We start from the raw sequence: 57,671 nt of genomic DNA, 5'->3' as shown, positions 1-57,671 counted from the left end.
TAAAGTTGCCAGCAGTGAATAGAACCTTGCCTAGTCGAGTCAAAATAGCAGCGACCATTTCTTTCACCGTTGTTTTACCACTGCTGCCGGTAATACCTACCGTTTTAGGTGCAACTTTGGCTTTAACATAAGCACCAGCTAACCCTAAAGCTTTATGAGTGTCTTCAACGACTATTTGCGCGATATTCGCGTCCGATTGATGTTCAACTATCACAGCCGCACAACCAAGTTCTTGTGCTTGTTGAACAAATTTATGACCGTCAAAATTTGCACCGCGCAATGCTAAAAATACATCTCCATTTTTTAAATGGCGGCTATCAGTACTAATGTGATGAATCACTTGTTCTTCACCGATAAGCGTGCCATTTACAGCTTGTGCGAGTTCTGACAGATGTAACGGGATCATTGCCCTGTACCTTTGTTATAGTGCGAAGCAACCACTTCGCGTTCGTTATAATGAATTTTTTGATCAGCAATTTCGATGTAATCTTCATGGCCTTTGCCAGCAAGAACAACAACATCATTTGTTTTCGCTTGGGTAAGTGCAGCAATGACCGCCTGCTGACGCGCTAGCATTACTGTCACTTTTTCAGGTTGTTGGCAGCCCTTCAAAATATCTTCAGCGATAGCTTCAGGTGATTCGTTTCTCGGGTTGTCATTAGTTACAATTAGCTTGTCCGCTAACTTCTCAGCAATAGCGCCCATTTGAGGTCGCTTGCCTTTATCTCTATTTCCGCCACAACCAAATACCACCCAAAGCTCTCCTTCACAATGAAGCCTTGAAGCCTTGAGGGCATTTTCTAGCGCATCGGGAGTATGTGCATAATCAACAACAGCTAACGGCATTTCAGCATCAGAGAAAGACTCCATGCGGCCGTCAATAGCGGTAATTTGTGGGATAAGTTGTGATAACTGGTTTAACTCGATACCAGAGGTAAGTAACACACTCATTGCAGCAAGCAGATTATCGATATTAAAGCTTCCTAAAAGCGGGCTTTGAATATCAGCACTGCCTAAGTGGCTTTTTACCGTGAACTCAATACCGGCTTTACTAAAGCGCACATTTTCTGCACTCAAATAACAGGTAAGTTCTGTCGTATTAAGATTTTTGCCATACAACCACACCTTACTTGACGCTTTATAATCGTGTGACCAATCCGCTAACCATTGCTGAGCCGTTTGGTCATTACCGTTTAATATCGCCCACTGGCTATCAGATTGAGTAAACAACTCTTTTTTAGCACCGCCATACGCTTGCATCGTGCCATGGTAATCAAGATGGTCACGTGACAAATTAGTAAATACCGCAACATTGAACATCTCTGGCTTCACTCGACCTTGTGCTAAGGCGTGTGAAGAGACCTCCATTGCGACGTTTTTCACATCTTGCTCAACAAACTCGTTTAGTAGCTGATGAAGCTCTGTTGCACCTGGTGTGGTATTGGCGATAGGCTTGAGTGCCGTCAGCTTACCCGCACCATTAGTACCAATAACAGCAGAAGTAATTCCTGCTTTTTCCGATAACTGGGCAATTAGCTGGCTCGTTGTTGTTTTACCGTTAGTACCGGTAACACCTATCATTCTGCACTGACTTTGTGGCGATTGATAAAAACTTTCTGCCAATTCAAATAGCTTTTTGTTTAGCTGATAAAACGAAACAATAGGTACGGTAGTATCTAAATCGTTAAAGCTAACATCACCGTGTTCGCCTTTTACAGTAGTTTCTTTAAGTACAAGGTCGCTACCTGCTTTTAAAGCTGCATCTATATATTTAGTGCCATCTTGCAACGTGCCAATCACCGCGCAAAAGATATCGCCTGACTCTATTTGACGACTATCATTTATTAAGTTTCTCACTTTGCTCGCAAATAAGTGCGACAACGCTATATCGAATTTCGCTAACCACGTATTAATATATTGGGTTGAGGAATTATGCATCGCTATTTCCTCCTTTGCCCTTGCCAGCAACACGTGTGTGGCCATCTGGCGTAATATTAAGTAAACGAAGTGAGCCCTTCATCACACGAGAAAATACCGGTGCAGCAACTTCACCGCCATGGTACATATCGCCGCCCGGCTCATTGATAACCACAATCACAACAAGTTTAGGATCTGACACTGGCGCGACACCTGAAAACAGACCAACATAATCGTTGCCGTAGCCACCAGCTACCGCTTTAAAAGCGGTTCCTGTTTTACCACCAACGCGGTAACCATCAACTTTAGCGTTTTCTGCTTTTTGCTCGACTACCTGTTCGAGCATAGCGACAACATTTTTACTATTTTCTTCTGAGAAAATCCGCTCTTCATTCTCTAGCGGCGCATCATTTTCTCTTTTAATAATCGTTAACGGCTTTTTGATACCGCCATTACCCAATGCCGCATAAAACCTAGCCAACTGTAGCGGTGTCGCTGAAAGCCCCATACCATAAGATAAAGCAGCTATTTCAATTTTCGACCAACGCGGTCTGTCATGCATCATGCCTTGGCTTTCGCCAATTAAAGTAATACCGGTAGATTCACCAAAACCTGCTTCGAAAAACTTGTCTAGAAAGTATTCTTTAGGCAATGAGAAAGCTAACATCGAGGTGCCTAAGTTAGAAGAGTTGACCAAAATATCACTCGGTGTTTGTACACCGTGATTTCTAGGATCTCCTATTCTACGACCACCAATGCGCATCATGCGCTTACTTGTATCTATCTTACTGTCTGGCTCTATAGCGCCAAATTCTAAGGCCGACATCACAGTTAATGGCTTTAACGTCGAACCTGGCTCGTAAAAATCGGTAATAGCGCGATTACGAAGACGATGAATCGCAACATTGCTACGGTTATTTGGGTTATACGAAGGGCTGTTCACCATAGCGAGGATTTCTCCGCTATGAACATCAGCGACAATCACAGATCCTGACGCTGCTTTAAAAGCTTGCACAGCACCTTTTAATTCTCGGTAAGCTAACGCTTGAATACGTTGATCTATGCTCAGCATAAGATCTTTTGGCGGCGCAGCATCTACTGTTTCTAATACTTCGATGCGGTTACCTTTGGCATCTTTACGGTAACGTGTTTTACCTTGCTCACCGGTTAACAACTCGTTATAAACGCGTTCAACGCCTTCAATACCAATGTCGTCAACATCGGTAAAGCCAACCACATGTGCACTTATTTCCCCAGATGGATAAAAGCGCTTAGATTCTTTTCTTAAATAAATACCTGGGATTTTTAGTTGTTTGATGTAGTCAGCCATCGCAGGAGATACTTGACGCTCAATATAAACAAATCGGCGGCTTGGGTTTCTACTCACGCGCTCTTTTAGCACGTTAACATCTTTATCTAAAACATCTGCTAGAGCTTGCCAGTGCTCTACTTTTGCCAGCGCATTTTTTTCCATGACAACTTTTGGGTCTGCCCAAACAGTTTCAACGGGAACGCTAACGGCTAATTCTCGGCCATTTCTATCAACAATAGAGCCTCGGTGAACACGCTTTGCTGCTGTTCGCAAAGAACGTTTATCGCCTTGCTCTTTCAACATATCAGGTTCAATAACTTGAATATAAGCAGTACGCGCAACAAGCCCTAAATACACGCACGCAATCACGCCGATGACGAGATAAAATCGCCATGCAGGTGTTGCTTGTTTGTACTTACTTACTGGTTTCGCCACGGTTTACTTTAACCTTATTATTACTTCTGATTCAGCTGATGGCTTTACCATGTCGAGTAAATCTTCCGCTTTACTCTCAATGGCACTGTGTTCAGCTAAGCTATTTTGTTCTAATAGCAAGTTTCGCCATTCAATATCCAATTCATCTTTCTGACTAAGTAGCTGCTCTAGCTCACTAGTGCTTTGGCGATTCTTATGTGTGAAATAAATCACAGAGAACGCTGAAAGCAGAACCAAAACTAGCAAGAAATAAACGCCAATATTGCGTCTAATATCTCGCCATACTTCAACGACAAGATTAACCTTGCTCGTTGACATGGTTACTTCGCCAGTCTTTGTGCAACACGCATTACTGAGCTGCGTGAGCGCACATTTTGTGCAACTTCTGTTTTACTTGGCTTGGTTTTATTGCCAATTAAACTCAGTTTCTTCCCTTTATTTATCTCTTCCTCACTCACGGGTAAGCCGCGAGGCACTTGTTTACCTTGTGAGTGTTTCTTCATAAATTGCTTCACTAAGCGATCTTCTAAAGAATGGAAACTAATAACGACTAAACGGCCTTCTTCCTTGAGCACGCTTAACGATGCATTCAATGCTTTCTCAATTTGCTCCAGTTCGCTGTTGATATACATGCGGATCGCTTGGAAGCTTCTGGTAGCAGGGTGTTTTTTTATCTCTCTTTGCGGTGCAACCTTTTTGATCAGAGCAGCAAGTTCTGAGGTGCGTGTAAAAGGAGTTTCTTCGCGTGAATCAACAATAGCGTTGGCAATTTTCCACGCATGTTTTTCTTCACCAAAGGTACGAAGTACCCAAGTGATGTCTTCGACATCAGCAACTGCTAACCATTCTGCCGCTGTTTGGCCTTTAGACGTGTCCATTCGCATGTCTAATGGGCCATCGTTCATGAAACTAAATCCTCGTTCAGCTTGGTCTAACTGAGGCGAAGACACACCGAGATCAAGTAAGATGCCATCGACGTTTCCTAGCACCTGTTGTTGTTCTGCAATGGTTTCAAGTTCAGAAAATCCGCTATGAACAATAGTGAACTTAGGGTCATTCTGATATTTTTTCGCGGCTTCTATCGCGGTTGGATCTCTGTCAATGGCAATTAATCTGCCGCCTTCAGAGAGTTGAGAAAGAATAAGCCCCGAGTGGCCGCCGCGCCCAAAGGTGCCGTCGATATATATACCGTCAGCTTTGATCGCGAGTCCTGTAACTGCTTCGTCAAGCAGCACAGAAATGTGAGACTTATCTGTTTGCATCTTTTTGTACGTCGTTTTTTTAAGTTATTTTTTACAGAGCTAAATCAAGTACGCGTTCGTTGAACTCAACTTCACCTGATTGAATTTTGGCAATGCCTTGCTGCATTTGCTCTTGCCAAGCGCTCTCGCTCCATATCTCGAATTTTTTTAATTGACCAACAAGCATAATGTTCTTTTCTAAATTGGCATGTTGACGCAACGGACCATTGATTAATAAGCGACCACTCTTATCCATCTCACAGTCAGAAGCATTTCCTAAAAGCACTTGTTGTAAAATACGCTCTTGAGGATTCATGCTCGAAAGATTACATAGCTTTAATTCAATTTCTTCCCATTCGGGTAGTGGGTATAACAACAAACATGGGTGCTGAATATCGACAGTACACACCATTTTTCCTTGGCAATCAGTCAATAGCTCTTCGCGATACTTTGTCGGTATCGTGATACGATTTTTGCTATCTAACGTTATTGAACTGGTGCCGCGAAACATATTGTTGTTCTATTTGGACCCTTTTGATCCACAATTCCCCACTTTTTTCCACATTGATACAGTTTAGAAAGATATGCAAAGGTCTGTCAAGCAAAGTTTTGACAAAATGATCAGCTTGATCACTAATAAAATTAGGGCTTGTAAGGAAGTTTATGTTTTTGTGGAGTTTTGTGGATCTGACGCCCAAATTTAGCGGTAAAAATTAATTTTTTCCGCTAAATTTAGGAGAAAAGATTACCTAAGGGGTAAAAAGTTGATACTGATGTGGAGAAATGTGCAACGACACTTTTTGTCCGACACTCAACACCTCTTCACTATAAAAACTTAAACCTGAAAACGATAGCTCGTCGGCGAGTTGCTGATTATTCAAACTGCTAAGCAGATAATGAAAGCCTTGTTCAGTTGCGCTGATTAAATCAACCTGACAGTTCTTTTCACCAGATTCGTCTAATGATAACACATTGGGCTTGACTAATAATTGCTGTTGCTCATCTTGTGAGTTTTCACTCGAACTCAGCTTTTCATTAGCCAAAGCTCCCAAAGCTGTTACCCATGACTGTTCTTTTTTAACAACAGGCAACCAACTGCCGATTTGTAAGAAGTCGGCCACCTGCCAATTAGCTGGCTGAGCAAAAATTTCAGCAGGCGTTCCCACTTGCAAGAGTTTACCTTGATGAAGTACCGCCATTTTGTCGGCAAAGGTAAATACCTCATCTTTATTGTGCGTGACAAAAATAGCGCTCATACCCAAGCTTTTTAATAATTGACGCAATTCCAACATTAAAGCGTTTCGCAAACGCGCATCAATATTCGAAAAAGGTTCATCTAATAATAGTACTTTCGGTTGTACAGCTAAGGCGCGTGCAATCGCCACTCGCTGTTGCTGCCCGCCCGATAACTCATGTGGAAATCGTTTTACATAAGGTGTTAATTCAAATAACTCTAAAAGGGGTTGAATGCGTTGTCTTTGCGTTGCTTTTGCCAGTCGCTGAATGCCAAAAGCAATATTTTGCTCAACCGATAAATGTGGGAAAAGCGCATAGTCTTGAAATATCACCCCCAGCTGACGCTTCTCTGCCGGAATTTGTCGCTTAGGCGTTATTGTTTCTTGCTCAGCAATACTAATGCTGCCTGACGCCATATCAACAAAGCCCGCGATAGCATTCAGTAATGTTGTTTTGCCGCAGCCACTGGGTCCAACTAAACCAAGAATATCACCTGCATTCATAGTAAAACTAACACCGGACAAAATAGTCTTGCTTTGTAATTCTACTGACAAGTTGTCGATGGCAATGATTTGCTTCACGCTTTGCTCTCTTCTTTATTCAATACGAGTATTGGAATTAATCCAAAGGCGACAATAAGTAACGCCCCAATAGCACTTTGCTCAAGCTGCTCATCGGCTATCATTTGATAAATAAACGTACTTAAGGTGTCAAAATTAAAAGGTCTTAATAACAATACTGCAGGCAACTCTTTCATTGCTTCGACAAAGACCAACAACCAAGCAACAAATATCGATTTCTTCAGCAACGGCAAATGTACTTTTGCGATTGTCCGCAACTTACCAATCCCTAGGCTTGCCGGAGCATTATCCAATGAATGTGGAATTTGCTCAATCCCACTAGAAATTGTGCCATTTGCAATCGCACCAAAACGCACGATAAGCGCAAAAACAATCGCGAAAATGGTGCCAGACAGGATAAGACCTGGTGTTGGTAAATTTACCGATTCGATAATGTCATTGAGCCAATTATCTAATGGCCCAAAAGTGGCAAGCATCGCCATCGCTAACACGGTACCAGGAATTGCGTAACCAAAACTAGTTACTCTCAATGGCCATATCCGTCCTTTTACATTGGTTAACCTTTGGTACAGGACAAAGCTAATGGCAAAAAGTGTCGCAAATGACGCAGTATAAAAAGCGACTTCTAAACTATTAATGCCAGCCTGAGTTAGCGACTCAATTAAACTGCTATCCCAATAGCGCCAAGTCATGTCCAGTAATATGCCAGCGGGCAATAAGAATCCGCAAATAGCAAGAATAGAACAATAAACAAAAGCCAATATTTGTTGTGCTTTACTTAATGAAACAACAAATTGTGTTTGCGAGTTTCTGCCAGATGATACTCTTTTACTTGCTCTAGCTCTTTGCTCAATGACAACAGCGAACAAAACAAACAACAACAAAATACTAGCAATACCATTGGCGGTTGCTAACTCATTATACTCCAACCAAGTATCGTAAATAGCAGTAGTTAACGTATTAACGGCAAAGTACTGCACCGTTGCAAAGTCAGCCAGAGTTTCCATAAGCACTAAGCTCGAAGATATCGCCATAGCCGGGATGGCTAACGGTAGTGATATTTGCCACAAACACTTTGCCGGCGACTTACCTAAGCTTCTTCCTGCTTGAATCAGCTTGTCATCTTGAAGTTCTAGCGTTGTTCTCACCAACATAAAAACATAAGGAAATAAGACAAGAGCGATCATGATAGACGCACCTGTTAGCGAGCGAATATCAAAGAACCAATAATCAGCGGCAGATTGCCACTCAAATGCTTGTCTTAATGCTCTTTGGACTGGGCCTGCGTAATCAAATAAATCAGTATAAATATAGGCAATAACGTAGGCCGGCATTGCCAGTGGTAGCAACAACAACCATCGAAAATACTTAGCGCCGATTAAGTTTGTTTTGCTGACTAATACCGCACTTGGTACACCAAAAAGCAAGGAAAGGCATACAACTTGAAAACCGAGTTGTAAAGAGTTTTGAATATAATCGGGCAGAACCGTTTGCCATAAGTGGCTTAATGTATCGGTAGACGCAAATACACCTGAAGACACCATAACTAACACTGGCGCTAATAGCGCCAGTGCAATTATCCAGGTGATGAAAGACCACCCTTTATGGTTCGAAGAACCTAAGTTATAAAAGCGAGTTATCACAAATCAAATTTAGCTTGGTCAATTAATTTAATCGCTGCTTTACGGTGTTTAGCAATGGTTTCAAGCGGTAAATTATCGGCTTTGAATTCACCCCAAGAAGCGACTAGCGTTGACGCTGGAACACCTTCACGCACAGGGTACTCCATGTTCGTTTCTGCGTACATTTGCTGTGCTTTCTCAGATACTAAAAACTCCATCAGTGCTTTCGCATTTGCTTGATGTGGCGCGTGTTTAGCCATAGCTACACCAGAAATATTTACGTGAGCACCGCGGTTATCTTGGTTAGGGAAATTGATGTTAACACCATCAGCCCATACCTTTTGTTCGGCATTGGTTAACATTTTACCGAAGTAGTAACTGTTACCTAGACTAACATCACACAAGTTTTGGTGAATAGCTTGTACTTGCCCACGATCGTTGCCTTGTGGTTTACGGGCTAAATTCGCTTTAACTCCTTGTAACCATTTTAAGGTATCAGCTTCGCCATGAGCAGCAATCATCGAAGATACTAACGCAACTGTATATGGGTGCTTGCCACTGCGGGTACACACTTTACCTTTAAATTTAGGGTCTGCTAAATCCTCGTAGCTAATGTTTTGTTCGCCTAAACGTTTTGCCGTGTAGATATTACGCACACGTGTTGTTAAGCCAAACCAAGTATTGTCGTCTGATTGGTATCGAGCTGGTACTGCGTCTTCTAAAACACTAGATTCAACCACTTGCAATAAATCGCGGTCATGTAATTCTACTAAGCGGCTAATATCGGTCGTTAATAAGATATCAGCTGGGCTATGCTTTCCTTCTCGAGCTAAACGTTCTGCCATACCTTTTTTAGCAAAGACAACATTAACTTTAATGCCAGTTTGTTTGGTAAATACATCAAATAAAGGCTTAACTAGGTTAGCTTGACGGTAAGAGTAAACGTTAACTTCTTCTGCTGCGCTTGCTACGGCAGGAATAGATAAACAGCCCGCTAATAAGCTGCATAATAGTGATTTTTTTAACATAGCAATTCCGAATTTATTTTTGTGCGAATATGCAAATAACGAGTGCAAGACTAAAGAACTAAGGCTAATGAGTCAAGGTTTTTGAGAACAATTCTCATTTAACTCTGTATTCCTACTGCACCGATAACAAGTAACCAACAAGCAAAGAACAATTTTAATCGTGTTGCCGACAGATAAGTTACTAAGGTTTTAGCAAAAATTCCACCAATAACAGCACCTGGACCAGCGAAAATTGCCACCTGCCAATACACATTGAATTCAACCAAAGTGTGTTGCCAAATTGCCGTCCACACAGTCAAAACAGAGACGATTACCGCGGCAGCCACAGCCATAGTGACATCAAAACGTCTCAGTATAAGATAGATGGCAAGTAACTCACCGACACCAACTGACAGCCAAGCGGTAACCGCTCCACCAAGTAAACCAATAAAAATAAGAGCAACTAAATCAAACCATGTTAACTGGCTGTGATCTTTTCCCGGCTTGATCCAATAAACAGAGATAACAATAAATAAGCCTAATAGCAGTGAAAACCAGCTAAAATTTTGATGCAAATTGGTTGGCGAATGATCACCAACACCATAAACCCACCACAATCCAGCGACAGACGCGACAGTAGTTACAACAACTATGCGCTTAAATCCTTGCCAAAGCCTTAATTCTTGTTTTTCTTGCTTATAATGAAACCACCAAGTGAGGCCACCAGCAGTCATGCCAAAGCATTGAATGGCAAAACTAGTACCTATGGCCTGCATTTCTGTGAAATTTAGTTCATTAAATGCTGGAATAAAAATAACGCCGCCACCAGCACCTGTAGAATTGGCAAAAATGGCACCAAGCACGCCTAATAAGCTAAATAACGCATAATCAAACACTTGCTCAAGCGGCATAGGTGAAAAATAGATGAGTGCCCACCAACAAGCCAAAAAGCTGACGATAAATTTTGGTTTAGCTAAAATCATATCTTCTTTAGGTGAATAACATATTGTTAGGCAGAAACGTTCATTTGCGCTTTTTCATCGGCAAGATTTGATAGAAACGACATAACCTCTTCATTTAAATGTTGATTCGACAAATAATGTTTGCCCTGTTTACTTAACAGTAACCAACCATTTGAGGCTTTTTCAATTTGGTCAACGTGTTGCCATTCGATAAAAAAGTTTACGAATGCGGACTTACAAGCAACTTGATGTTCAGAAATAGTTAGCTCAGCGTCGTTGTTAGCTGCTCTGCTCAGCATTTGCCGTGCTAACCACCAAGGGCGATGGTAATAAGTGCCCAGAGCTTCAACAATACCTAAGCCAAAAACAAACCATGCCGCATATGGTGAAACGTCGGTAGCCACTACTAAAATAGCGCCAACTAGCGTAAATAAAATAGCTTTCTTATAGGCTTCCCAGGTTGTTTTTTCAGAGATAGATGCATCATAGCACTCGGCATAATATGCTTTATCAAGGACAAAAGTAGTTTGATAGCTTAAAGTCATAAAAATAATCGTTGTTAAAATCGAAGCAAGTCTACTTGTTTTGCTTAAGAAGTTACAGCGCCTTACCGACTATTCTCGATAATTTTTCGACGCTGACAAATACCGAAAAATACCAGGGAAGAACTTATAGATAGTGGGCGCCCAATAGCTAATCCCCTTTCCTATGATAACTTGCGCTTTATCAGCTTCAATCGCTTGCACTATTTGTTTAGCACAAGACTCAACAGGAATACCATTAGCAATAGAACTTGCCATGTCTTTAAACTTAGAGCCATCGCCTTTATAAGCATTAACGGAAATATTAGTTTGAACAAAACCAGGACAAATATTTAGTACTTTGATGCCATTTTCTGTTTCTTCAGCCCGTAAACAATCCATGTAGCCAACAATCGCGTGTTTCGAGGCGCTATAGCCCGCCATACTTTTGCCGCCAACTAAACCAGCTACGCTAGCAACAGTAGCAATGAGACCATGTCCTTGCTTTTTCATCTGAGGTAACACTGCTTGAGTCATAGCGACAGCACCAAAGTAATTGACCTCCATGACTTTTCTTTGTACGTCTAAGTTAGTCTCGCAAGCAAATCCGCGCTGGCCAATACCACCGTTATTAATAAGAATATCAACCGAAACACCTTGTTCAAACAATACCTGAGCCTTAGCAGCCAATGTTTCTGGTTGTGCAAGATCAATAGGGACTACTAGGTGGCTTTCACTGTCAGCTAACCCAGACTTTACTTGCTCTAACGCTTCTTGATTTCTGGAAGAAAGAATAAGTTTCGCTCCTTTATTTGCTAGAGCAAATGCCAAAGCTTTACCAATACCTGAGGACGCGCCCGTTAACCAAACGGTTTTACCTATAAGGTTCATAACTAAGTTTCTAAAAGCAAGTGATATAAGAGGTTTTACCAGAATATGGGCACTTTGGCTATACAGCCAAAGTGCAACTTCATGAACAAATTAAAGTGGAAATACATGAAACTTAGTTTCACAGTGAATAAGTCTAGTCTAAAAATCTAATTAAGCTAATTGACTCTGTAAATCACTATTAAAATAATTTTTGAGTTGGAATGAACCAAGAAGAAAATGCATCCTCTACGCCGGCTTCTTTTAATTGTGGGTGACGTGGCATAACTTTTTCCAAGGCAGGTTCTTGATTCTTGTCAACATCAACGAAAAACACATGTTTTCCTTGCTTTAACATATGTTTAAAGCGTTTAAAGTGAACATTCATTGACTGCATGCCAATTAAGCCCCCTTCCCAAACACAAAAACCGAAAAGTAATGCCGCCACAAAAACTAAAGGAAGCCACCCAGAGGCGGCTTGATGCCAATTAAACAAATAAGCAATCATCAACAAGCTAATTGCGCCAATTAACCCAACGATCGCTCCCACAAAAGCCGAGTGAACAACATCAAGCTTACCAATTGAGAGTACATCTGTTTGTTGGTATTGCTCTACTTCACCTTCTTTATCTGTGACAACATGGATTTGGCCATGGCTTATACCGTTATCGAGCAACTCCTGTTCAGTTTCAACAATCGCGTTAACGTCTTTTGTAACATAGTAATGTCTTAACATATGACCGCCTTAGTGCAAACGCACTTTAGTTACCTATATAAATATACTGTGTTTAGGCAAAAAGGATCATAACTTCGCCGATAAATCACTTTGTGATAAAGGGTGCTCGACTAAATCAAAGCTGGCATTTTCTTCGCCATAGACATAGAGGTAACAATTATTCCAATCTTGTGGAATGCTCCAGGTAGACTTATCATTTATATTATAAACATAGCGCTTTTTAGCACATCTCACGTCTAGCTTAGCCAAATTCCCTTTAATATCGAGAAATGAAAAATCTCGGCGCAATAACTTGTGACGCCAAAACGGTTTATCTGCAATATTGGCATGAATAACAATATTTTTATCACTAGAAATTACCGTTTCAATTTTTGCGATAAGATCCTCATAGGTAGCTTGATATTGTTCAGGAAGCTCTAACTTTTTTAGTTCCTTATATGCACTAATCGCCTCACTGTATTTTTGTAGTTCAATAGACAACAAAAAGACCTGATGCAATGTGCTATGAAGCTTTTTCTTGCTTACTTCATCTGCAGGAATATAAGAGGTTTGATTTAAATGATAAAGTTGCTGTTCTTTATCTCCTAATTTGCCATAGAGATGAGCGTATAAAAAATGTAGCTCGTTGTTTTCGTCCAACCTTCGTTTATTTTTTGAAGAAAACTTATCCAAAATGTCACGTGCTTCATCGTAATTTTTCGCAGAGATAGCTTCTACCACCTGTTTGTATTTTTTTTGAAACTTTCTGCTAACACCGTCTCCTGTTGACTCGCTATCCTTACTAGCCGCCATTCTAAAATCTAATTGTACAGTATTTACACATTGTTGAATTGGCTTACCATTTTCCATGGCAGGCTGATATTTCCACTTGGCTAGTGCTTTTTCTGCCGCTCTATCCATATCTTTACTGCCTGAAGAAGCTACTTGAATTACATTTGAAACAGAACCGTCTTTTTCGATGACAAAACTAAATCTAGTCCACCCTTGTCTGCCCTCTCGTGCTGCAGAAACAGGATATTTGGGAACAACGCGATCAAGCGGTTGCGGATCTTCAATAACACTAAGAAGTTTTGCGATATCACTTTCTGCATCAGCAAAGCTTGGTAAGGAAAGTAAACAGCAAGTAGCGGTTAAAAACGATGACGTGAATGTCGAGACTTTCATAGCTCTTCCTTGAAAAATTAGATTGCGCTGAATGTTAACACTTATATAACAGAACTCAAATTTTTACTTAAAAGCATGTGTTCAAGTGGTTGAATAAAGTGATTAAAGCATTTTTCTCATATCGACAAGATACGGTGTAAAACCGGCTTTCTTATAGGCGGAAATCGCCGCCTGATTCTCTGCAAAGACATCTAAATGCAGAGCAGAAACACCTTTTTCGACAAGCCACTTTTCTAGCCCTGACAAAATATCCCCCACTAAGCCTCGACCGCGAAAATCAGGATTTACAAACATAAAACCTAAATAGCCTATTTTGTCGTGTTTAAGATAAGGTTTAGCGGGCTCAATTCGCCCATAACCACAAGCTACTATTTGTTCGGCTACAACAGCGACAAGCAACTGGCAATTATCTGCTTTAATCAGTTCGCCAATATCATAGTAATGAAAAGGCGTGCTTTTCATCTGTGGTACAAAAGGGCGTTCTGCTTCGATAACGCCTTGTTCATATTCTAATAAGGTAGGGAGGTCCGACAGAGTTGCTGGACGAATAGTAACCGATGACATGCTATTCCTTGTATGTTGTTATTTCTGTAACTCATTTATGTACGATATAAATGAGTTACAGAACAATAAACGCAAAATAGCAGTGTGACAAATGCCTATTGAGTTTTCAACATCATCAGCAAGTGAGCGGCACTCCAACTGAAATTGGTTGCTCCTTGTTGCTGCCCCGTTGTCGGGTGATAGTTTTCACGAATTGGAGCGTTACCCATCAGCCCTTCGGCATTGCTTAGCAGCGCTTTTTTCACTTGCATCGCTTCATTATGCTTTTCATAGTTTTGCAATGCTTCTACTGCAAAAAATACTTGATCTAACCATACACGACCACGCCAATAAATGTTTGGCTCATATGCAGGATTAGTTACCGCAGCCGTCGGCATAGGCACTAAGGTATTGAACTCGTTCTTATCCATCATCACTGAGGCTACAGCATCTGCTTGCTCATCCGTTGCTACCTTAGCCCAAAGCGGACTCCACCCCTCAGGACCTCTGCCACGATGTACTAACAACTTACCAGGACATTGATGGTGTTTTTCTGCGGCAGATGCACGGCTAAAGTCTTTTACCTGCGCGATTTGTCTATCATAATAAAACTTGGTGTCTTGGTCGTAAAAACATGCATTGATACGAGTGCTCAGCGCTTGATAATCCTTGCGATAGCTTTCAGCTTTAGCGTTTTCTCCAAGAATATCTGCCATTTGGGCAAATAAGCGCTTTTCCATTGCTAGGTAGGCATTTAATTCCACAGACTCTTGGTCAATTGAAAAGCCCGTTAATTCTTGGTTGTTGTCATAGTTGCTAAACAACAATACTTGCCAGTCTTTTTTCGCTTTCGCTACATCACCACCATGCTGTTTCTTAGCATAGGCACTTAGTTGCTCATTGTTGATAAAACCGAAGCGAGCAGCGTTATCCATACCTGACTCCCAGCCAGCGCCGTGCTGCCCACCGATATCAAGTTCATGATAACTAGCATCTTCAAGCACAGTCATATAAAGCTTTTCACCAGCACAACGATAAGTAACAACGTTATCTTTACTACTATCGCTACATTGTGTTTGCAGTTGCTTTAACAAATTTGGCTTAGCATTTCCTGTATAACTTGCCGTGAAAGTCATCTCACCCTGTTCATTATTATGAGCGGGATGACGCGTTGCGCCGTACTCGATTAAGCCATTCTGATTATGATCACGGTTGCGGTACCACCATTGATGGTAAGCCTCTAAACGTGGCCAAAAATCAGCTAAAAAGGCTTTATCGCCAGACTGTTGATAAATATGCCATACAGCCCAACTAGCCAGTGGCGGCTTAGTGTTACGCTCATTCCAGTTACCGCCATCGCCGCCACGGGCCTTTTCTTTGTTATAAAAAATAGCGTCAATGACCATGCCTTCATCTTGAGGGCGCAGTGGGTCATTGGCTTGTACTTGATAATCGAACATGCTGTACATAGATTTTTTAGCTAAATCAGTATCAAAATGGGCGAGCGCATATGCGTGCTTCCAAGTATCCCACGCCCAAAAGCCGTTAAACCAGCGTGCAGTAACCGATGGAGATACACCATCTGATTGCAAAGCACCAGCTGCGCTGCGCCAGTTCATGACCAAGGTTTGAGCTGTTTTTAGCATTAGTCGCTTTTCGCTTTCGCTTAGCTGGCTGTCTAAAAGGTCTTTTTGATAACCTTGCCACCTAGCTTTAGTGGCAATAACTTGCTCATCAATACCGTCAAATAATTGCGCTCGACCAGCTTTGTATGCGTCAACATCTGATTTATTTAGCAAATAGCTTTGATTAGTCATAATAACGCTTTCACTTTTTGCGTTAAGAGAAAGCTTGCTCTTACTCAGGTAACTCAACGATTTAACGTCAATCGTAGTTGTGCTATCTACCGAACGAGCAATGCGATACTGAGCTTCGCCGCTAGTCATTACATTCCAAGTAGAACGTAACGGTGAAAATGAAAAAACCACATCGCCTTTTTCTAGCTGAACATTACGCTGCCAGTCTGGATAAACCTTGTTAATCGGCTGGCCTTCTGTCCAATCTTTCAGTAACTCGCCGCGCCAAGAAAGTGCAAATTCCGCCTTTTTATCAGACAAATTGGCAATGCGTGTTTCGACAGCAATATTTCTGCCATTGATAAAGACCAAACTCAAGTCAACACTCAGATCATCAAAGCGATATCGTTGAACGAGCTTACTCGGTAATGAAAAACGCTCTGATTTTGCCAATGAGAAATCATAACTTTTACCATTGGTCAGATTTTTAATGGCTAATTGTTCAAGCTTTCTGGCGATGTAGACACCGTACTCTTCCATAATCACCATAGGGCCAGTAAAGGCACCAAAGTCTTTTGATTGTTCAGGAAGTAAAAAACCATGCCACGCGCCAGCGTCAAACATTGGATTGAAGCGCTGATTGCGATAACTATCAAACATACGGTGAGACGTGGGGGTTCCCGAACGATCTAACGTATCTTTAAATGTTTGGCTTGAAGTAGCAGCGCTAGATGCGCTTGCTTGACTACCTAAAAAAGCGGTAGCAAAAAGTAATGTAACACGTAGCAATGAGCCCACAATGTCCTCCAGAGCGATTTTTTTTATTCATTATACACACCATTTATACTATATATACTACCATTTTATCTACTGCTAATTAGTAGTTAAGCTTGCAGGAATTCTATATCTAGTTAGACTGGTTCGAGTTTTTCTTAAGAAAGTTGTTTGTTTATGAGCCAGTTATTTTCCAGCGCTTTGCCTCGCATTAGCCAGCAGCCTTTTGGCACTTTAGCTGATGGCACATCGGCAGAACTTTACACATTAACAAACAGTCATGGAATACAAGTTAAGATCAGCAATTTTGGCGCAATTATCGTCTCAATATTCACACCAGACAAAACTGGACGGTTAGGCGATATTGTTTTGGGCTATGACAATGTCGCAGATTACCAAGACGATAGCTATTACTTAGGTGCTGTCGTTGGGCGATATGCAGGCAGAATTGATCAAGGTAAAGTCACTATAGAAAGTGATGAGTATCAACTTGCCCTTAATGCCCCAGATAGTCAGCTACATGGTGGCGAAAACGCATTTAACAAACGAATTTGGCAAGCAACAACTGAAGAAAACGAAACCAGTGCTACCTTAAATTTAACCCTTAATAGCCCTGATGGCGATAATGGTTTCCCCGGTAATGTCGTGGTTAATGTCAGCTATCAGCTAAATGACGACAATGAGCTCATCGTTGAATACGGTGCTACAACCGATAAAACTACGCTTTTAAACCTTACTCAGCACAGTTATTTCAATTTAGCTGGTCACGGTTCAGGTAACATTGAGCATCACCAAGTACAGATAAATGCTGATACTTTTTTACCGATGACGGAAAGGGCCTACCCTACAGGGGAACTTCGCAATGTAAGTGATACTCCTCATAATTTGCAAGCACTTACCAACCTACACTCTGGCTTGCACGCTGATGATCAACAAATAAAAATCGGCAAAGGATATGATAACTACTGGTTAGTTAATTCAAACGTGTTAGCAGGCCAAGACTACGCAGCAAAAGTCGTTGAACCAATCAGTGGCCGCGAATTGACGCTATTTACAGATCAACCTAGTATGATTTTGTACACGGCCAACTATATTGACGGTAGTCATGTCGGCAAACAAGGGGTTAGGTATCAACAAAGAGCAGGCCTGTGTTTAGAACCGCAACGCGCTAACAACCGTCAACATGGAGCCACTATTAACAATACCTTATTAACTCCCGAGCAGCCGTTTTTCAGCCGATCAACTTACTGTTTTTCGGTTTGCAACTCCTGACCCAGCAGTCAATTGGTTTCGCCACTTAACAGAGGAATCCTTTGACGAAGTTATTTATATTCTAACAGCCGATATTGCCAGCTTTTGTCAAACTGTAATTGATTAACAATGCGAGTTAATTCTTGATAAGTACTTGTTTCTGTTTTGGGTACGAGAATACGTCGGTCAAATATATCGTGTGGCTTTTTCGACAAATGAAATTTATCTTGCCATTGGTTTATTTTAATTAAATAGTCAAAGGTTGAGCGACTGATCACCGCAACATCAACACGTTTAAGCAATAACATGTTAAATAAATCGATTTCTTTTGTTGTATCCACCCTTAGCAGTGAGCCTTTAGCCACCATTTCATTTATACCGAAATAGTAAAAACCCCGAACCCCGCCTAAAACCCGGCCTTTTAAAGCCTCTGCACTGGCAAATTCATAAGGAGAAGAACGTAACGAGACAATTTCATCTCGATCAGTAAAGACTTTTGCGGTCCAAAGGTATTGAGTTTCCTGTTTATCTTTGAACCAAGTGGGATTGACGCCAAGAAGAACGCCATCAAAAGTCTTATCTTCGAGCATTCTTTCGATTCGTTTTCTTGGAATCGAAACGAGAGTGAAGCGATATTTTTCACTACGCTCGTTGAGATACCTGACGAAATCGAAATACAAGCCTTCTTGTTTTTCAATATCTATTACTAAAGGTGGTTTGAGATGGTAGCTATAAACAGGTATTAATGGTTTAGTCTGAGCAATTGACTCAACGCTTAAAAGCAATAACAACCAAACTAAAATAACTTTCATTCAAAAGAAATACTTGTCTCGTTTCTTTGAGCTTAGCAGCTTTTTATTCTTTGTGCGAAGAGTACAAAAAAACGCTTTTTTAGCGCAATTAAGCTTAGTTATTCGAGAGAGAAAGAATGTTAACCTACTTGTTAAATCAGTAGGTTAACCGATAAAGTTGCAAGAGTTCCTAACAAAGCACCTATTAGCCCCGACAAGATGATAAGTCGCTTTTCCCTATTACCTTCGATGGCAACAGGTGCTTCCACGACCTTCACTTCAACTGGAAGGCTTAGTAAGTCGTTTTGGGAGGTTTCAAACACAGCAGCTAAGGCCATTAAAGTTTCTTTTGACGCATTACCGTAGCGTTCGACACGCTGGATGGTGCGCATGCTTAATCCGCATGCGTCAGCCAAATGTTGTTGCGTCCAACTCTTGTCTAAGCGAAGCTGCTTAATTTTCTGTGCGTTAATATCCATAACTACTTATCCAGCACTTCCATTAAAACAATGCGATTAATGTTTCAGTGATGGCAGCACCTAATGCACCACCAATTAATCCTGCTAAAGGTAAGTAGAAAAATACACGTTTGCCACGAAACTGATAACGCTTTTTCAACGCTAACTTTTGTGTTTCAACGTGAGTACTATCTTTAATTAACGTACAGTGAACTTCGCCGCTTAATATTTTTGCCATTTTTACTTCTATTTCGTAAGTTTCCTTACCGGCTTTTATAGAAGTACACGAAGAGGTGCCCCAGTTGCGAAACTCTGATACTAACTTACCATCTACATAAATAGACTCACGACCAGACTTAGCAGACGCTTTAACTTCAATTAAATGTTCGCCCTGTTGGAACGGAAAATAGTAGCCATCTCGATATGAGACACTTTCAGATACTTGTTCGTTGTTATTTGATGTGTTATTCGAATCTATTGTCATTGTGTTTTTCATGTTATCTCCTGACGACCTGATTAACTTAAGGTTTAGTTATTTTGGTTGTGTTAAACGTTTTGCTTAACTCGTCAGCAATTTAATCATGGCAAACTCAATTTTGCGGCGACAGCAAGGTGACAGGACAAGATTTGTCATATGACACTTGCTGTCACACCACCCTAAACCCATGATTTTTATTATTTTTATAATTTAAACGTCAAGTAGGCGTTTTATGTCTTCTGTTGTTTGATCTATGTTATTTACATCGGTTGGCGCGATAAAAATGGTATCGTCTCCCGCTAATGTGCCTAAAATTCCTGCAGATTCTCCCATGCTATCAAGCATGCGAGAAATAAGTGGTGCGCCACCAATTCCTGTTTTGACAATAATTTGCATATTGTTGTGCTTCACACTGACAACAACCGATTGAATAGCTTGTCTCGATTTTGGAATCGCTAGCTCATCAGGCAAAATATAAACGACCTGATCACTCGCGTTACGCATTTTCACTGCACCTAGCTTTGACAGTAATCTCGAGATTTTCGCTTGAGACATATTTTTAAAGCCCTGCTCTGCTAACGCGTCAGCCAACTGGCTTTGAGAGCCATAGCATTGCTCGTTAAGTAAAGCTTTAAACGCTGTAATTAATTCAGCTTCATTCTTTTTTCGAGATGTGGTCATAATTTGTCATTCTAAGCTACCGATAATCCGCGCTATTTTACCCAGTTTTATCGCTATCGCCTACTGTTAATTTATATTTTGCATAACTTATATTGGAGAATATTCATTCAAATTTAAACAAAAATTAACTGCCTGCAATAGAATTTTATGAATAGATATTAAGCTTAATCAACTAAACAACTTTAGCCCTTTGTGCTTCCAAACCCATTGCTAGGATAAGCGGTTCTATTTTTTGTTGGTCAATAAAGCTAGATTTATCTATAAGGCTTTGCCATTTTTGTGCAATTAACTGCTGAGCAACGGCACCTCCTAAACTACTTCCAGGTCCTAGAACGATAATTTTCTCAGGGGCAAACTCTTTAACGGCGACCTCTATCGCTTTACTAAACGAATAAGTATCTACCACTTGTTTTCCTAGGGTATATTCTCTGATCGCCTCAATATCGGTTGCATAAGGCTGCCAAATATTTCCTTCACCATCAATAAGTGGAATATTTGGGGCATTAAAGATATCGGATGACAACATTTCTTTGGCTGCGGCGGAAATACGTTCAAGTAAAGGTGAATGAAATGCGCCATGGTTAAAGAGCTTCATTGGGTATCTAGCATCAATCTCAGGCAACTTTTGTTGCGCTAAGCCAATGCCTTGTTCATTACCGGCTAATACTAAGTAACCGCCTAATTCAATTGACACATAAAGCTGACAATTAGCTTGTTGATTCACTTCTTCGACAACTGATAACACCATGGCTTTTTGACTCTCATCAATATGCCAGTTTTCATCAACAATCGGGTAAACAAGTTGTCCACCAATGAGCTTATCGGCCATCATGCTGCCCATGGTATTGATCAGTTCAATAGCACCTTTATCATCAAGCACTTGCGCAACAGCCAGTGCGATATACCACCCCATAGAGTTACCCGTTACCGCGACAATGTCATATTGCTCGCGGTCAATATCGAGAAAATCACTATAGGCACAGGCATAAATTAAAGCGGATGCATTTTCGCCAGCGGTATGTAAGCGCATGTTGTATTTATCGGCTTCATCTAACGACTGAATTGATACTTGATTTTTAGACGCTCGATACTCGTCTATGTCTTTAACAAAGGTGAGCTTTTCTCGATGGTATTTGTTCAAATAGCCTAACTCTTCTTTGTTATATGTACCACGACCTGGGCAGACAACAATTGCCCGCTGTTTTTTCTTTATTTTAATTGCTTCTTGAGTCATATCGTTAAACTCTATTGATTCACTAAAGATTGAGCCGAAGTAACGATATCATCGACACTTGGTAGCACATGATAGGCAGCACTACCTAACGGAATAAAGCTATCTTGCGCACAAATACGCATCAGCTTTTTACTTGCTAACTCAGGAACATTTTCATTGATCAAAGTGACCAACGCTTCGCTAATTGAACCCGTTTGGCGACACTCATCGACAATTAAGGTGTTTTTACATTGAGCAACATGAGCCACTATGCCTTTTTCATCAAGCGGGGCTAACCACTTTAAGTCAACAACGCGAGTAGATATTCCGTGCTCTTCTAATAATTTTTGGGCTTTTCGAGACATGTAATAACCGTTGCCATAAGTTAAAATACAAAGATCTTGTCCATCACCTTCAGCTTTAACGGACAAATCAGTTTCTTCACGCTGAGATTCCGCTGGTAGATAAGGAAACGTCCACAAACCATCACCGGCTTCATGTAAATCTTTGGTCATGTAAAGCGCTATTGGCTCTAAGAAAATAACGACGCGTTGTTCTTGATAAGCAAGTTTTACACAGTCTCTAAGCATTGTTTGCGCATCTGCACCGTTTGATGGGCAAGCGATAATAACCCCAGGAATATCACGAAAGACAGCGAATGAGTTATCATTATGAAAATGGCCGCCGAAGCCTTTTTGATAGGCAAGTCCCGCAACTCGGATAACCATAGGGTTAGTAAATTGTCCCTTTGAGAAAAAAGACAAGGTCGCCGCTTCACCACGTATTTGATCTTCTGCATTGTGGACATAAGCTAGAAACTGAATTTCTGGCATTGGAATAAAGCCATTGTGTGCAAGACCAATAGCGCCACCTAGTATAGATTGCTCATCAAGTAAGGTATTTAGTACGCGGTTTTTGCCAAATTGATCAACTAAGCGACTGGTGACATTATAAACACCACCTTTTTTAGCAATGTCTTCGCCAAGCATCACCACATTATCATATTGCGCCAGCAGCTCATGCAGAGTCCAATTAATTAACTTAGCTAAATGTTGAGGCTTATCTAAATTATGCTTTTCGTGAGCAAATATTTGTTGGCGACGCGCTTCATTTGGCACGCTAGGTAAAGATGAAGCCAATTTATCAGGGACAATACTGGCCATCACTTCTTCAGCATCGTTAAGTTTTGGTTGCTCGGCTATTTGCTCTGCAACTTGCTCAACTTGCTCGGCAACTTTGTAATAAATATCAACAATAGCTTCTGGTGTTAATATATCATTGTCGATTAATAACCTTGCAGTGTGAAGCAGTGGATCTTGCTGTTCATTAGCTTCAATGGCTTTAATATCTTTGTAAACAAACTCGGCATCTGAGCCGGCATGTCCTAACAAGCGCACCAGTTTTACATGCAAAAATACCGGCGCTTGCTTCTCTTTGGCATACTTTGCCGCTTCTTTAGAGGCACGATAAGTATCAAGTACGTTTAAACCGTTACAAGTAATATAGTGTAAGCCCGCTCTATTTTTGTAATTGGCCTCAACCCAGCCATCTGGTGTACGCGTTGAAATACCAATACCATTATCTTCACAAACAAAAACAATAGGCATAGGTAAAGATTGATATGAAGCCCATGCAGCACTGTTAATAGCACCTTGTGCAGTGGAGTGATTAGATGATGCATCACCGAAGCTACACACGATGACGCTGTCATCATTTAGTGGCGCTTCTAGCCCCATCCGACGGGCTAGGCCAATGGAAAACGCTGCCCCCATCGCCTTCGGCAAATGGGATGCAATGGTGCTGGTTTGCGGTGGAATATTTAGCGGTTTACTTCCTAAAACTTTGTGACGACCGCCAGAGATAGGGTCATTTTTAGACGCGGCAAACGAAAGCAACATATCGTGGATAGGCGTTTGCCCTGCCACTTGCTTACTGCGCTGAATAGTAAAAGCACCACTTCGATAATGTAAAAATGCCATATCGTTGACAGAAAACGCCTTGCCGCTGCCGGCATTTCCCTCATGGCCAGCGCTTCCTATCGTATAAAAGCTCTGTCCTTTTTTCTGCATCACCCGTGAGTGTAGATCTAAATGGCGACTGATAAGTTGAGTTTCAAATAAGTCGATTAATTCAACATCACTTAAGCCAACCTCGTTAGGAGAATAGCTACCTGATATATCAGGCAGCTGCTGACTTAACACATAACGGACAAAGTTTTCTTTTACACATTGATTTCTATCTGACATTCATCACTCCTGTGGTGCTACAAAACGTAAAGTAGGAAGCGCTCTTTGTTTAGAAAAACGCTTGAATGCCAGTTTGCGCGCGGCCTAGAATTAACGCATGAATATCATGAGTGCCTTCATAGGTGTTTACCGCTTCGAGGTTCATCATGTGACGGATCACGTGAAACTCATCAGCAATACCATTACCGCCATGCATATCACGAGCGATACGGGCGATTTCCAGCGCTTTGCCACAAGAGTTACGTTTCACCAGCGAAATAGCCTCTGGCGCCAATTGATTTTGGTCCATCAAGCGACCTACTTGTAAGCTAGCGAACAGGCCTGTTGTAATTTCAGTTTGCATGTCGGCAAGCTTCTTTTGCATTAACTGAGTCGACGCTAACGGCTTGCCAAATTGCTCTCTATCTAACGTGTATTGACGCGCAGCGTGCCAACAAAATTCTGCTGCACCTAACGCGCCCCAAGCAATACCGTAGCGTGCTTTGTTTAGACACCCGAATGGGCCAGACAATCCTTTAGCATGAGGAAGTAAGTTTTCTTCTGGAACAAAAACATTATCCATCACGATTTCACCCGTGATAGAAGCGCGCAGTGAAAATTTGCCTTCAATTTTAGGCGCGGATAATCCTTCCATGCCTTTTTCTAAAATAAAGCCTTTGATGACACCATCAAGTTTGGCCCAAACGATAAACACGTCAGCAATAGGCGAGTTGGTGATCCACATTTTGTTGCCTGTTAGGCGGTAACCACCGTCAACCGCTACGGCACGTGTCGATAAACTTGCAGGATCTGAACCAGAGTTAGGTTCTGTTAAACCAAAACAACCAATAAGTTCACCTGTTGCAAGTTTAGGTAAGTACTTCATCTTTTGCTCTTCAGTGCCATAGGCGTGAATGGGGTGCATCACTAACGACGACTGCACACTCATCGCACTTCGATAACCACTATCAACACGCTCTACTTCACGAGCAATCAAACCATAAGTCACATAATTAACGCCTGCACAACCATATTTTTCTTCAATGGTACAGCCGAGTAATCCTAGCTCACCAAGCTCTTGCATAATCTTAGGATCAAAGTGCTCATCTCGGTTTGCTTGTAATACTCTTGGCATTAATTGTTCTTGGCAATATTGATGAGCGCTATCACGAATCATGCGCTCCTCTTCCGAAAGTAAAGAGTCGAGTAATAATGGATCTTGCCAATTGAATTGCGGTTTATTTGTTGAAGTAGCCATGCTGGTCCTTTATTCATGATGAATTTTCTTGGCTACTAACTTATCTAATGCTTTAATAAAGTTAAAATATAGTTTTTATAGCTTAGCTATAGAAAATAACTATAACCTTGCTCAATTATCACTAAAAATACGGATAAGGAATGGTCAATGGACCTAAAACAGCTCAGTTATTTTATTGCCGTTTACGAAAAAGGTAGCATTAATGGTGCAGCTAAAGCGTGCTTTATAGCCCAACCTTCCATTTCACATGCCATCGCGCAATTAGAATCAGAATTAGCCCAACCGCTTTTCGTTAGACATTCTAAAGGAGTAGCGCCAACCGAACGAGGTGAGCAGCTCTACCCCTTAGCTAAACAAATGATAGGTCAAGCACAAGCGATCAAAGCGAGCTTTAATCAAGCAACCAGTAAACGAGCTTTTCGATTAGGTGTTACTAAAGGTCTTGGCGTTAAACGCATGAGTGTTTTACTTAAGTCATTTATCTCACAGCAAACTGATATGGAGCTAACGTTAGTGCCGCCTGAAGATAACTGTGATGCACGTATTGTCACCAAAGAAGAGCTAGATACCAACGAAAGCTTTCACCCGATATGGCAAGAAGACTATTTACTCGCTTTACCAATGCAGCACCCGCTTTCACTGAAAGACACCATTACGTTGACGGATTTAGATCAACTCGATTTTATTCAGCGTACACCATGTAGCGCTTGGCAGCGCTTAAATGACACCTTGACCTTATCTGGATATCAAGTTTCCATTCGCGCTAAAATCCAAACCATTGATTATGCGATTGGCTTAGTAAAAGCAGGGTTAGGCGGCGCCCTAGTACCCGCGCATAAAGAGTTAACAGAACAAACAGGCATTCGTTTGAAACCCATTGCAGGTTTGAGTTTAAGTCGTGAAATCGTGCTAGCGTATCAGCATAGTGACGATCGCATCGACAACTTAATTCATTTAATTAATACCTAATAAAGAGCTGAAAAGCAGCCCACCAACCAATTAAACACCTTTGTGGTGACTTCTTACAAATACTGACATTTACGATCAGTTTTGCCACACAATGGCAAAAGAATCCAACAGCCAATCATAGAAGAATATTCCCATAAAAAAACACCAAGGGAATACAATGAAATTAACAAATGTCACCTTACTTGCTTTAGCAATAACCAGCGCTTTCGCACAAAGCGCTCATGCTCAACAGCAAGATGATTCAAATAAACAAGCCGAAAAGCAACATAAAGAAATCGAAAAAATAGAAGTTACAGGAAGACGTAATCAAGCCTTGACTGAAGTTACGCCACATACGGAAAAACTACTGAAAATTGCAGGGATAGATAACGATCCATTAAACGCTGTTTATAGTATGCCGGGCGTTGTTTACGCAGGTGGCGATGACGGTGGTGAACCTGCTATAAGAGGTTCATCTCCCGATGATAATGCTTTTTACATTGATAATTTACCTGTTGGTTACATCTTTCATTTATTCGGCGACAGTATTTTTAATAAAAACATTGTACGAGACTTTTCGCTAGAACCAGCAGCCTTTGACAGCCAGTACGGCAATGCCACCGGCGGAATTTTTGATGTGCAATTACGCGATCCACGCCACCAAGATGTTAGCACGACCATAGACGCTAGCTTAATAAAAACCGGAATTTTAGTAGAAGGTGGGACTTTCGAAGATCAGGCTTTTTACGCGTCTTACCGCCGATCTAATATCCACTTATTTCTCGATGAAGGTGAAGAAGATGAAGGCTACACTATTTTTAAAGCGCCAATTAGTGATGACTATCAAGCTAAATACCAATGGCTTATTGGTGATAGTCACAAATTAACCGCTACTTTTACCGGGGCGAGTGACACGGGTGGATTAAACATTTCAAAGACTTCTGAAACTGGCCGCATCGACCCCGACATGGTCGGTGACTTGCGACTAGATACTAAATTTAATGCGCAAAGTATTAACTGGCAATACTTTGCAAGCGACAATCAGTTTTTACAATTAACCTTAGGTAATAATTCAGGAGAGCAAACTGAATCATTTGGCTCAGGGCAATTTGTTAAGGTCAAAGAAAAGCTCAGTCATGCGCGATTAGCTTATCATTGGAACTGGCATCCTGATCACAAGCTTCAAGCGGGTATTGATTGGGAAAAACAAGACGTAGATTATAGCTACGACATTATTCCTTATTACTGTACTGATCATCAACAAGACTGCAGAAGTCAAAAAGGTGAGCGAATTCAAGATGTTGATACGCTTTTACAACAAACCACCGCATTTTATATAACGGAACAATGGAAGTTCCACCCCGATTTTCAAGCTGATGTTGGCTTTAGAGCGGAGCGAAATGACTACACAGATCAATCTTTTATTCATCCTAGGCTCGCCCTTCATTGGTACAGCACTGAAGATTTAAGTTTTAGTTTAAAGTACGGAAGTTATAGCCGCTTTCCTGATATAGATACCGCGTTAAAAAAAGTTGGCAATCCAAATATTAAGTCACCTGAAGCCATTCATTACTCTTTTAAAACGGAGTATCAATATAGTGACCTTTGGAAAACAACCATCGACCTCTACTATAAAGATATGAGCGAACTTGCTCGCGCATTAGATGATGCACCGACGAACGATTTACGTTACACCAATGATATGTCGGGCAGTGCGAAAGGTGTTGAATGGGTGATAGAGCGGGAACTTGCTGATGATTGGTATGGTTGGGCGTCAATCAGTTGGTCGAAAAGTGACCGTACAGACGATGTAACCAATGTCACGCAAGAATATTATTTAGACACGCCATTATTAGCTAATTTAGTGGTCAACTATCAAATAAATGAACGCTGGGATGTTGGCGCTAGATTGACTATTCGTAGTGGTCAAAAGTATACGCCAATTATTGGATTAAGAGACAACCCAGATCATGACAATCATTTCCTCCCTGTATATGGTGATTTAAATACTAAAACGTTACCCACCTATGTGAGACTTGATTTACAGGCCAATTACAAAACCAATTACTGGGGGCAGAATGTCGAATGGAACTTTGCCATTTTAAATGCCACTAACAGTGAGAATATCTCTGGTTACTATTATGACCCGCAAGACGGTGACACGTTAACCAAATACAGCATTGAAGGAGAAGAAGGCTTGGAAATGTTTCCGTCCATAGGCTTTACCATCGACTTCTAATGAACTACTAGCAAAATTTCTTGAAGTAGAAATTTTCTTACAAATTTTGAACATTTTTACCGGGGTCAGCTAGTGCCCCGGCTTTATGGTTTTTGTTACAATAACGTAAATGCATTTGAAATCCTCTTAGAATACTTCTCAATGTAGATTCTTTGCCAATTTCAATAACAAGCATATCGAGAATAAAGAAGATAAAACAAAGGCCGTTCTGCGCTAAAAACAATAACTATTAATAAGAATCTAGGTCTCAGGGACACTACCATGTATCAAAAACTTGCGTTGGTTATTTTGCTACTTATCAGCAGCACAGTGCTTGCCAATGATAAAAAACCAGAAAAAGAAACAACTATTTTCGATGAAACCTTTAGTTGGGATGTTCAAGCAGGGATTTCTGTTGCTAAACAAAAAATAATGCTTACTGATGTTGAGCAAAATGACATTAGTAATTACCTCAATGTTTTGCTGCTGATAGACCTGTACTACAAAGGCTTTTTTGTTCAGTCTAATTACAACCGATTTGATACCCACACTCTTGGCGGCGAAATAGGCTACCAACTGCATGTAGCAGAAGATTGGGAGCTAGACCTTATCGCAAAGTCTTATTTTCCTTCCATTAATCCAAAAGTAATTATGGAAGAAGCTGATAAAGAAATCCCGATACTACAAGGTTTGAAAAATCGAAGTATTGGTGAAGGCCTCGCCTTGCGATACACACGTTACCTCGATAGTAGTTTTTTCTCTGTCGATGTAGCAAAACTAGCCCCAGTAGATGGCTCCGATGATTTTGTTATCGAAGGCTTTTATAGCCACCTTATTCCATATCGCAATTGGGATGTTTATTTAAATGGCAGCTTAACTTACTACGCCCAAGGAGTAATGGACTATTACTACGGAATATCTGCTGAAGAAGCCAACGAACTGCGCCCTGAGCATGAAGCTGATTCCGCATTCAAAGGACAAGTAGAAGTTTTTGTCCAACACCCACTATCTGAATCATGGACGTTCAGCGCAGGTTTAAGTTACGCCCAGTATTCTAGCAGTATCGAAGATAGTCCATTAATTTCCAGTAGCAATACCGCTACGGCAATGATGGGGGTGCTGTATGTATTTTAGGAGCCACCGACGGAACAGGTGGCTGAGCTTTTTTAGCTACTTTTGTATCGGAATAGGTATAAGTTTTTCTTTGCAAGCCCAGCAAACATTGACTTATACACAGCAAGAAGACGTTATTCTTGCCACTAAACCGTCAAGTTGCGTATCTCTGCATCAAGGGAGAATTTGTTACGCACGTATTTTAGTAAATTGGCAAGTTTCAAAGCGTGGCAATTATTGTTTAGTGAATCAAACATCGAAAAAGCAATTGAAATGCTGGCGTCAAGCGACACAACAACAATTTGCTTATGAATTTGAGTCTAAAGAAAGCATGACCTTTCAGTTAGTCGATGCCGATAATAATCAGGTCGTTGCTGACACAGAAATAAAAGTTGGGTGGGTGCATAAATCAACACCGCGAAAGAGGCGATGGCGCTTATTTTAAAGGAGAAAGCCAATGACGCAGCAAACCAAAATTCTCTTAGTTGAAGATGATTTACCGTTAGCTGATTGGATTGTTGAATACCTTCAGCAACAAGAATACGCGGTAAAGCATGTCGCAAGAGGCGATAAAGTTGAAGAACAACTTCAAACTTGGCAACCTGATCTTGTATTACTAGACGTTATGTTGCCGGGGCTTAATGGCATAGAGGTGTGCCGACTGATCCGCAGTCAGTCTAACTTGCCTATCATCATGCTAACGGCTAGAGCCGATGAGTTCGATGAAGTCATCGGCTTGGAAGCGGGTGCAAACGACTATGTTATTAAGCCTGTGCGACCAAGAGCCTTACTGGCTCGTATTCAAAGTATGTTGAAAAATACCGCTCAAACTTCGTCACCTGTCACGGTAATAAAGCTAGGCCAATTAGAAATCAATCAAGAAGCAAATCGCGTTACTTACCAAGGTGAAGAAGTGGAACTATCAACCAGCTTGTTCTCATTTTTATGGTTTTTAGCTAGTCATGCTGGCGAAGTAGTAGATAGAGACGCGGTTTTTAAAGCGCTAAAAGGTCGAGAGTATGATGGCCAAGATCGACGTTTTGACGTAATGATGTCTACCTTACGCAAAATATTTAACGATGACCCGCAAAGCCCTAAAAAGCTGAAAACAGTATGGGGTAAAGGGTATTTATTTGTTGCGGATGCTTGGGAATAAACGACCATGATCCGTTTGTTTGTCAGCATAGTTTTAGTCGTTTTTGGTTCACTCATCGCTATTGGTTGGGGTATAGACCGCTTTATGCTGTCACAGGAAGTTAAGCACCCTCAGCCGGAAACTTTAAGTGTCCATCAAACGCTACTTCACGGTGTGGCCGAGCGGCTCGCTAAATTAGAAGACCAGCAACTTCTTATTGAAACAGACAAAATTTCAACGACGTTTAACCTGCCTCTCGATATTATCGATGCCAATGATATTGCCTTACCACAAGCACTCACATCGCAGCTTTCTACTCAAGCGGGTTTGACGCTAACCACAGATGAGCAATATTACTTACTAAGAACCATCCCAAAACACCCTAATTATTTGGTGCGGTTATTTTTGCCAAAGCCAGAAGAAGACAATCATAAGCTCAACGTATTACTCACGGCCATTTTGTATTCTGGTGTATGCATCATCTTACTTGCTTGGCTTTTTCCTTTAGCTAGACGCTTGTATTTACTCACACAAGCAGCAGGGAAGATTGCCCAAGGCGAACATGGCGTTAGAGTAAAGTTAAGTACTTTTTCTAATATATATGCCTTAGAAAAACGATTTAACTTTATGGCGGCACAAATCGAAAAGCTAATGGCAGATAACAAATTACTTGCCCGCAGTTTATCTCACGACATTCGTACGCCGATGTCTTGCCTCAGGTTTGGTGTCGAAGCTGCAATAGACACACCTGATGTCAAAAAGAAAGATGAGTATTTGGCTCGAATGGAGGTTGAGCTTACTCGCATGGAAGATATGACGAGTGCATTTCTCTCATACGCGAGCATGGAGCGACAAGGTATTAAACTACAACGTGAAGTGGTGGATATTGCAGGGTATTTTACTATGCTTGTGCTCGAATTTCAGGATTTAGCCGACCAACACAACCTAAAGCTTAACCTTAACACCAATAACATCTCAGGTAATGTAGAAATCGATCACCACTGGTTCTCAAGAGCGATACAAAACTTATTAAGTAATGCTGTCCAATACGCAAATACGCAAATAGAAATATCACTTAAGACACACAACAAACGTCTTCAAATCTTAGTGCAAGACGACGGTAACGGCATAGATGAAGAAAACATAGATAAAATCTTCGCCCCTTTTGTTAAATTAGACGATGACAAATCCAGAGAACAAGGACATTTTGGTTTAGGTCTTGCTATTTGTGCCAAGGTCGTTAACTGGCACTCAGGTACCATTTCCGCAGCTAACTCCACCTCTCTGAGTGGCGCTTGTTTTACGATAGAATTACCTCTTGCAGGAAAATAGATAAGCCGTTAGAAATATCAGCTCACTTGCTTGATATTCTAGCGTCTAATCAGTAACGTAAAGCCATTATCCAACAACAATAAAAACCTATCATGACTAAGTTCAACCGACGCGACTTTTTAAAGTCTGCCGCTGCTGTTTCCGCCGCAGGAATTGCCGCTGCGCATGCTGATACATTCACGCAAATACCCAGCAATTTTAAGCCTGGTCAATATAAATCAGTTATGGGGTTAACAGCGCCGGCTATGTCTGTTGTGCGTGTTGGCTTTATCGGTGTCGGAGAGCGAGGCATTAATCATGTGCACCACCTGTGTCATATCGACGGCGTAGAAATTAAAGCCATTTGCGATATCCATCAAGATGTTATCGACGATGCGGTCGATTATGTTGTTAAACAAGGTCATCAATCGCCAGATCAGTACACAGGTTCCGATCTCGCTTATAAAGATATGTTGTCTCGTCAGGACATAGATATCGTTATCATTTCAACGCCTTGGCAATGGCACACCCCAATGGCTGTAGACACCATGAATAGTGGTAAACATGCCTTTGTCGAAGTCCCCGTTGCAACAACCGTTGAAGAATGTTGGTTGCTGGTAGATACCGCTGAACGAACACAGAAAAACTGCATGATGCTGGAAAACGTCTGCTATGGCCGAGACGAACTCATGGTATTAAACATGGTACGCCAAGGCTTATTTGGTGACCTTTTGCACGGTGAAGCTGCCTATATTCATGAACTCAGATGGCAAATGAAACAAGTTGACCGAAAAACAGGTTCTTGGCGTACAGGGTGGCACAGTAAAACCAACGGTAATCTCTACCCTACTCATGGTCTTGGCCCTGTCGCACAATACATGAATATTAATAGAGGTGATCGTTTTGATTACCTAACCTCGATGAGCAGCAATGCCTTGGGCAGACAGCAATATGCACAACGTGAATTTCCAGCAGATCATCAGCGAAATAAATCCACTTATATCAATGGTGATATGAGCACGACCACGATAAAAACAAAACTCGGTAAAACGATTGTTGTTCAGCATGATACGACAACACCTAGGCCTTATACTCGCCACAACATGATCCAAGGAACCAACGGTATTTTTAGTGGTTTTCCAAATAAAATTGCTCTCGAAAACGTTCCAGATAAAATTGCTGCTCTTTACCAGCAACAGCACGAGCTAGCGGTAAAACAATGGGAACAACAGGGTAAAAAAGGAAGAAAGCCTCAGGCTCAGTCATTCCACCAATGGGATAGAGACATGTCTCACTGGTATGAAGCATTTGAACATCCTTTATGGGAAAAAATGGGCGCAGAGGCCGAAAAAAATGGTGGTCACGGTGGTATGGATTTTCTCATGCTGTGGCGCATGATTTATTGTCTACGTAACGGTCAGCCTCTGGATCAAGATGTATACGATGCTACAGCATGGTCAGTTATTATGCCTTTAAGCGCGCAATCAGTTGCTAACAGAAGTAACAGTATTGATGTACCTGACTTTACCCGCGGTGTATGGGAGAAAGCCCAACCACTAGGTATTGTTTCTTAAAGGGCACTAAATAAAATGACTGTGCGCTCATTAGTGGTGCTTGCTGCGGGGAACGGTTCACGTTTTGGTGGACCTAAACAGTTCCACCTTTTTGCGCCGTTAAATCTCACTTTACTTGAATACAACCTAAGAAATGGTATTGCCACTGGCATTAATCACCTCGTTATTATCTGCCGCGCAATTCACAAAGAGTATATAGATGAACTTGTCACCAGACTGCCCGAAGAAGTTAAGGTTGACCTCGCAATACAAGATAACGCTAACCTTCCAGACCACTGTCTAATAACAGCCGCTAGAGAAAAGCCTTTGGGTACTGCGCACGCATTATGGTGTGCTAAGCCTTATTTAACTAACGCTTTTATTGTTATTAATGGCGATGACTATTACGGACCTTCTGCATTTTCTTTATCACAAAACATTGAAAATAACTGGGTGCTCATGGTCGCGTTTTTAGCAGGCAATACCCTCTCTCAAAATGGCGGTGTAAACAGAGGAGTATGTCAAACTAAACATCTGCAACTTGTCGCTATTGAAGAAGTTTATTCTATTGAACAAAAAGGTAGTGATTTAATAGGGTTAGACAAAGAAAACAAGCAAATAACCATCGAAAAATCCCAACTTGTTTCTATGAATTTCTGGTGTTTTTCTTGTGATATATTTTCTGCTATTGAACAGGTTTTATTGGACACCTTTTCAAATACTTCCATTCAAGAGCAAGAGGCCCTTTTACCTGATGCCGTTGCCACTATAATTAGCCAACAGCCAGATAAAACAAGGGTTGAGACTTCACATGACGCTTGGTTTGGCGTAACATATTCCGCTGATTGCCTTTATGTTGAACAGGCATTAAAACAACAATTTTAATAACAAGCTGTCATTGAGCTACCTGTTAAAATAGAAAGGACTTTTCCCGTATGAGCAGTAATTTTGATCCACAATACTTAAATCAAGTGTTAAGTCATTATGATTGTTCGCTGAATAATAGCCAAGTCTCCCCGTTAGGTAACGGCTTAATCAATGATACGTTTCTAGTAAAAAACGCTAATGTTAGCTTTGTCTTGCAAAGAGTAAATCATCACGTCTTCCCGCAACCGGCTCACGTCGTTGAAAATGCCAACCAAATCAACCAACACTTAGTGGAAAAAATTGCGCAGAACCAATACTCGCTTAATGCAATTGGCACTCATAAAACCACTGAAAAAAAATCAATAGTCGTTATCGGCGAAGATCACTGGCGAGCTATTGCTTTTATTCCTAAGTGTTTTACCGTTGAAGCCGTATCAAATGAAGAGCAAGCGCTTCAGGTCGCTCAAGCTTTTGGGCAATTTAGTGCGGCATTAAGCGACTTTCCGGCAAAAGAACTGAACATCATCATCAACAAGTTTCATGATTTAGACCACAGGGTCACTCAGTTAAAACAAGCGATTAAACTTGATGTAAAAAATCGTGTAAAACAATGCCAAAGTATCATCGATTATTGTTTCGCTCAAAAAGACTTCATAACAGAAGTTGCAATTACGGTAAAACAATTACCGGTGCAGGTAACCCATAACGATACCAAAATTAATAATTTACTGTTTAGTGAAGTCACACAACAACCAACAGCAGTAATTGATTTAGACACCTGTATGCCCGGCTACCTAATGCATGATTTCGGTGACATGGTACGCACTTGCTGCTCAAACTTACCTGAAGACGGTACCGACATTACCACAATGAAAGTTCGCTTCGATATTTTTCGCGGATTAGCAAATGGCTATCAATCCAGCTTTGGCAGTAACTTATCGGCCATAGAACAAACGAGTTTGATATTAGGGGCGCAATTATTACCTTTTATGATTGGCATTCGTTTTTTAACGGACTACATAAACGGCGATGTGTATTTTCATACTCAGCACAATCAGCACAATCTAGATCGCGCCCTTAATCAGATGCATTTATATCGTTTACTGTCTTCACAACGCGATAAACTCTCAGAAATTATTTATTCATACTCGATAGTAGAGAAACAATCGATAGCAGTTAACGCGAGCATACTGTAATCATTTTGTTTCATAACTATCTCCTCTATTTACTTCCCAAGACAATGGGCATATAAATATTCAGATACTGTGGATATTTTCACAATAAATCGTATATTTTATATAACAAGAATTCACTAGCGCACTCCAATTGAACAATGATAGTCTAGAATTTTACTGGGTATCTATGCACAGATATTGAGTTAAATCGTAGATTTTAATTTTAATGCTAAACAATAGGTTAAAGGCGAATTTTTCCGTTCCTGGTTAATGTTATTGCCTTCGCCTAAACGAGGTTTATTCACATGAAATTAAGCTTTAAAGTGGGCGCACTTATAGCTCTTATTTTACTGTCCTTTATTATGCTGATGGTAGTAGGTTTAACAACATTAAGAATAGCAAGTAATGATGATAACCAAGCTCGCGTAGAGCAATTATTTAAATCTACCTATAACATGATTGTTGAAATAGAGGATTATGTTGCCGCTGGAAAAATGGAAGAATCAGCAGCCAAGCAACTTGCTACACAATTATTAAGAGAAAATAAATATCATCAATCTGAATACGTATACGTAGCAGATAGCGATTTAAACTTCATCGCCACACCAAACGACCCTGAACTGCACGGTACCAGTTTTCACGAGTTTAAAGATGGTAATGGCAGCAGTGTTGGTAATATTTTACAAAACGCCGTGCGCCGTTCGCCGAACAGAATTGCTCAGTATGAATGGACCCAAAGACAAGCAGATGGTTCGATTGAAGACAAACTATCCATTGCGAGACAAACACCAGTATGGGGCTGGTATGTAGGCACAGGCATTGGTTTTGCTGAAGTTGAAGCGAGATTTTGGTCTAGTGCTAAGTGGCAAGTTTTTATTTGTTTAGCATTAACGGCGATGCTAGGTGTCGTCCTCATCTATACAACACGAAAACTGCTCGATGACTTAGGTGGCGAACCGTCACAAGTATTAAAACTAGTACAAAAAGTTGCTTCTGGCGACTTAACCACAAACGATCAATCACATACAGCAAGACCTGACTCAATTTATGGCTCGACCCTAACTTTAAGTCAGTCCTTAGCCACTATTTTAGGTAGTGTAGAAAAATCCATAGAGCAGATTAGAAAAGAAACTGAAGGCGCGAATCAGCGCACTGACGAGTTAGATCGCACGTTTGACGCGCAGCGTGCCGAAATCGATATGGTAGCAACTGCAATGACAGAAATGTCATCCTCCTCACAAACTGTTGCCGACAACGCAAACGCAGCAGCAGACTCTACGTCTCAAGCAGATGAACAAGGCAATAAGGCTCATGGTATTGTTAATGGTGCAGTATCCTCCATTGAAGCGCTAGCTGGACAAATAGAAGACGCCAGCACCGTAATTACAGAGCTCGGCGAAGATGTCGCTAATATTGTTTCCGTATTAGATGTTATCCGTGGTATTGCAGACCAAACGAATCTGTTAGCGCTCAACGCAGCAATCGAAGCAGCTCGCGCCGGTGAGCAAGGACGCGGGTTTGCAGTAGTTGCCGAAGAGGTAAGAAACTTAGCAAAACGCACACAAGATAGCACCGAGGAAATTCAACAAATGATTGAACGCTTGCAATCAGGTTCACATAGAGGTGTTGAATCTATGTTAGCAAGCCAGTCGTCTAGCGAAGGAACTGTTGAACAAACCAAACAAGCTGCCGACGCACTAGAACAAATAGCTCAAGCCCTTTCTAGCATTACAGAAATGAACAATCATATCGCTACCGCAGCCGATGAACAAAACAAAGTCGGCGAAGACATTTCACGCCGAGTCAATATGATCGCAGAAAGTTCACATGATGCAGCAGATCTAGCACACGCAGGCAAACAAGCAACTGAAGTACTCATTGCACAAACCAACGACTTGGAAGAATTAATGCAACACTTTCGCACTAAATAGGTGTACGAAAAATTCTTTTGTATTTATTTAATAACTCATGCCAAATAAAAAGCTGATTTTTACTTATTTAAAATCAGCTTTTTAGTTCATTTAACCAATATTCCGTAAATAATAGATTACATCTATTTAACATTATTGCCGGAATAATTTCTGATAACGCTGTCAATATTTCTATCCTTTGCTAGTCTTAAAGGTGTTTCGAAGACCAACGAAACACATTGCCCTAAAACGACTAAATTGTATTGCAAGTGCTTTTCAGGGGTGTCAATGCGCTTACAAAGATGTTTGTCGTTAAATTAACAGCAGGCCAGTACTCTCCCCTCGGCCTGCTGTTCTCTCTTCTGGTCATAGCGATGTTTTCCTAAACTCTTTAGCCGCGTATACTGTAGCTAGGTTTATTAGATATTCGCGCATTCATGAGTAAAGCACACCTTAAGTTAAACAGCTTCTTTCCTTATCAACTTGCCCAACTTCAGGCGCAAGTGAGCCAATACATAGCGCAATCCTACACAGGAGAATTTTCTCTAAGTAAAGCGGAGTGGCGAATATTAGCTGTTGTTAACAATCAGAGTCCGCTAACGGCAAAAGAAATAGGTCAATTAACTAGTTTAGAAAAAATGCCTGCCAGTCGCGCCATTAAAAAGCTTCTTGAAAAAGAACTTGTCAGTAAACAAGAGTGTGACCAAGACAAACGGGCCTCACTTCTCTCCCCAACAGACGAAGGCAGAACTATGTTTCAGGCGCTAGCGCCAAAAGCGCTAGAGCTTGAACAGCATCTGTTATCCGAGCTATCAATGCAAGAACAACAACAGCTCGCCAGCACACTTAGCAAGCTGCAAAAACGGGTATCAGCGCTTTCCGGCGAAGCGCCTTAAGCCGTACGTTTAATATCGTCTAAGTTGATTACTTGGGCAGACGACATTTGATCTGTCCAATGCAAAATTTCGAATTGCCCCTGATGCGATTCAATCATAAAGGTACAATTTTCTATCCAATCACCATCGTTACAATACAAAATACCGTCTTTTTCACGAATATTAGGATGATGAATATGTCCGCATATCACGCCATCTAACTGCTTTTTCTTCGCGAGTTCAATAGCGGCATCTTCAAACTGAGTGATAGCTGATGTAGCTTTCTTCACTCTAACTTTCAAATATTTTGCTAGAGACCAATAACCATAACCTAGTCGCTTTCGTACGTAATTAGTCCAGCGATTGAGAAACAATAAAAAGTCATATGCGCTATCACCCACGATACGGTTAATACGACTAAAACGTATGACGTTATCTAGTTCGTCACCATGCATCACCAACATTTTTCTTTTGTCTTTGGTTTCGTGAATAAATTGCTGATGAACTTCGACCTCACCAAACTTTTCGCCGACAAATTCACGAAAATTCATATCATGATTACCAGGGATATAGATAACTCTACAGCGATTTTTAGCCATTTTCATTAACTTACTAATCACTTTATTGTGTTGTACAGGCCAGTAAAAACGCTTAGAGAGTGACCACACGTCAACAATATCTCCAACTAAATACAATACATCGCACTCAAGACGGTCTAAAAAAGACAATAAATACTCTGCTTTACAATCTTTGTAGCCTAAATGAACATCTGAAATCCATACTGCGTGGGCAGTAATTTTTTCAGGAAAGCCTTGGTAATTCATAAGCAATTCCATTTCATGGTTTGCTCAAGAGTAGAATTGATAAATGTCAGAAAAGCGACAATAACTTGAAGGTTTTTTGACCGTTAGTGCATCACTTCGCTTTCAGGGGTTAGTACTTCCAGAATACTGTGTAATAAAATATCAGCTTTTACTGGTTTAGCGACATGTAAGTTCATTCCGGCATCAAAACTCGCCTGTTTATCTTCCTCTCTAGCATGGGCTGTCATCGCGATAATTGGCAATTGGTGATTATTCTTATGTTCTCGAATGACTCTCGTAGCGGTTAATCCATCCATCACCGGCATTTGAATATCCATTAAAATAACGTCGACATTATTTTTCTCTAACAAATCAAGTGCCTTTTGACCGTTATCGGCGACTATGACTTCAGCAGCCATAGACTTTAACAACTCTTTAGCGACCAGTTGATTAACCAGATTATCTTCCACCAATAACACTTTAACGCCTGTTAAATTGGCATCATTTTCCGTAGGTCTTGTGTTAGCTATAGCCTCTACCTTGCGCTTAGAAGGTGGATTAACAGGCTTCTCATCAGACATTGCAGCAAACACTTGATGCAAACAAAGCCTAAATAATGGCTCTTGGCAGACTAGGTAAGGTATTTTCTGTTGTTCTAGTAACTCATACTGCACAGCAGCTTCAGCAGACGATTCATCGTCAATGATCACCAACTGAGTTCGTGTTTGATGCTGTGCCAAAGAAGCTAATTGGCTAAGTGATTGTTTATCAACCTGTTGTAACCTCATAAAGAACAAAGCATTCCCCTCATCTCTATAAGGTACATTGTCTTGGTCAGGCGACATAGTCACTTCACGATATCGATAATCAAGATTTATCATAAGTTGCTGGAAGTGCTCAGGTAAATTAATGTTCAACGCAAATACCGCAACCTTAGTATTTAATTTATTTTCTTGTGGGTTATCCAATGATTTGAACGGTAAAACAAAGCTAAACTCTGTACCTAAATCGACTTCACTCACCAGCTTAATTTCCCCACCAAGTAAATTTACGATTCGCTGACAAATAGAAAGTCCTAACCCAGAGCCACCGTATGCACGGGTCATTGACTCATCGGCTTGCATAAAAGCTTCAAACAACCTAGCTTGTTTATCTTTGGCAATACCAATGCCCGTGTCTTTTAACACAAAGCGAACTAAGACATCGGTATCTTTTGTCGCTATGGTTTCTAAAGTTAATTTAATGTGGCCTTCATGAGTAAATTTCGAGGCATTGTTTAGTAGGTTACTGAGAACCTGGACTAAACGCATTTCGTCCGTAAGCACTGTTATTGGAACATCTGGGGCGACGTCGACAATAAGTTCAATTCCTTTATGTTTAATGGTGTTAAGGTTAAGTTTAATGGCTCTGTTAACCAAATTGTCTAAGCTACATGGCTCTTTTACAATATTCATGTTACCTGATTCAATTTTGGCTAAATCGAGTAATTCATCGACCAAATGCAACAATGTATCTGTTGCTTCTTCCGCGTTTTGAATGTGATTAATCTGCCCTCGAGACAATGTCCCTTTTGACAATAATGCGTGCATGCCTTGGATAGCGTTAATAGGCGTTCTTATTTCATGACTCATATTAGCCAAGAATTGACTCTTTGCCTGACTCGCTAATTCTGCTTGTTCTTTCGCGTGCGCTAACGCAGCATTGATCGCGAATTGCGTTGTAACGTCGCGAATAATCACGATATGTCCTAATAGATGCTGCTCTTGATTATAGAACTCTGAACAATACAACTCGTAGGTATTTTCTACGGTTTCAATCACTTGGAATATGCCGTATTGACTTTCTGTATTGCCGCCATCTCGAATACAAGAATGTAATGCCTTACCCAGTTCATTATCAATGAAACTTCCCGCAGTACGCCCTAACATTTCATTTTCGTTACTATTTACAAATCGCTCAAAAGCCAAGTTACAACCAATAATTTTGCCTTCTGAATCATTGAAAATAAGGTAATCAGGTATTGCATCCATTACTGAACGCAAAATAGCGTAATCACGTTGGTGTTGTTCACTTTTCTCTAATAATGCTTCAGTCTTTTCGTTAACCCGCATATCCAGCACATTATTTTGATCTTTTAACTGCTGCATCAAGCTTCGGTTTTGGCTAAATATATCTCCCACTAGATCAAACCAGTGCCGCCAACCGGGGGGTGGTGGGATCTTGCCGTGATCGCCTTGTGAACTATGAGCAATATGGCGAATAAAATGCTGTGTCGGCTGGATAAATGTCCGTCTAGTTACGTAGTAAACTAAGGTAAGTAGAGCAAATTGGCCTAGAAATAGCAGTAAAAAGAGCCACATAAAGCGCGAAAGTATGGGGTCAGCAAACTCTTTATAAGGGACGTATTTAATTAATTTCCAACCTGTTGAATCTAACACCGTCTGCTGAACCAACCAACCTCGATATTGAAATGAATCTGCCTGCTGCCCCAAAGATCTAAAAGATAACGACTTTAACGCATCTGGCAACTCATCTTGCCATTTACTAATACGAGAAAATGGATCTGAACTGGCGTTTTTATGAACCAGAATCTGATTTTCGTCATTTATCAGCGCGTACTGATATTTATCTTCCGGTGTAAGTTCGATCATTAAATGTAACTTTGACAAGTCAATATTTATAACAATCGCGCCCATAAAAAAGCTTTGTTTAAAAACACCTGCAGCAACTGAAGTATATAAGCCACTGCCCGAGGAGCCGATATAAGGACTAGACCAAGCAGTAAGTTCGGAATAAGGGCTAGCTTTAGACAAAAACCTAACCTGTTCGTTGTCGATTAAAGAAGATGAGTAACGCCAGCTTTTTTTATCAATCCAAGGATATAAACTGACGAAATTATTAGTCGAGACGTAATAAAACCAGTTTGCGGCAGGGTTAGCACTTTGAGCGCTTACAAAAGCGGGCGTTAATGAATACGCCATTGCTAACTCTTGCGCCACCGCAGGATCATCCATATTGATAACCCCTTCACCAGTAATATTTACTGTCATTTGCTGTCGCTGCCTAACATCCACTTGTGTTAAGGATTTTTTCTCTAGATAAAATAAGCCATCTTCTTGCTTAATTGGGGGTACGGGTAACAGTGACGTATGAGGGTAGCTAAGAGAATAGCTGGCATATTGTTTAACTGATCTAACAGTATTGATAGCATTTTTTAAATGCTCATTGAGTTCATCGGCGGTTCGATTTAAATGACCTAATTGACTCTTTTCAAAAGACTGCTGTTCTCCATAATAACGATAACTAGCCAATAACAAGGCCACCATCATTATGGCAACAAACACGCCCCATATAGATAGCTTATACCGTGTAACAACTTGATTATCGCCAGTAAGTCTTAAGTTCATCTACAACACTTTGCCCTTAATTGAACCACCTACTATACAACAAGCGCGATAAAAGTCATAAGGCTATACAAATGTGATACAAAAAAGCGAGCCATAATAGCCCGCTTGACAAGTGAGTTGCTATGCAACTTATTGACTTTACTTCCTAATCAATAGGTTGAAGCCCCTTACTGCGATTCTCAATCGCTTTCTTTAAATCAAATCCAGCATCTAACCATTGGCGAGCTTCTTCAGCAGTAAACTTTTTCCCAAACCAAGAAGCTGATGTTGCAGCATCAAAGCCCAACTCAATCCAACTTTGCGCATTCTCTGCTGAGAATCCTTTACTCTTCCATATTAATATTTGGTTGCCAGCTTTGATGCCAATATCAATCCAGCCCTTTGTATCACTCGCTGATAAGCCATTCTTTCTCAATAGCTGTGCTTCAGCGGGGCCTAAGCCTATTTCTTGCCATTGTGAAATTTCAGATTGTGCCATGCCGCTCCAATCAGCAGGTTTACTTGAACATCCCACAAGTAAAATTATTATTATCGAAATTATTGTTAGTTTCATTCATTTACTCTTTATTATTAAAGATTATTTAGGTTCCTAAAGAGCGTAGTAGAGGATCATAAAACGCGCAATTTCTGTTTTCATTTATAATATTGAATCAGTGAGCGTGATTATGACCCGTATTCTCTTGAGCTACATAATCTTCACTAACATCGATAACTTTTCCCTTCACCGCAATCTTAAAATACGCCGTTTGCTCGATTGTATTATTTGTCGCTTTGACAACGATTCGCTTTTCGTTCATTTCGATGACTTGATAGGTATCTGCCGTTATTTTTAGCCAAGACTCATCTAGCTTGCCAATTGAGGTACCAAAATCTTTAAACGTTAGCTTTTTCGCCGCTTTTTGTGCAATTTTCAAAGCCCTTTTTCCGTCCACTTTTCCATGCCCATCACCATGCGCAAATGCGAGAGAAGTGATTGCCAGCGAAGAAAATAACATGATTGTTTTTATAAATTTCATTTAGTTTTCCTTAAACTGAGACATTAGAACGTATCGAAAAAGTACATCTGAGTAATTACTAAATCACTATTTAAAACAAGTAACAACAAAAATATAAGTGTCCAACTAATTGACTTATTAAAGCATTGTATCAACCAGAATTTGACCATCTTTAACGTTCATTTGAGTAGCGGGATGTTTTCTCCTAAAAACATAACTACTGTTTAACGCATTTATGATCACGCCATCAAACACAGTATCAAATACTTTGAGTGAAACACACTGTAATTTATGTTCAGCTTTTCTTTTCATTTGGACTAGTTGGGCATGAATTAAAACTAACTTTTTCAAATGTGCTTTTAAGGCATCATTCAATTTTTCAATATGATCTTCTTGATGAGAAGCTAATGACTTTAGCTTTTGAATAACCAGACTAAGTTTGTCTATTCGCTGAACTAACTGATTGATATTTGCAGTAGCTTTCGCTTCATATTTATAGATTTTATGTTGCCAATAATCGAAATCAAGGCGAGTTTCAGTTGAACTCGGTGAACCCAACATGCCTGTTCCAATGTTACCTCCTGAGTGAACAAAGCACCCCAATATTGTACCTGCTGCTTTTTCTTGCTCTAAGTCTCCTACCCAAAGATCTGCTGCAACTTCGACATAACAATGGGAAAGGTGCTGATTAATATGGATATTACTCTTAGACACTAAATTAGCATATTGCACAAACAAAGCACATATATCACCATTAGCAGAAACAGTTGTACTATTTGAAATGTTCTCTTCACCATCCTCTATTTGTCGACCAATTATGCCTTGAGCTACCGATATATTTCCGTTGGCAATAACTGTAGCGGAGTCGACTGTTCCTTCAACAATAATATCTTCCGTCGCATAAAGCTTCATCGACTCGCAGACATTTCCCTTAACATAGATTGAACCGTCAAATTTAATGCTGCCAGTGCTGACATCGACATTGTCAATCTCAAGTAATTGATTGACGGAAACTGAATTATCTAGATGTTTTGGCATACCATTGGTAGTCGCCACTAAGACCTGTTTTTTTTCATCTAAAAAGTCACAACCATCAGTAGTTACTAATTGGGCTTCTTTTCCTGCTAAAGGCTCTACATTATCTCCTGTCACAGTTAACCCTGACTTTCCCTTAGTAGGTACTACTAGCTGCGCAAGTTTAGTTCCTTCTTTTACATGAACGATTCCCCCCAGATCCCGCATATCTACTTTACCATTGTCCAACTTTTTCGGACGTCTGATAGCTTTTGCAGGATCATCTACAAGATATTCAATATGTCCATCTTTACCATGTTCGACGGGAGTTCCCTCTGCAATTTTGGCAGTTAAAGTCTCATCACTTGTTGCTTTTCGCGCTTTAGAGAGTAACTCTACAATTGCTTTTTTACTGATCCCTGAAACTACATTTTGCTCGGTAAGTAAGTCGATTACGTCATGGATTTCGGCGTGCTTTCCTCCTCTAGCAGGAGTGATTTCCAAAGAAGCAGCCATTTCATCTTTATCTAACACAACAGAAATTGAAGCATCTGAGACATGAGCGATAACTTGCTTAAAAGTTTTTTGGTTTAATTGCAATTCAGGCACACTTTCAACCTGCTCGCTATCAACTTCATCACTTTTCTCTTGCATTGCGAGGCTGGTATTGATTTCTGAAAGCAACGCTTCAATCGAACTTTCTATAAAAACACTTCGACTATAGTCGGAAGACTCAAATGCTTTAAGCAGTTGCGTTGCACTTGGTACAACTGCTGGTTCAGCAAGCTTTACAATCATCGCTAACTGTGCTGAATCTTCATCATGTTCAAAGGTCACTTCACACATTTATGGCTTTCTGCTATTTGATGAAAGTCTGTCCTTTGTCATTCGAACAGTACTCTTATATTGTTTAGGTCAAGGTTAGTCAAAAAGCTTGATTTATACAACTTCCCACAAACTTCAACCATTTGATTTGACTCTTAAATATCAAGTTGGATGTCACAAAAAAAAAGTGCATCTTTGCAACATGTAACTTTGTTGACACTTTAATAAAGAAGTAGCAAACGAAAAGCACAGCGCACTAGTTACTTAGTTTTAATTAGATAAAAGCTAATTAAATGCATCTATAACTGTCATTTTTCTTTGACTTAATACCCGCCAATTAAAAACAACGTATAACCCTTTCAAACACGCGGAAAAAATGATGACAAAAATAAAACCAGTTGCATTGGCTATAGCAACGCTTCTTGCGCCTTTAACAGCAGCACACTCTGCAGTAGTAACCGGTACCATTAAAGATAGCTCCAGCATCCTTCCTGGTGCGTCAGTTCATGTACTCGGTACTAAGTTAAAAACGACAACAAATTACCAAGGTGAATTTGAGCTCCTAAAGTTACCAGCAGGTAAATACAAGATAGAAGTAGAGTACCTTGGATATGAAAAGAAAATCATTGATATCACAGTGACCGAAAATCAACGTTTGCATATCGACTCGGTTGTATTAAACGTAAACAACAACACAATGGAAGAAGTCGTTGTTCTAGGACAAATTCTACGCGGTGAAATGGCTGCGTCAAATATCCAAAAAACCTCAAAGAAAATCATGAACGTGATATCTTCAGACGGCATTGGCAAGCTACCAGATCGAAATGCTGCTGAAGCAGTACAGCGAGTTCCAGGTGTTTCTATTGAACGAGACCAAGGTGAAGGAAGATTTGTGGCAGTACGCGGGTTACCTTCACAATGGAGCAGCTCCACTGTAAACGGCAGCCGACTGCCAACAGCTGAACAAGAAACGTCTCACCGTGGTACCGCGTTTGATTTTTTCCCTTCAGAAATGATTGAGTTCGTTGAAGTTACCAAAGCAATTACCCCAGACATGGAAGGTGATGCCATTGGAGGCAACGTTAACTTTGTTACTCGCACAGCCGCCAAAGAGCAAACATTTAAAATTAGTGGAGCGCTAGGCCATCATGAAAAGGCAGGTGGAGTCGATACATCACTAAACCTCTTGTATGGTGATCGTAGTGACGATGGAAAGTTTGGCTACATTTTAAACGGTAGCTATTGGAAAAGGAATTGGGCCACAGACAATTATGAACCTCGCCGAGGATCGGATGGTATTGGTGTTCGACGATTAGAGTTGCGTGATTACACAGGTGAAAGACGTACCTATGGATTCAATGGCGGCCTTGAATATTTGCTTGATGAAGGCAGAGTCTATGCTAGCGCTTTGTACGGTACATTAGAAGACGATGAAACCCATTACAAACACCGTTTGCGCTTTGATAAAGATCGCATAGAAGTACAACACATCTACAACGAGATGATCACAGAGATGAAAGGCTTTGAACTCGGTGGTGAACATTATTTTGGTTACGACACAACAATTGAGTGGAAAGCGGCACATTTTGACAACGAATTTAGATACGACAACTCACCAAATGCACAAGACAATGCCTACTTTATTGCGCAATTTCACCAAACAAACGTAGGCTTTATCGGCTTAGAGGATCGTGTAGGCAGTAATTATGCATACAACGAAGTAGACGGCGGTAGCGACCCTTGGAATAACTTTAGTAACCATTTACCACAAGATTTTGCTATGGATCCGACCCAAACCAAACTGGCGGAAATGGTACTCTACAAAGGCTATATAAATGAAAAGGACAATATAGTTTTTAACCTCGATGTTATGCATCAGTTAAACCAGTCACTTGAATTAAAGTTCGGCTTAAAATATAGAGACAAAGAGCGTATTTCAACGTTCTCAGATGAGCACTACAAGTGGGATACCGACGCTGGTGACGTACCTCTACTTTCTGACTTTAGCTTAACAGATCAACCTGGTCGTAACGACTTTTTAAATCAACTTAACGGCAATTGGCATCAACAGTTCACACAAGTCGCTTCTATCAAAGACGTGGTAAACTTTTGGAATACTAATCGCGATAACCTAGTGTTAAACAAAAAATCGTCTGCGTTAATTGAGAACGGTGGTGCGCTTGGCAGACACTTTGATGTTTTTGAAAAGCACACGTCAGCTTATGGTATGGCAACATATTCCCCAAGCAGCGAATGGTCAATTGTCGGTGGCCTACGTCTAACTCAAACAGACACCAAAGTAGGAGGGTTTAAGTTTGAAGTTGACGTTGATGGTAATGAGAGCGTAAATAGAACCACTGGAAAGAAAGATTATCTATCTGTTTTACCGTCACTACATGTAAAATATAGCCCTCAAGAAAACATCAACTATCGCTTAGCATTAACACGTACGTTCGCCAGACCTGACTTTGGCTTTATCTCTCCAGGCTCGACTTATCGTGAAGCTGATTTCGAACTAGAAGCAGGAAACCCGGAAGTCGATCCAACTTATTCAAATAATATCGATTTAATGTTTGAGTATTACTTTGAAGATGCCGGTGTAGTGTCTGCTGGACTATTCTATAAAGATATTTCCGATCCAATCTTCCAGAGTTCTTCTTTGGTTACATACAACGGCACTGAAGGTGTTCGCAAATTTACGCCAGAAAATGGTGACAACGCATCGTTGTATGGTATCGAAATGGCTTACAATCGATCATTTGGTTTCCTGTCTACATCGTTAGAAAACTTTGGTATTCAAGCGAATGTAACACTTATGGATTCTGAAATGACGATTCCAAATCGCGAAGACAAAGTCAGCATCCCACGCCAAGCAGACGCCTTGTACAACCTAGCGTTTTACTATGATGATCATAATTTATCTGCACGAATCGCGTTAAACCATAAAGGTGAATACATCGAAGAGCATGGTAGTAGCTCTACTTTTGATAGTTACTATGGCGAATACACTAGCGTAGATTTCTCTGCATCGTACTATCTTAATGATAATGCCATGATTTTCATTGAATTAAACAACCTTACCGATGAACCTTTGTACTACTACTTAGGGAATGACCAACGTCCATTACAACTGGAATATTACGGTCGTAAGGGCATGCTCGGTTTTAACTACAGCTTCTAATTCAACGCTCGGTGGCGATAACTTTATCGCCACCTCTTCTAAAAATCCTCACAACACCAAAACAAAAGAGACGATTATGCAAAATACACATATAGAAGCCCTAATTTTAGATTGGGCAGGCACCGTAGTCGACTATGGCTCTGTCGCACCAACAACAATATTTGTCGAAGCTTTTAAAAAAGCCTATGGATTTGATATCAGTTTAGATGAGGCTCGCGCGCCTATGGGTATGGGAAAATGGGATCACATTTACACCCTTGGTCAATTGGATTCAGTTAAAACACGCTGGCAAGAGCAATTCGAATGTGAGATGAGTAACGAACAAGTTGATGAAATCTATCGTACCTTTATGCCATTACAAAAGGCTAAAGTTGTTGATCATGCGACACCTATTCCTGACGTTCTTCCAGTCATTAATCGCATTAAAGAACAAGGAATATGGATAGGTAGTTGCTCAGGTTACCCGAGAGAAGTGATGGAAGTTTTAGTTCCTGCGGCAGAAAAACTTGGCTATTCGCCAGATTGTTTTGTTTGTAGTGACGATTTAGCTGCTGGCTCTCGTCCTGGACCTTGGATGGCACTGCAAAATGTCCAAAATCTCGGTATAAACTCAGTATTTAACTGCGTAAAAGTTGATGATTCTGCCCCCGGCATACATGAGGGCTTAAATGCAGGCATGTGGACGGTTGGCATTGCATTAACCGGCAATGCGGTAGGCCTAACACTAGAAGAATGGAACGCCTTGTCTAGTGCTAAGCAAAAAGATCTCCAGTCTAAAGCTGTAAACGAGCTAGAAGAAGCAGGCGCTCATTTTATTATCGATAGTCTAGCAGCGATTGAGCCGGTCTTGTCAGAAATAAACACACGACTCGCTAAAGGCGAACGACCTTGATCGAATAATCAAGATTTCATAGAACTTTAACAATTCCTAGATAATATTGTCATCCGCATTGTTGTTAACACAGCATTGCGGATCAGTTGTGGAGTATTCATGCAAAAGCTTATCAGTAGATTAAGCGGTACCGCCCTTACGTTGTACATTTTAGTCTTTTCTTTTATCACCTATTTCTCAATGTACGGCTTGCGAAAACCGTTTTCGGCTGCAACATATTCAAACGTTGACAGCTGGACATACGATATCGACTTAAAAGTTGTGTTAGTTGTTTCTCAGGTCATGGGCTACACCATATCCAAATTTATCGGCATTAAAGTCATCACAGAGTTAAATCGAAAGCTTCGCCTTCAAGCAATCGTTGCGCTAGTTACATTTGCCTTACTTGCCTTACTTGCTCTACCACTGATACCTCTTGAGTATAAATTTCTTGCGCTGTTTCTAAATGGATTACCTTTAGGGATGATCTGGGGCATTGTTATTAGTTTTGTTGAAGGTAGAAAAACGTCTGAATTTCTTGGAGCAGCATTAACAGTAAGCTTTGTTGTCGCTTCAGGCTTTGTTAAGTCCGTGGGCAGCTATTTAATACAAGAAGTGTCGGTTCCAGAATTTTGGATGCCATTTTGTACAGGTCTTATTTTCTACCCCTTATTACTTATCGCGGCATTTATGTTATCAATGTCTCCGCCGCCAACAAAAGAAGACGAAGCCTTGCGTGTTCATCGCGATACTATGTCAGGAAAAGATAAGAAGGTATTCTTCAAGAAATGGCAACTTGGTTTGATTTGTCTAATCGTTGTACAAATATTACTTACAGCACTACGCGATATTAGAGGTAACTACGAAGCAGAGATCTGGCTAGAACTAGGGTTCGGCGATAAACCTGAAATATTTGCCACATTAGGCCTTAAAGTGGGTATTTTCCTCGCAATTATCCTATCCTGCTTCAGTGTTTTCAAAAACAACCGCAAAGCCTTTATTGGCTATCACTGGTTAATAATGGCAGGTTGTTTATTAATGGTAGCCATTACCTTTTGTTTTAATCTGAATTTAGTCGGGCCACAAACTTGGATGTTATTGTTAACTATAGGTTTGTTTACTGCATATGTACCTTTCAGCTCAGTATTGTTTGATCGCATGGTTGGAGCGACAGGCTCTGTTGGTACGGCAACTTTTGGTATTTATCTGTGCGATGCGTTTGGCTATTTAGGTAGCGTAGTGCTAACTTTGGTTAGATACCTTGGCGATATCAAACTTTCTTGGGTAGAGTTTCTGCAGCAAATGGTTTTCTCTCTTTCTTTTTTATCGATTGGATTAATGTTTTTATCGGCTATATTTTTTGCTAAAAAGCTTCCTAGGTATAAAACAAAAACTGAACACAGTACCCCTTTCCCACGATTAGAAAACGAACATAAATTGACAGGTTGATAGATAAAATGACAAGGAAAGTAACTCTTTCTCAAATGGAAGCTTTTTGCATTCTCGCAAAAACAAGAAGTTTTAAACAAAGCGCTGAATCACTCAATATCACACAACCATCTCTGGTAAATAAGATCTCTTCTTTAGAAGAGCTTTATAATACAAAGCTCTTCATTCGCTCAAGAGAAAACAATCGACTAACCCCGCTTGGCGAATCTTTACTACCACTTTTTACATCAGCACTTAATCAAGTCAAAGACGCTGAATTCATGCTGATGGCCTCCGACAAAATGCAGTTTGGTGAGGTGCACCTTGCTGCGGTTAGCCCCTATCTTCTTTCTGAAGTATTAATGTCGCTTCATAAGAAATGCCCTAACGTTAAAGTCAAAGTCACTTATTCATCTTCAGAAGTTATCAAAAAATTGTTACTTCGCGGCGAAGTAGACGCAGGCTTTTTCGTTCAGGATTCGAGACTAACGGGATATCAGGTAATTCCGCATATTAAATATAGAATTCAAGCTATTGTGCCTAAAACACATACCCTTTCCCATGGTAAATCTATGCCAATTTCTGCGTTTGCCGATCACAAAATTATCGTTCGAGAGCAAGGCTCTTTAACTCGCCAGCGACTTGAGTCTGTGGCAAATGAGCACAATGTTAAATTAAATATTGCCTATGAATTAGGAAGTAGAGAAGCCGTTAGAGACGCTGTAGGACATAATATGGGGATTTCAGTGGTTGCAAATCACGAACATGTTGAACACGCTAATATACGTTGCATTGCCATTGAAGAGCCGTCTTTTGAAATACAAAGTCACTTAATTGTCTCAAATGACCGGCTCTCTTCTCCATTTGTTAGGTTGTTGATGCAAGTGGTAGATGAAACCACTAACAATACTTAAAGCAGTGGCATTACCGTCTCTTTGCTGCCGAGAAAGTTAGCCCCTCTTGCACCATCGAATGCGTCAGACAGGATCTGCGCCCATTCTGTTTGATCAATCCCATAATCACGATGCTGAGTTTTAACTTGCAGTGCGTTAAAGAAACTTTCCATAAAGCGAACTGACTGCGACAATTCAACAGGAAATACTTGAGCAAGTACCGCATCTAAGGCTTCATCCTGCCCGATAATTGCCGCGAGAATGCTCGGCAGAGTAAAAGAGCATGCAAGCCCATGTACAATACCGTATCTCATAGTAACTGGATAAGAGATGTTATGGGCAATTGCCGTTTTGGTATTTGAAAAAGCTAGCCCAGCTAAAGTTGACGCAACAGCTACTTTCTCTCTTAGTACACGGTTGTTTAAGTTTTTTACTAGCAATGGAAGATAGGTGAACATCTCTTGAATAGCTTGAGTCGCTAATGCATTAGATACAGGGTTCCGGTGTTTATTCCACAAGCTTTCAAAAGCATGAGAAAGAGCATCTAATGCTGTTGTCACAGTAATATCATGGGGTAACTCTAGCATCAGTGTCGGATCTATAATCGCTTGTTCGGCGTATAGTGTTTTAGACTCCAAAGACAATTTAGATTGATTCTCAGTATCCCAAACAGTTGCCCAACAAGTCACTTCGCTGCCTGTTCCCGCTGTGGTTGGAATAGCAATAATCTTTGTTTGGGTTCCAGGTATTTCTCTTCCTTGCTTAAGGGCACCAACCAAGGTGTCCAAGCCTATCTGGCTTGCAGCTAGAAACTTGGCTGAATCGAGTGCAGAGCCCCCTCCTAACGCAACGATGACTTCAGGAAAGGTGTCTAAGGTATTAAGCCTTTTTGCTTGTTCAATTAAATGGTTAAGGCTAGGGTTAGGCTCTACGTCATTAATAACACTTGCCACCGAGCCAGCGCTTTCCTTAATACTTTCAATCCACCCTGAAAATGGAGCCCCGTCATAGGTGACAACACAATAAGATCTTCCACTGATGAATTTACCAATATCCTTCAAGCAATTAGGCAAAAATTGAAGGTTAACAGGGTTAACAAAATTCCACATACATATACTCCAAATAAATCTGAAGAAAGTTTAGTAAATGCCAGTGGAACTCTATATTTGTATTTAACTAAGTGTAACTAGGAAAAGTTTAACTAAATTTAACTCCCTCGACTCACTGCAATCGGTTTAACCCTATTAGTCATTTATACGTATTAGACCGTTATGCTGAGCTGATGTTGACATCAATTTTACAGGTAAAATTTTTAACCTATACTCATTAGGTAACCAATTGATTTAATTGATTGATGAGGAAGCTAATGTCACTAAAAAGTAAAATTTTCTTGAGCCTTATTCTAGCCATCGTCTTGCCGTTAGTCATCACGATAGTGATATTCTCTTCGAGCGTTAAAAGCAGTACTGAAGACAACAATAAAACCATTAATTTGCCTACGGCTCTTAATGAAGTTAAAAATGGTATCGAGCTAGAGTTGTCTGTTCCTATCATTGTTTCCAAAGAAATTGCGCAAAATAGTTATATCAAATCTTGGATGACTGCAGGTGAGCCGGAATCGGCGCTTAACAACCTCATCGAACATTTATCTTTGGTGCGCTCAGAAAACAATGGCATTAGTGCTTACGTCATCTCAGATCTCACCAAAAATTACTATTCTCAACAAGGATTAGACCGTGTCGTTAATCAAGGTCAAGATGCCTGGTTTTTTAACTTCATCAGTTCGAATAAAGACTTTGAACTCAGTCTAGATATAGATAAAAGCACGAAAAAATCTGTGGTCTTTATTAACTATGCCATAAAGCACCAAGGTAAACGCATTGGGATAGGAGGTATAGGTCGCTCATTAGATTCTATGACTAAGCTTATAGAAAACTATCGAATTGGCGACAATGGTATTGTCTATTTAGTTGATACTAAAGGTGAAATTAAACTCCATGCCAATCCCAGTAAAATTGGACAAAAGATAAACCTTAGCGCTATTGATAATAATCAAATTGCTGAAATAGAAAAAAACGGTGAAACCGTCATTATGTCGAGCACACCGCTTACTTCAATTGATTGGCGATTGGTTGTAGAAGTTCCTGAAGAGCAATTATTTAGATCACTTAATGAAACAATCAATTATGTCCTCATTGTCGGACTATTTATTGCCGCTGCGGGCTTTATACTAGCGAGGGTTCTCGCCAATCAAATATTTAAGCCTATTTCGTCCATTTCTGAAGCGGTTAGTTCTCTGACTCAAAAAGATGGTGACCTAACGGCTCGACTTAATATCGCTGATAAAAATGAAATTGGCACACTTGCCCAGAACTTCAATCAATTTTTAGGGCAACTTCATGAAATGTTTAAACAAGTTTCAAACTCCGCCCATAACATTGAATCAGTATCTGAAGTCGTTGCCGACAAAGCGAATCACGCCACCCAACTAGCAGAAACGCAATCGCAAAGTACACAAACCGTTGCCGCTGCAGTTAATGAAATGGAACTTACGGTGCAAGAGATTTCTAATAATGCCACTCAAGCCTCAGAAAATGCAGCCACTAGTGAATCCCGAACACGCGAAGGTGCAGATTTTCTCAATAGTACAATTTCACAAATGGAAGAATTAGAGGCTTCGATGGGGGTATGTGTTTCTGACGTAAAAGATCTCTCACAAGAAATCAGTTCCATTTCCAGCGTTCTAGAAGTCATTAAAGGTATATCGGAACAAACAAACTTGCTGGCTTTAAATGCTGCGATAGAAGCGGCAAGGGCTGGTGAACAAGGTCGAGGATTTGCCGTTGTAGCCGACGAAGTAAGGACACTCGCTAAACGAACGGCAGACTCAACCGAGCAGATAAACGACATGGTAGCTTTATTGAACTCTAAAGCTTCATCCACTGTTGATTCCATTGAGATCAGCAGTCAAAAAACGCTAGAAAGCGCAGAGCGCCTAAAAGAAACAGGAGCCACCCTAGATACCATTGCTAGTGAAATTATCTACTTGGCAGAAATGAACTCAACAGTGGCCACATCAACAAAAGAACAAACCCTAGCCACGGCTGAAATTAGCGAAAACATTGTACTTATTTCTGACTCAGCAGAAGACACTAAAACCAATATGAAAGAATCGCAATTACTCTTTGACAACCTCAATAAAGAAGCGATAGACCTTAAGCAACTGATCGGAAAATTCACCTTATAGACACGCCTTAGTTTAGCTAAATTGCAATCAAGTAAGTTGTCGATTGCAATTTAGCTATCTTCACTTCGTAAAAATAAAGCTGCTAAACTAAAGGACATTGATAGCATTAATAGAGTCATTAGTTAGATATTGATTGAGACGCTCAGTTTGAATAACCATACCATCGATCACTAAAGCAATTTGAGAGCCTTCTGGTACATCCATTAATAGTCTCAGCTCTGCCGAGCGATTTGACTCCTCGTCTTTTATACAATCTTTGTTTTCACAAGTATTTTGTGCAAGGTGCCAGTTGTAACGAAAGTCATTTTCCAGTGAAGAAATGAGGCTCTTGTTGGTAGACAACTCTTCAGATACAAATAGGATTGCGTTAGCCAGCCCTTGGTTTCCACTCTGCTTTAAACGTAATGTCTCATATCGGGTCCAATCCAATTGTACTGGTGTAATACCATTGGTGAGTTGTTGCTTAAACTTTTTCAACGAACTCAGATATACCTTTTGCCCGCCAAAATAATAAGAAGGTACCGACTGAGGGTTGTAATTTTGAACAATTTCTTTATTCAGTTGTTGCAACGTGAAATGTCTGCTGTTTAGGGACTCCGAACTTTTGCATTCAATAGGCGTACGACTAATAACGTCATCAAAAACTCCCTGGCTAATCGGATCGTCACATTCCATAATAGCTGCAACTCGTTTGTCACTGTAATCACCCAAAATCGGAGACCAAAACATAAACACATTGTAGTCTTTATATTTATCTAGCTCCTTCAATGCACGAATACAATAACCACAATTAGGATCTTTAAAAACAATTACGCTAGGTGCGCTCGGTTTCCAAGGCTCTATTAAAAAGTCACTATATACCTCAGGGGTAGGGATTATTTTTGCGTTTAGTTTGTTAGTGTCATTTGCTTGAGATACACCGCTATATCCTACCAAAACACTTAAAAATAGAACCAGGTACTTCATGCTGCTATAAGTCTCCATTCTTTAACTTTTGCAAAATCGCCTTTTTCTTTGCTTCACGTGCTTCCTTGCTTTGTTCTATTATTTCTTTTTGCGCTTTTGGATCATCTAATACATCGTTGAAGGAAGTAATAGCTGCAGCAAGCTTCTCTTCAGATTTCTGCAGCGTAACATCAACATCAGTATTGTTTACCTCAGTGCTATCACTCGCATTTTGTTTTGCAACTTTTGGACGGTAATCAGGAGACTCAACAGGAACATTAACGATGTTACTGTCCTTGTCCTGTTCTATGATTTGCTCATCAAGTTTTTCATTACCAGAAAGCGATTGCGGATTTTCGCTTTTTTCGCTGAAAAACAGGTAACCCAGTGTCATTATAGCGACTACACCGACACTTAATACTATGACTCCGGGTTTCTTTGTTTTCATTAACCTTTCCTTAAACTACTAAAGGGTTTGCGTTGTGAACGAATAACTTCTGCAACAATATGAATTACCGACGCGGTCTTTAATATATCGCAAATAAATCGTAATTTGCGTATTTTGCGGTAACGGATTGGTCGGCGTAAAGGTAACAACATTACCATTGAAGGAGAAAATACCGTCGTAATAATTTGACCCCGAATAAATTCGAATCTCACCACCTGAATGATTAGACGTAATATTTCTAATATCAAGTGGCTCACTAAAAGTCATCTCGATAGGCGCATTGACCGCATTGTCTGCTGAGCCATTTGTTGGTGTCATTGCTATAAGGCTTGGGTAAGAGTTATCTACTTCACCGGTGCTTTCAGTGGTAAACGCCAAGCGGTATTCAGCAACTTCATTACCCGCTACATCACATACGCCCGCAACAACCAGCTCGTAGCCTTCACCCGCCACCAGATACTCATCCGGCGTAAACGTGATCGTTCTGCGATCACTGCTCAGTGCGACACTACCCGCGACTGCACCTGTGCTGCTCTGTAGCGATACGGTGTCACCGTTCACACAGTGTGCTGCTACCGCTTCATCTAGGCGTAATACCACCGGAGCATTAACGGGTACATCCGTGAGTCCTTGTGACAGGTTGTTCGCTATCACACTCGGTGCCTGCGCATCTTCACTGTCACCCGTCGTGAATTGGTACCTGTGATATGAGCCCACGTTATTACCTGCAATATCCTTCAGGTAGGTTCCCCAGCTGATATACACGTAATACTGGTGTCCTGCTTCTAGCAATGCATCCGGCGTTAACGTTACCCGCTTGCCATCTGCACTTAAGCTCAAGGTCGCTGCTTCATTGCGCCTTTCTGTATTGTTATACAACCTGAATGATTGGCTATGTAGCGATGTCGGGTCGATACGCTCACTGAAGTCTGCCGTAAACTCCGCATTCAAGGCCACTTCCGTTGCACTGTTCGTCGGGCTGTAGCTTCGCAGTGTGCCTGTTTGTGTGTCGATACCTAGCTCTGTTGTAAAGTGGACATTAACGTCCTCTACCTGAGCATTACCTGCCAAGTCTTTCACGCCACCTACATTCAGGCTCAGTGTCTCGCCTGCTGGTAGCAGAGTCACAGGGATGAGCGTTACCAGCATACGTGCGCTGTCTAACGTACGATTTACCGCGATCTGCTCACCGTTGTGCGTCAACGTAATGCCATCCAGTGATAAATTGCTTATCACTTCATTAAACTTCACTCTCACACGAGCATTCACCGCCACATCGGTTAAGCCTTCATGCACGGATGTGCCAGCTACAACAGGGGCTGCTGAATCTTCTTCCAAACTGGTATAGAAGTAGAAGTTATCTGATGAGTTTGTATTACCACTGATATCCGCTACACCGTCGATTCGTGCATTAAAGCGTCTACCCGCTGTCAGTACATT

The 57,671-nt window shown here is 40.8% G+C and carries 49 protein-coding genes (1 of these 49 running past the window's edge); 17 read left to right on the top strand and 32 right to left on the bottom strand.

Annotated features, from left to right (window positions below; all coding sequences use genetic code 11):
• The 16 genes from ACOB80_RS00245 to ygjK form a co-directional block, all read right to left on the bottom strand.
• On the bottom strand, positions 1-406 hold the beginning of the coding sequence (locus tag ACOB80_RS00245) for a UDP-N-acetylmuramoyl-tripeptide--D-alanyl-D-alanine ligase (RefSeq protein ID WP_473163786.1). Its footprint begins 992 nt before the window's first position; 406 of the gene's 1,398 nt are visible here — the first part of the coding sequence; its start codon is at positions 404-406; its stop codon lies off the left edge, out of view.
• The gene (locus ACOB80_RS00240; protein ID WP_473163785.1) at positions 403-1,938 is read right to left on the bottom strand and encodes a UDP-N-acetylmuramoyl-L-alanyl-D-glutamate--2,6-diaminopimelate ligase; all 1,536 of its coding nucleotides are present in this window, start codon (positions 1,936-1,938) and stop codon (positions 403-405) included. Before ACOB80_RS00240 ends, ACOB80_RS00245 begins: the two co-directional genes overlap by 4 nt.
• Positions 1,931-3,664 carry a peptidoglycan D,D-transpeptidase FtsI family protein gene (locus ACOB80_RS00235; RefSeq protein ID WP_473163784.1) on the bottom strand — a complete coding sequence of 578 codons (1,734 nt, stop codon included), beginning with the start codon at positions 3,662-3,664 and terminating at the stop codon, positions 1,931-1,933. The genes ACOB80_RS00240 and ACOB80_RS00235 overlap by 8 nt, the downstream gene beginning before the upstream one ends.
• A gap of 3 nt (positions 3,665-3,667) precedes the next feature.
• On the bottom strand, positions 3,668-3,982 hold the full coding sequence (gene ftsL, locus ACOB80_RS00230; RefSeq protein ID WP_473163783.1) for a cell division protein FtsL: 315 nt from the start codon (positions 3,980-3,982) through the stop codon (positions 3,668-3,670).
• Positions 3,983-3,984: 2 nt separating this feature from the next.
• A complete protein-coding gene (gene rsmH, locus ACOB80_RS00225) occupies positions 3,985-4,926 on the bottom strand; it encodes a 16S rRNA (cytosine(1402)-N(4))-methyltransferase RsmH (RefSeq protein ID WP_473163782.1) in 942 nt (313 codons plus the stop codon).
• A 31-nt stretch (positions 4,927-4,957) separates the two neighbouring features.
• Positions 4,958-5,416 carry a division/cell wall cluster transcriptional repressor MraZ gene (gene mraZ / locus ACOB80_RS00220; protein ID WP_473163781.1) on the bottom strand — a complete coding sequence of 153 codons (459 nt, stop codon included), beginning with the start codon at positions 5,414-5,416 and terminating at the stop codon, positions 4,958-4,960.
• A 238-nt stretch (positions 5,417-5,654) separates the two neighbouring features.
• Entirely contained in the window at positions 5,655-6,722 is a 1,068-nt protein-coding gene (locus tag ACOB80_RS00215; RefSeq protein WP_473163780.1) for an ABC transporter ATP-binding protein, read from the bottom strand.
• A complete protein-coding gene (locus tag ACOB80_RS00210; protein WP_473163779.1) occupies positions 6,719-8,365 on the bottom strand; it encodes an ABC transporter permease in 1,647 nt (548 codons plus the stop codon). The genes ACOB80_RS00215 and ACOB80_RS00210 overlap by 4 nt, the downstream gene beginning before the upstream one ends.
• Positions 8,362-9,372, bottom strand: a complete 1,011-nt coding sequence (locus ACOB80_RS00205; RefSeq protein ID WP_473163778.1) for a Fe(3+) ABC transporter substrate-binding protein — start codon at positions 9,370-9,372, stop codon at positions 8,362-8,364. Before ACOB80_RS00205 ends, ACOB80_RS00210 begins: the two co-directional genes overlap by 4 nt.
• A 98-nt stretch (positions 9,373-9,470) precedes the next feature.
• A complete protein-coding gene (locus ACOB80_RS00200; protein WP_473163777.1) occupies positions 9,471-10,334 on the bottom strand; it encodes a sulfite exporter TauE/SafE family protein in 864 nt (287 codons plus the stop codon).
• 26 nt (positions 10,335-10,360) lie between these two features.
• On the bottom strand, positions 10,361-10,858 hold the full coding sequence (locus ACOB80_RS00195) for a YcxB family protein (protein ID WP_473163776.1): 498 nt from the start codon (positions 10,856-10,858) through the stop codon (positions 10,361-10,363).
• A 69-nt stretch (positions 10,859-10,927) separates the two neighbouring features.
• Positions 10,928-11,725, bottom strand: coding sequence for an SDR family oxidoreductase (locus ACOB80_RS00190; RefSeq protein ID WP_473163775.1), 798 nt, complete (start codon positions 11,723-11,725; stop codon positions 10,928-10,930).
• A 178-nt stretch (positions 11,726-11,903) separates the two neighbouring features.
• Positions 11,904-12,437: an NAD/FAD-utilizing enzyme gene (locus tag ACOB80_RS00185; RefSeq protein ID WP_473163774.1), complete on the bottom strand. Its 534-nt coding sequence runs from the start codon at positions 12,435-12,437 to the stop codon at positions 11,904-11,906.
• A gap of 66 nt (positions 12,438-12,503) precedes the next feature.
• Entirely contained in the window at positions 12,504-13,601 is a 1,098-nt protein-coding gene (locus ACOB80_RS00180) for an energy transducer TonB (RefSeq protein WP_473163773.1), read from the bottom strand.
• Between the two features lie 102 nt (positions 13,602-13,703).
• Positions 13,704-14,165: a GNAT family N-acetyltransferase gene (locus ACOB80_RS00175; RefSeq protein WP_473163772.1), complete on the bottom strand. Its 462-nt coding sequence runs from the start codon at positions 14,163-14,165 to the stop codon at positions 13,704-13,706.
• 95 nt (positions 14,166-14,260) lie between these two features.
• Positions 14,261-16,738, bottom strand: coding sequence for an alpha-glucosidase (ygjK, locus tag ACOB80_RS00170; RefSeq protein ID WP_473163771.1), 2,478 nt, complete (start codon positions 16,736-16,738; stop codon positions 14,261-14,263).
• A gap of 153 nt (positions 16,739-16,891) precedes the next feature.
• Between ygjK and ACOB80_RS00165 the strand changes: the two genes are divergently transcribed.
• A complete protein-coding gene (locus tag ACOB80_RS00165; protein ID WP_473163770.1) occupies positions 16,892-17,986 on the top strand; it encodes an aldose epimerase family protein in 1,095 nt (364 codons plus the stop codon).
• Between the two features lie 50 nt (positions 17,987-18,036).
• On the opposite strand, the gene ACOB80_RS00160 is transcribed toward ACOB80_RS00165, so the two are convergent.
• The 7 genes from ACOB80_RS00160 to ACOB80_RS00130 form a co-directional block, all read right to left on the bottom strand.
• Positions 18,037-18,777, bottom strand: a complete 741-nt coding sequence (locus tag ACOB80_RS00160; protein ID WP_473163769.1) for a substrate-binding periplasmic protein — start codon at positions 18,775-18,777, stop codon at positions 18,037-18,039.
• A gap of 131 nt (positions 18,778-18,908) precedes the next feature.
• Positions 18,909-19,235: a helix-turn-helix domain-containing protein gene (locus tag ACOB80_RS00155; RefSeq protein ID WP_473163768.1), complete on the bottom strand. Its 327-nt coding sequence runs from the start codon at positions 19,233-19,235 to the stop codon at positions 18,909-18,911.
• A gap of 22 nt (positions 19,236-19,257) precedes the next feature.
• Positions 19,258-19,710: a hypothetical protein gene (locus ACOB80_RS00150; RefSeq protein ID WP_473163767.1), complete on the bottom strand. Its 453-nt coding sequence runs from the start codon at positions 19,708-19,710 to the stop codon at positions 19,258-19,260.
• 192 nt (positions 19,711-19,902) lie between these two features.
• The gene (gene argR, locus ACOB80_RS00145) at positions 19,903-20,373 is read right to left on the bottom strand and encodes a transcriptional regulator ArgR (protein WP_473163766.1); all 471 of its coding nucleotides are present in this window, start codon (positions 20,371-20,373) and stop codon (positions 19,903-19,905) included.
• Between the two features lie 172 nt (positions 20,374-20,545).
• A complete protein-coding gene (locus tag ACOB80_RS00140; protein WP_473163765.1) occupies positions 20,546-21,607 on the bottom strand; it encodes an ACP S-malonyltransferase in 1,062 nt (353 codons plus the stop codon).
• A gap of 11 nt (positions 21,608-21,618) precedes the next feature.
• Positions 21,619-23,832, bottom strand: a complete 2,214-nt coding sequence (locus tag ACOB80_RS00135) for a dehydrogenase E1 component subunit alpha/beta (protein ID WP_473163764.1) — start codon at positions 23,830-23,832, stop codon at positions 21,619-21,621.
• 49 nt (positions 23,833-23,881) lie between these two features.
• A complete protein-coding gene (locus ACOB80_RS00130; protein WP_473163763.1) occupies positions 23,882-25,069 on the bottom strand; it encodes an acyl-CoA dehydrogenase in 1,188 nt (395 codons plus the stop codon).
• 147 nt (positions 25,070-25,216) lie between these two features.
• Between ACOB80_RS00130 and ACOB80_RS00125 the strand changes: the two genes are divergently transcribed.
• The 11 genes from ACOB80_RS00125 (at position 25,217) to ACOB80_RS00075 (ending at position 38,195) form a co-directional block, all read left to right on the top strand.
• Positions 25,217-26,038 (top strand): LysR family transcriptional regulator, encoded by an 822-nt coding sequence (locus ACOB80_RS00125; protein ID WP_473163762.1) that lies wholly within the window; start codon positions 25,217-25,219, stop codon positions 26,036-26,038.
• Between the two features lie 157 nt (positions 26,039-26,195).
• On the top strand, positions 26,196-28,256 hold the full coding sequence (locus tag ACOB80_RS00120; protein ID WP_473163761.1) for a TonB-dependent receptor: 2,061 nt from the start codon (positions 26,196-26,198) through the stop codon (positions 28,254-28,256).
• Between the two features lie 261 nt (positions 28,257-28,517).
• Positions 28,518-29,369: a MipA/OmpV family protein gene (locus ACOB80_RS00115; RefSeq protein WP_473163760.1), complete on the top strand. Its 852-nt coding sequence runs from the start codon at positions 28,518-28,520 to the stop codon at positions 29,367-29,369.
• A 70-nt stretch (positions 29,370-29,439) separates the two neighbouring features.
• Complete coding sequence (locus ACOB80_RS00110) at positions 29,440-29,793, top strand: DUF3019 domain-containing protein (protein ID WP_473163759.1); 354 nt, start codon at positions 29,440-29,442, stop codon at positions 29,791-29,793.
• Positions 29,794-29,805: 12 nt separating this feature from the next.
• Complete coding sequence (locus ACOB80_RS00105; RefSeq protein ID WP_473163758.1) at positions 29,806-30,504, top strand: response regulator; 699 nt, start codon at positions 29,806-29,808, stop codon at positions 30,502-30,504.
• Positions 30,505-30,510: 6 nt separating this feature from the next.
• Positions 30,511-31,815 carry a sensor histidine kinase gene (locus ACOB80_RS00100; protein ID WP_473163757.1) on the top strand — a complete coding sequence of 435 codons (1,305 nt, stop codon included), beginning with the start codon at positions 30,511-30,513 and terminating at the stop codon, positions 31,813-31,815.
• A 92-nt stretch (positions 31,816-31,907) separates the two neighbouring features.
• Positions 31,908-33,368, top strand: a complete 1,461-nt coding sequence (locus ACOB80_RS00095) for a Gfo/Idh/MocA family protein (protein ID WP_473163756.1) — start codon at positions 31,908-31,910, stop codon at positions 33,366-33,368.
• 15 nt (positions 33,369-33,383) lie between these two features.
• Complete coding sequence (locus ACOB80_RS00090) at positions 33,384-34,232, top strand: sugar phosphate nucleotidyltransferase (RefSeq protein ID WP_473163755.1); 849 nt, start codon at positions 33,384-33,386, stop codon at positions 34,230-34,232.
• 50 nt (positions 34,233-34,282) lie between these two features.
• Positions 34,283-35,410: a phosphotransferase enzyme family protein gene (locus ACOB80_RS00085; protein WP_473163754.1), complete on the top strand. Its 1,128-nt coding sequence runs from the start codon at positions 34,283-34,285 to the stop codon at positions 35,408-35,410.
• A 284-nt stretch (positions 35,411-35,694) separates the two neighbouring features.
• Complete coding sequence (locus ACOB80_RS00080; protein WP_473163753.1) at positions 35,695-37,320, top strand: methyl-accepting chemotaxis protein; 1,626 nt, start codon at positions 35,695-35,697, stop codon at positions 37,318-37,320.
• A 416-nt stretch (positions 37,321-37,736) separates the two neighbouring features.
• Positions 37,737-38,195 (top strand): MarR family winged helix-turn-helix transcriptional regulator, encoded by a 459-nt coding sequence (locus ACOB80_RS00075; protein ID WP_473163752.1) that lies wholly within the window; start codon positions 37,737-37,739, stop codon positions 38,193-38,195.
• On the opposite strand, the gene ACOB80_RS00070 is transcribed toward ACOB80_RS00075, so the two are convergent.
• From ACOB80_RS00070 to ACOB80_RS00050, 5 genes are all read right to left on the bottom strand, one after another.
• Positions 38,192-38,998 (bottom strand): UDP-2,3-diacylglucosamine diphosphatase, encoded by an 807-nt coding sequence (locus tag ACOB80_RS00070; RefSeq protein WP_473163751.1) that lies wholly within the window; start codon positions 38,996-38,998, stop codon positions 38,192-38,194. The genes ACOB80_RS00075 and ACOB80_RS00070 overlap by 4 nt on opposite strands.
• A gap of 83 nt (positions 38,999-39,081) precedes the next feature.
• Positions 39,082-42,384: an ATP-binding protein gene (locus ACOB80_RS00065; protein ID WP_473163750.1), complete on the bottom strand. Its 3,303-nt coding sequence runs from the start codon at positions 42,382-42,384 to the stop codon at positions 39,082-39,084.
• A gap of 145 nt (positions 42,385-42,529) precedes the next feature.
• Complete coding sequence (locus tag ACOB80_RS00060) at positions 42,530-42,862, bottom strand: hypothetical protein (RefSeq protein ID WP_473163749.1); 333 nt, start codon at positions 42,860-42,862, stop codon at positions 42,530-42,532.
• Between the two features lie 172 nt (positions 42,863-43,034).
• The gene (locus tag ACOB80_RS00055; protein ID WP_473163748.1) at positions 43,035-43,400 is read right to left on the bottom strand and encodes a DUF6488 family protein; all 366 of its coding nucleotides are present in this window, start codon (positions 43,398-43,400) and stop codon (positions 43,035-43,037) included.
• A 117-nt stretch (positions 43,401-43,517) separates the two neighbouring features.
• Entirely contained in the window at positions 43,518-45,239 is a 1,722-nt protein-coding gene (locus ACOB80_RS00050) for a FapA family protein (protein WP_473163747.1), read from the bottom strand.
• A 358-nt stretch (positions 45,240-45,597) separates the two neighbouring features.
• On the opposite strand from ACOB80_RS00050, the gene ACOB80_RS00045 reads away from it, so the two are divergent.
• The 4 genes from ACOB80_RS00045 (at position 45,598) to ACOB80_RS00030 (ending at position 51,612) form a co-directional block, all read left to right on the top strand.
• Positions 45,598-48,399 (top strand): TonB-dependent receptor, encoded by a 2,802-nt coding sequence (locus tag ACOB80_RS00045; protein ID WP_473163746.1) that lies wholly within the window; start codon positions 45,598-45,600, stop codon positions 48,397-48,399.
• Between the two features lie 76 nt (positions 48,400-48,475).
• The gene (phnX, locus tag ACOB80_RS00040; protein WP_473163745.1) at positions 48,476-49,291 is read left to right on the top strand and encodes a phosphonoacetaldehyde hydrolase; all 816 of its coding nucleotides are present in this window, start codon (positions 48,476-48,478) and stop codon (positions 49,289-49,291) included.
• Positions 49,292-49,390: 99 nt separating this feature from the next.
• The gene (locus tag ACOB80_RS00035) at positions 49,391-50,719 is read left to right on the top strand and encodes a DUF5690 family protein (protein WP_473163744.1); all 1,329 of its coding nucleotides are present in this window, start codon (positions 49,391-49,393) and stop codon (positions 50,717-50,719) included.
• Between the two features lie 8 nt (positions 50,720-50,727).
• A complete protein-coding gene (locus ACOB80_RS00030; RefSeq protein ID WP_473163743.1) occupies positions 50,728-51,612 on the top strand; it encodes a LysR substrate-binding domain-containing protein in 885 nt (294 codons plus the stop codon).
• On the opposite strand, the gene ACOB80_RS00025 is transcribed toward ACOB80_RS00030, so the two are convergent.
• Positions 51,609-52,700: a phosphonoacetaldehyde reductase gene (locus tag ACOB80_RS00025; protein ID WP_473163742.1), complete on the bottom strand. Its 1,092-nt coding sequence runs from the start codon at positions 52,698-52,700 to the stop codon at positions 51,609-51,611. The genes ACOB80_RS00030 and ACOB80_RS00025 overlap by 4 nt on opposite strands.
• Before the next feature lie 257 nt (positions 52,701-52,957).
• Between ACOB80_RS00025 and ACOB80_RS00020 the strand changes: the two genes are divergently transcribed.
• Positions 52,958-54,838, top strand: coding sequence for a methyl-accepting chemotaxis protein (locus tag ACOB80_RS00020; RefSeq protein ID WP_473163741.1), 1,881 nt, complete (start codon positions 52,958-52,960; stop codon positions 54,836-54,838).
• A gap of 87 nt (positions 54,839-54,925) precedes the next feature.
• On the opposite strand, the gene ACOB80_RS00015 is transcribed toward ACOB80_RS00020, so the two are convergent.
• From ACOB80_RS00015 to ACOB80_RS00005, 3 genes are all read right to left on the bottom strand, one after another.
• Positions 54,926-55,804: a thioredoxin domain-containing protein gene (locus tag ACOB80_RS00015; protein ID WP_473163740.1), complete on the bottom strand. Its 879-nt coding sequence runs from the start codon at positions 55,802-55,804 to the stop codon at positions 54,926-54,928.
• 4 nt (positions 55,805-55,808) lie between these two features.
• Positions 55,809-56,231: a hypothetical protein gene (locus tag ACOB80_RS00010; RefSeq protein ID WP_473163739.1), complete on the bottom strand. Its 423-nt coding sequence runs from the start codon at positions 56,229-56,231 to the stop codon at positions 55,809-55,811.
• Positions 56,232-56,249: 18 nt separating this feature from the next.
• Positions 56,250-57,671 (bottom strand): Ig-like domain-containing domain (locus tag ACOB80_RS00005; RefSeq protein ID WP_473163738.1); only part of this gene is annotated, 1,422 nt, incomplete at its 5' end.

It is taken from the genome of Thalassotalea coralli, from assembly GCF_055786205.1.
The sequence above is the reverse complement of the archived record's forward strand: the minus strand, read 5'-3'. Positions and strand labels throughout refer to the sequence as shown.

Bases quoted from the DNA above. Each gene is read 5' to 3' on its own strand.
- ACOB80_RS00065 (WP_473163750.1), bottom strand. From the start codon at position 42,384: ATGAACTTAAGACTTACTGGCGATAATCAAGTTGTTACACGGTATAAG.
- ACOB80_RS00055 (WP_473163748.1), bottom strand. From the start codon at position 43,400: ATGAAATTTATAAAAACAATCATGTTATTTTCTTCGCTGGCAATCACT.
- ACOB80_RS00010 (WP_473163739.1), bottom strand. From the start codon at position 56,231: ATGAAAACAAAGAAACCCGGAGTCATAGTATTAAGTGTCGGTGTAGTC.
- ACOB80_RS00030 (WP_473163743.1), top strand. From the start codon at position 50,728: ATGACAAGGAAAGTAACTCTTTCTCAAATGGAAGCTTTTTGCATTCTC.
- ACOB80_RS00150 (WP_473163767.1), bottom strand. From the start codon at position 19,710: ATGAAAAACACAATGACAATAGATTCGAATAACACATCAAATAACAAC.
- ACOB80_RS00080 (WP_473163753.1), top strand. From the start codon at position 35,695: ATGAAATTAAGCTTTAAAGTGGGCGCACTTATAGCTCTTATTTTACTG.
- ACOB80_RS00070 (WP_473163751.1), bottom strand. From the start codon at position 38,998: ATGAATTACCAAGGCTTTCCTGAAAAAATTACTGCCCACGCAGTATGG.
- ACOB80_RS00205 (WP_473163778.1), bottom strand. From the start codon at position 9,372: ATGTTAAAAAAATCACTATTATGCAGCTTATTAGCGGGCTGTTTATCT.
- argR (WP_473163766.1), bottom strand. From the start codon at position 20,373: ATGACCACATCTCGAAAAAAGAATGAAGCTGAATTAATTACAGCGTTT.
- ACOB80_RS00165 (WP_473163770.1), top strand. From the start codon at position 16,892: ATGAGCCAGTTATTTTCCAGCGCTTTGCCTCGCATTAGCCAGCAGCCT.
- ACOB80_RS00020 (WP_473163741.1), top strand. From the start codon at position 52,958: ATGTCACTAAAAAGTAAAATTTTCTTGAGCCTTATTCTAGCCATCGTC.
- ACOB80_RS00050 (WP_473163747.1), bottom strand. From the start codon at position 45,239: ATGTGTGAAGTGACCTTTGAACATGATGAAGATTCAGCACAGTTAGCG.
- ACOB80_RS00190 (WP_473163775.1), bottom strand. From the start codon at position 11,725: ATGAACCTTATAGGTAAAACCGTTTGGTTAACGGGCGCGTCCTCAGGT.
- ACOB80_RS00115 (WP_473163760.1), top strand. From the start codon at position 28,518: ATGTATCAAAAACTTGCGTTGGTTATTTTGCTACTTATCAGCAGCACA.
- ACOB80_RS00175 (WP_473163772.1), bottom strand. From the start codon at position 14,165: ATGTCATCGGTTACTATTCGTCCAGCAACTCTGTCGGACCTCCCTACC.
- ACOB80_RS00195 (WP_473163776.1), bottom strand. From the start codon at position 10,858: ATGACTTTAAGCTATCAAACTACTTTTGTCCTTGATAAAGCATATTAT.
- ACOB80_RS00155 (WP_473163768.1), bottom strand. From the start codon at position 19,235: ATGGATATTAACGCACAGAAAATTAAGCAGCTTCGCTTAGACAAGAGT.
- ACOB80_RS00095 (WP_473163756.1), top strand. From the start codon at position 31,908: ATGACTAAGTTCAACCGACGCGACTTTTTAAAGTCTGCCGCTGCTGTT.
- ACOB80_RS00025 (WP_473163742.1), bottom strand. From the start codon at position 52,700: ATGTGGAATTTTGTTAACCCTGTTAACCTTCAATTTTTGCCTAATTGC.
- ACOB80_RS00060 (WP_473163749.1), bottom strand. From the start codon at position 42,862: ATGGCACAATCTGAAATTTCACAATGGCAAGAAATAGGCTTAGGCCCC.
- ACOB80_RS00135 (WP_473163764.1), bottom strand. From the start codon at position 23,832: ATGTCAGATAGAAATCAATGTGTAAAAGAAAACTTTGTCCGTTATGTG.
- ACOB80_RS00120 (WP_473163761.1), top strand. From the start codon at position 26,196: ATGAAATTAACAAATGTCACCTTACTTGCTTTAGCAATAACCAGCGCT.
- ACOB80_RS00140 (WP_473163765.1), bottom strand. From the start codon at position 21,607: ATGACTCAAGAAGCAATTAAAATAAAGAAAAAACAGCGGGCAATTGTT.
- ACOB80_RS00105 (WP_473163758.1), top strand. From the start codon at position 29,806: ATGACGCAGCAAACCAAAATTCTCTTAGTTGAAGATGATTTACCGTTA.
- ACOB80_RS00125 (WP_473163762.1), top strand. From the start codon at position 25,217: ATGGACCTAAAACAGCTCAGTTATTTTATTGCCGTTTACGAAAAAGGT.
- ACOB80_RS00240 (WP_473163785.1), bottom strand. From the start codon at position 1,938: ATGCATAATTCCTCAACCCAATATATTAATACGTGGTTAGCGAAATTC.
- ACOB80_RS00015 (WP_473163740.1), bottom strand. From the start codon at position 55,804: ATGAAGTACCTGGTTCTATTTTTAAGTGTTTTGGTAGGATATAGCGGT.
- ACOB80_RS00085 (WP_473163754.1), top strand. From the start codon at position 34,283: ATGAGCAGTAATTTTGATCCACAATACTTAAATCAAGTGTTAAGTCAT.
- ACOB80_RS00160 (WP_473163769.1), bottom strand. From the start codon at position 18,777: ATGAAAGTTATTTTAGTTTGGTTGTTATTGCTTTTAAGCGTTGAGTCA.
- ACOB80_RS00090 (WP_473163755.1), top strand. From the start codon at position 33,384: ATGACTGTGCGCTCATTAGTGGTGCTTGCTGCGGGGAACGGTTCACGT.
- ACOB80_RS00200 (WP_473163777.1), bottom strand. From the start codon at position 10,334: ATGATTTTAGCTAAACCAAAATTTATCGTCAGCTTTTTGGCTTGTTGG.
- phnX (WP_473163745.1), top strand. From the start codon at position 48,476: ATGCAAAATACACATATAGAAGCCCTAATTTTAGATTGGGCAGGCACC.
- ACOB80_RS00100 (WP_473163757.1), top strand. From the start codon at position 30,511: ATGATCCGTTTGTTTGTCAGCATAGTTTTAGTCGTTTTTGGTTCACTC.
- ACOB80_RS00180 (WP_473163773.1), bottom strand. From the start codon at position 13,601: ATGAAAGTCTCGACATTCACGTCATCGTTTTTAACCGCTACTTGCTGT.
- ACOB80_RS00130 (WP_473163763.1), bottom strand. From the start codon at position 25,069: ATGGCTACTTCAACAAATAAACCGCAATTCAATTGGCAAGATCCATTA.
- ACOB80_RS00075 (WP_473163752.1), top strand. From the start codon at position 37,737: ATGAGTAAAGCACACCTTAAGTTAAACAGCTTCTTTCCTTATCAACTT.
- ftsL (WP_473163783.1), bottom strand. From the start codon at position 3,982: ATGTCAACGAGCAAGGTTAATCTTGTCGTTGAAGTATGGCGAGATATT.
- ACOB80_RS00185 (WP_473163774.1), bottom strand. From the start codon at position 12,437: ATGTTAAGACATTACTATGTTACAAAAGACGTTAACGCGATTGTTGAA.
- ACOB80_RS00035 (WP_473163744.1), top strand. From the start codon at position 49,391: ATGCAAAAGCTTATCAGTAGATTAAGCGGTACCGCCCTTACGTTGTAC.
- rsmH (WP_473163782.1), bottom strand. From the start codon at position 4,926: ATGCAAACAGATAAGTCTCACATTTCTGTGCTGCTTGACGAAGCAGTT.
- ACOB80_RS00045 (WP_473163746.1), top strand. From the start codon at position 45,598: ATGACAAAAATAAAACCAGTTGCATTGGCTATAGCAACGCTTCTTGCG.
- mraZ (WP_473163781.1), bottom strand. From the start codon at position 5,416: ATGTTTCGCGGCACCAGTTCAATAACGTTAGATAGCAAAAATCGTATC.